Origin of the sequence: Noviherbaspirillum malthae (assembly GCF_015352985.1) — a bacterium.
Classification (GTDB): domain Bacteria; phylum Pseudomonadota; class Gammaproteobacteria; order Burkholderiales; family Burkholderiaceae_D; genus Noviherbaspirillum; species Noviherbaspirillum malthae.
Genome location: NZ_JACYXF010000024.1, coordinates 1 through 57,671, shown reverse-complemented (window position 1 = coordinate 57,671; position 57,671 = coordinate 1). Strand labels below are relative to the sequence as shown.

General features: G+C 60.9%; 43 protein-coding genes and 1 pseudogene (1 of these 44 running past the window's edge). 20 read left to right on the top strand and 24 right to left on the bottom strand.

Annotated elements, in window-relative coordinates; translation table 11 throughout:
* Both IGW03_RS21820 and IGW03_RS21815 read left to right on the top strand, forming a co-directional pair.
* Positions 1 to 1,489, top strand: the 3' portion of a protein-coding gene (locus IGW03_RS21820; protein WP_194724641.1) for a carboxylesterase/lipase family protein. It extends 251 nt beyond the left edge of the window; only the last 1,489 of its 1,740 coding nucleotides appear in the window; its start codon lies beyond the left edge, outside the window; its stop codon occupies positions 1,487 to 1,489.
* 594 nt (positions 1,490 to 2,083) lie between these two features.
* Positions 2,084 to 4,441, top strand: a complete 2,358-nt coding sequence (locus IGW03_RS21815; RefSeq protein ID WP_194724640.1) for a cytochrome P450/oxidoreductase — start codon at positions 2,084 to 2,086, stop codon at positions 4,439 to 4,441.
* A gap of 287 nt (positions 4,442 to 4,728) precedes the next feature.
* On the opposite strand, the gene IGW03_RS21810 is transcribed toward IGW03_RS21815, so the two are convergent.
* Genes IGW03_RS21810 through IGW03_RS21800 form a run of 3 tightly spaced genes read right to left on the bottom strand, consistent with a single transcriptional unit; the run spans position 4,729 to position 7,055 of the window.
* Positions 4,729 to 5,112 (bottom strand): hypothetical protein, encoded by a 384-nt coding sequence (locus tag IGW03_RS21810; RefSeq protein WP_194724639.1) that lies wholly within the window; start codon positions 5,110 to 5,112, stop codon positions 4,729 to 4,731.
* Positions 5,113 to 5,163: 51 nt separating this feature from the next.
* Complete coding sequence (locus IGW03_RS21805; protein ID WP_194724638.1) at positions 5,164 to 5,913, bottom strand: hypothetical protein; 750 nt, start codon at positions 5,911 to 5,913, stop codon at positions 5,164 to 5,166.
* Positions 5,841 to 7,055, bottom strand: a complete 1,215-nt coding sequence (locus IGW03_RS21800; RefSeq protein ID WP_194724637.1) for a hypothetical protein — start codon at positions 7,053 to 7,055, stop codon at positions 5,841 to 5,843. Before IGW03_RS21800 ends, IGW03_RS21805 begins: the two co-directional genes overlap by 73 nt.
* A gap of 324 nt (positions 7,056 to 7,379) precedes the next feature.
* On the opposite strand from IGW03_RS21800, the gene IGW03_RS21795 reads away from it, so the two are divergent.
* Positions 7,380 to 10,865, top strand: coding sequence for a hypothetical protein (locus IGW03_RS21795; RefSeq protein ID WP_194724636.1), 3,486 nt, complete (start codon positions 7,380 to 7,382; stop codon positions 10,863 to 10,865).
* A gap of 41 nt (positions 10,866 to 10,906) precedes the next feature.
* On the opposite strand, the gene IGW03_RS21790 is transcribed toward IGW03_RS21795, so the two are convergent.
* Entirely contained in the window at positions 10,907 to 14,401 is a 3,495-nt protein-coding gene (locus IGW03_RS21790; protein WP_194724635.1) for a CheR family methyltransferase, read from the bottom strand.
* A 68-nt stretch (positions 14,402 to 14,469) separates the two neighbouring features.
* Positions 14,470 to 14,724 (bottom strand): hypothetical protein, encoded by a 255-nt coding sequence (locus IGW03_RS21785; protein WP_194724634.1) that lies wholly within the window; start codon positions 14,722 to 14,724, stop codon positions 14,470 to 14,472.
* 206 nt (positions 14,725 to 14,930) lie between these two features.
* Here IGW03_RS21785 and IGW03_RS21780 point away from each other — a divergent pair, with 206 nt between their 5' ends.
* On the top strand, positions 14,931 to 15,158 hold the full coding sequence (locus IGW03_RS21780; RefSeq protein WP_194724633.1) for a hypothetical protein: 228 nt from the start codon (positions 14,931 to 14,933) through the stop codon (positions 15,156 to 15,158).
* 36 nt (positions 15,159 to 15,194) lie between these two features.
* On the opposite strand, the gene IGW03_RS21775 is transcribed toward IGW03_RS21780, so the two are convergent.
* From IGW03_RS21775 to IGW03_RS21755, 5 genes are all read right to left on the bottom strand, one after another.
* Positions 15,195 to 15,917: a Crp/Fnr family transcriptional regulator gene (locus IGW03_RS21775; RefSeq protein WP_194724632.1), complete on the bottom strand. Its 723-nt coding sequence runs from the start codon at positions 15,915 to 15,917 to the stop codon at positions 15,195 to 15,197.
* A 5-nt stretch (positions 15,918 to 15,922) separates the two neighbouring features.
* On the bottom strand, positions 15,923 to 16,711 hold the full coding sequence (locus IGW03_RS21770) for a Crp/Fnr family transcriptional regulator (protein WP_194724631.1): 789 nt from the start codon (positions 16,709 to 16,711) through the stop codon (positions 15,923 to 15,925).
* A 52-nt stretch (positions 16,712 to 16,763) separates the two neighbouring features.
* Positions 16,764 to 17,750: a chemotaxis protein CheB gene (locus IGW03_RS21765; protein WP_194724630.1), complete on the bottom strand. Its 987-nt coding sequence runs from the start codon at positions 17,748 to 17,750 to the stop codon at positions 16,764 to 16,766.
* 161 nt (positions 17,751 to 17,911) lie between these two features.
* On the bottom strand, positions 17,912 to 22,045 hold the full coding sequence (locus IGW03_RS21760; protein ID WP_228535908.1) for a chemotaxis protein CheB: 4,134 nt from the start codon (positions 22,043 to 22,045) through the stop codon (positions 17,912 to 17,914).
* 539 nt (positions 22,046 to 22,584) lie between these two features.
* Positions 22,585 to 26,466: a CheR family methyltransferase gene (locus IGW03_RS21755; protein ID WP_194724629.1), complete on the bottom strand. Its 3,882-nt coding sequence runs from the start codon at positions 26,464 to 26,466 to the stop codon at positions 22,585 to 22,587.
* 218 nt (positions 26,467 to 26,684) lie between these two features.
* Between IGW03_RS21755 and IGW03_RS21750 the strand changes: the two genes are divergently transcribed.
* Positions 26,685 to 28,022, top strand: coding sequence for an NTP/NDP exchange transporter (locus IGW03_RS21750; RefSeq protein WP_194724628.1), 1,338 nt, complete (start codon positions 26,685 to 26,687; stop codon positions 28,020 to 28,022).
* A gap of 126 nt (positions 28,023 to 28,148) precedes the next feature.
* Here the strand turns inward: IGW03_RS21750 and IGW03_RS21745 are convergent, their stop codons facing one another.
* Positions 28,149 to 28,322 carry a CsbD family protein gene (locus IGW03_RS21745; RefSeq protein ID WP_194724627.1) on the bottom strand — a complete coding sequence of 58 codons (174 nt, stop codon included), beginning with the start codon at positions 28,320 to 28,322 and terminating at the stop codon, positions 28,149 to 28,151.
* A gap of 178 nt (positions 28,323 to 28,500) precedes the next feature.
* Between IGW03_RS21745 and IGW03_RS21740 the strand changes: the two genes are divergently transcribed.
* On the top strand, positions 28,501 to 29,817 hold the full coding sequence (locus IGW03_RS21740; RefSeq protein WP_194724626.1) for an MFS transporter: 1,317 nt from the start codon (positions 28,501 to 28,503) through the stop codon (positions 29,815 to 29,817).
* Between the two features lie 37 nt (positions 29,818 to 29,854).
* Here IGW03_RS21740 and IGW03_RS21735 read toward each other — a convergent pair whose 3' ends face one another.
* From IGW03_RS21735 to IGW03_RS21715, 5 genes are all read right to left on the bottom strand, one after another.
* Positions 29,855 to 30,832: a Bug family tripartite tricarboxylate transporter substrate binding protein gene (locus IGW03_RS21735; protein ID WP_194724625.1), complete on the bottom strand. Its 978-nt coding sequence runs from the start codon at positions 30,830 to 30,832 to the stop codon at positions 29,855 to 29,857.
* A 58-nt stretch (positions 30,833 to 30,890) separates the two neighbouring features.
* Positions 30,891 to 31,415, bottom strand: coding sequence for a gamma carbonic anhydrase family protein (locus IGW03_RS21730; RefSeq protein WP_194724624.1), 525 nt, complete (start codon positions 31,413 to 31,415; stop codon positions 30,891 to 30,893).
* A 15-nt stretch (positions 31,416 to 31,430) separates the two neighbouring features.
* Complete coding sequence (locus tag IGW03_RS21725; RefSeq protein ID WP_194724623.1) at positions 31,431 to 32,642, bottom strand: CaiB/BaiF CoA transferase family protein; 1,212 nt, start codon at positions 32,640 to 32,642, stop codon at positions 31,431 to 31,433.
* Positions 32,639 to 33,595, bottom strand: a complete 957-nt coding sequence (locus IGW03_RS21720) for a hydroxymethylglutaryl-CoA lyase (RefSeq protein WP_194724622.1) — start codon at positions 33,593 to 33,595, stop codon at positions 32,639 to 32,641. The genes IGW03_RS21725 and IGW03_RS21720 overlap by 4 nt, the downstream gene beginning before the upstream one ends.
* A gap of 352 nt (positions 33,596 to 33,947) precedes the next feature.
* Positions 33,948 to 34,865 carry a LysR family transcriptional regulator gene (locus IGW03_RS21715; protein ID WP_228535904.1) on the bottom strand — a complete coding sequence of 306 codons (918 nt, stop codon included), beginning with the start codon at positions 34,863 to 34,865 and terminating at the stop codon, positions 33,948 to 33,950.
* A 403-nt stretch (positions 34,866 to 35,268) separates the two neighbouring features.
* Between IGW03_RS21715 and IGW03_RS21710 the strand changes: the two genes are divergently transcribed.
* Complete coding sequence (locus tag IGW03_RS21710; protein WP_194724621.1) at positions 35,269 to 35,763, top strand: hypothetical protein; 495 nt, start codon at positions 35,269 to 35,271, stop codon at positions 35,761 to 35,763.
* A gap of 148 nt (positions 35,764 to 35,911) precedes the next feature.
* Here IGW03_RS21710 and IGW03_RS21705 read toward each other — a convergent pair whose 3' ends face one another.
* Together IGW03_RS21705 and IGW03_RS21700 are read right to left on the bottom strand one after the other, a co-directional pair.
* Positions 35,912 to 37,330 (bottom strand): ATP-binding protein, encoded by a 1,419-nt coding sequence (locus IGW03_RS21705; protein WP_323745009.1) that lies wholly within the window; start codon positions 37,328 to 37,330, stop codon positions 35,912 to 35,914.
* Positions 37,327 to 37,995, bottom strand: coding sequence for a response regulator transcription factor (locus IGW03_RS21700; RefSeq protein ID WP_194724620.1), 669 nt, complete (start codon positions 37,993 to 37,995; stop codon positions 37,327 to 37,329). The genes IGW03_RS21705 and IGW03_RS21700 overlap by 4 nt, the downstream gene beginning before the upstream one ends.
* Before the next feature lie 94 nt (positions 37,996 to 38,089).
* On the opposite strand from IGW03_RS21700, the gene IGW03_RS21695 reads away from it, so the two are divergent.
* Positions 38,090 to 38,704: a tripartite tricarboxylate transporter TctB family protein gene (locus IGW03_RS21695; protein ID WP_323745008.1), complete on the top strand. Its 615-nt coding sequence runs from the start codon at positions 38,090 to 38,092 to the stop codon at positions 38,702 to 38,704.
* 12 nt (positions 38,705 to 38,716) lie between these two features.
* The gene (locus IGW03_RS21690; protein ID WP_194724619.1) at positions 38,717 to 40,216 is read left to right on the top strand and encodes a tripartite tricarboxylate transporter permease; all 1,500 of its coding nucleotides are present in this window, start codon (positions 38,717 to 38,719) and stop codon (positions 40,214 to 40,216) included.
* A gap of 164 nt (positions 40,217 to 40,380) precedes the next feature.
* Here IGW03_RS21690 and IGW03_RS21685 read toward each other — a convergent pair whose 3' ends face one another.
* A complete protein-coding gene (locus IGW03_RS21685) occupies positions 40,381 to 41,235 on the bottom strand; it encodes an SHOCT domain-containing protein (RefSeq protein WP_194724618.1) in 855 nt (284 codons plus the stop codon).
* 416 nt (positions 41,236 to 41,651) lie between these two features.
* On the opposite strand from IGW03_RS21685, the gene IGW03_RS21680 reads away from it, so the two are divergent.
* Together IGW03_RS21680 and IGW03_RS21675 are read left to right on the top strand one after the other, a co-directional pair.
* Positions 41,652 to 42,650, top strand: a complete 999-nt coding sequence (locus IGW03_RS21680) for a carbohydrate porin (protein ID WP_194724617.1) — start codon at positions 41,652 to 41,654, stop codon at positions 42,648 to 42,650.
* Between the two features lie 281 nt (positions 42,651 to 42,931).
* Positions 42,932 to 43,180 carry a hypothetical protein gene (locus IGW03_RS21675; RefSeq protein WP_194724616.1) on the top strand — a complete coding sequence of 83 codons (249 nt, stop codon included), beginning with the start codon at positions 42,932 to 42,934 and terminating at the stop codon, positions 43,178 to 43,180.
* Between the two features lie 49 nt (positions 43,181 to 43,229).
* Here IGW03_RS21675 and IGW03_RS21670 read toward each other — a convergent pair whose 3' ends face one another.
* On the bottom strand, positions 43,230 to 45,146 hold the full coding sequence (locus IGW03_RS21670) for a glucokinase (protein ID WP_194724615.1): 1,917 nt from the start codon (positions 45,144 to 45,146) through the stop codon (positions 43,230 to 43,232).
* A 285-nt stretch (positions 45,147 to 45,431) separates the two neighbouring features.
* Here IGW03_RS21670 and IGW03_RS21665 point away from each other — a divergent pair, with 285 nt between their 5' ends.
* The 5 genes from IGW03_RS21665 to IGW03_RS21645 are packed head-to-tail and all read left to right on the top strand — an operon-like array spanning position 45,432 to position 49,254.
* Positions 45,432 to 46,205, top strand: coding sequence for an IclR family transcriptional regulator (locus IGW03_RS21665; RefSeq protein WP_194724614.1), 774 nt, complete (start codon positions 45,432 to 45,434; stop codon positions 46,203 to 46,205).
* 41 nt (positions 46,206 to 46,246) lie between these two features.
* Positions 46,247 to 47,449: a CaiB/BaiF CoA transferase family protein gene (locus IGW03_RS21660; protein WP_194724613.1), complete on the top strand. Its 1,203-nt coding sequence runs from the start codon at positions 46,247 to 46,249 to the stop codon at positions 47,447 to 47,449.
* Positions 47,446 to 48,261, top strand: coding sequence for a citryl-CoA lyase (locus IGW03_RS21655; protein ID WP_194724612.1), 816 nt, complete (start codon positions 47,446 to 47,448; stop codon positions 48,259 to 48,261). Before IGW03_RS21660 ends, IGW03_RS21655 begins: the two co-directional genes overlap by 4 nt.
* 46 nt (positions 48,262 to 48,307) lie before the next feature.
* Positions 48,308 to 48,814, top strand: a complete 507-nt coding sequence (locus IGW03_RS21650) for a GNAT family N-acetyltransferase (RefSeq protein ID WP_194724611.1) — start codon at positions 48,308 to 48,310, stop codon at positions 48,812 to 48,814.
* A 50-nt stretch (positions 48,815 to 48,864) separates the two neighbouring features.
* Positions 48,865 to 49,254 carry a DUF488 domain-containing protein gene (locus tag IGW03_RS21645; RefSeq protein WP_194724610.1) on the top strand — a complete coding sequence of 130 codons (390 nt, stop codon included), beginning with the start codon at positions 48,865 to 48,867 and terminating at the stop codon, positions 49,252 to 49,254.
* Between the two features lie 42 nt (positions 49,255 to 49,296).
* Here the strand turns inward: IGW03_RS21645 and IGW03_RS21640 are convergent, their stop codons facing one another.
* A complete protein-coding gene (locus IGW03_RS21640; protein ID WP_194724609.1) occupies positions 49,297 to 50,229 on the bottom strand; it encodes an AraC family transcriptional regulator in 933 nt (310 codons plus the stop codon).
* A 114-nt stretch (positions 50,230 to 50,343) separates the two neighbouring features.
* Between IGW03_RS21640 and IGW03_RS21635 the strand changes: the two genes are divergently transcribed.
* The gene (locus tag IGW03_RS21635; protein ID WP_194724608.1) at positions 50,344 to 51,936 is read left to right on the top strand and encodes a methyl-accepting chemotaxis protein; all 1,593 of its coding nucleotides are present in this window, start codon (positions 50,344 to 50,346) and stop codon (positions 51,934 to 51,936) included.
* Between the two features lie 190 nt (positions 51,937 to 52,126).
* Here the strand turns inward: IGW03_RS21635 and IGW03_RS21630 are convergent, their stop codons facing one another.
* The gene (locus tag IGW03_RS21630) at positions 52,127 to 52,573 is read right to left on the bottom strand and encodes a hypothetical protein (RefSeq protein WP_194724607.1); all 447 of its coding nucleotides are present in this window, start codon (positions 52,571 to 52,573) and stop codon (positions 52,127 to 52,129) included.
* A 161-nt stretch (positions 52,574 to 52,734) separates the two neighbouring features.
* Here IGW03_RS21630 and IGW03_RS21625 point away from each other — a divergent pair, with 161 nt between their 5' ends.
* Positions 52,735 to 53,568: a hypothetical protein gene (locus IGW03_RS21625; protein WP_194724606.1), complete on the top strand. Its 834-nt coding sequence runs from the start codon at positions 52,735 to 52,737 to the stop codon at positions 53,566 to 53,568.
* On the opposite strand, the pseudogene tnpC reads toward IGW03_RS21625, so the two are convergent.
* Positions 53,552 to 54,112, bottom strand: a pseudogene (gene tnpC / locus IGW03_RS21620) (IS66 family transposase); the annotation flags it as partial. The gene IGW03_RS21625 and the pseudogene tnpC sit on opposite strands and share 17 nt — an antisense overlap.
* Positions 54,113 to 54,140: 28 nt before the next feature.
* On the opposite strand from tnpC, the gene IGW03_RS21615 reads away from it, so the two are divergent.
* Complete coding sequence (locus IGW03_RS21615) at positions 54,141 to 55,637, top strand: TonB-dependent receptor plug domain-containing protein (RefSeq protein ID WP_194724605.1); 1,497 nt, start codon at positions 54,141 to 54,143, stop codon at positions 55,635 to 55,637.
* A gap of 296 nt (positions 55,638 to 55,933) precedes the next feature.
* Here IGW03_RS21615 and IGW03_RS21610 read toward each other — a convergent pair whose 3' ends face one another.
* Positions 55,934 to 57,190, bottom strand: coding sequence for a phage integrase N-terminal domain-containing protein (locus IGW03_RS21610; protein ID WP_194724604.1), 1,257 nt, complete (start codon positions 57,188 to 57,190; stop codon positions 55,934 to 55,936).
* A gap of 77 nt (positions 57,191 to 57,267) precedes the next feature.
* Between IGW03_RS21610 and IGW03_RS21605 the strand changes: the two genes are divergently transcribed.
* On the top strand, positions 57,268 to 57,671 hold a 404-nt coding region (locus tag IGW03_RS21605), incomplete at its 3' end, for an IS5 family transposase (protein WP_194724603.1).

Sequence of the window (57,671 nt, the reverse complement as noted above, 5' to 3'; positions counted from 1 at the left end):
GGATAAATTCGCCAATGCCTGCGCACAGACCGGCCGGTTGTTCAGCCCGGGGCTGAACAACCGGCTGGACGATACGGTCAGCTCCACGCTGGGACAGACCGTCGGCTCGGAGGACTGCCTGTACCTCAACGTGTGGCAGCCTTCCGCCCCGTCAGCGTCGCGGCGGCCCGTGATCGTCTTTGTGCACGGCGGAAGCAATGTCAGCGGCTACACGGCAGACCCGCAATACGACGGCGCCGCACTCGCCAAGGCTGCCGATGCGGTGGTCGTCACGGTGAATTATCGAGTAGGCATTTTCGGCTTCCTGAATGCAGCACCTTTGAAGACCAGCGATCCCGCCGAGAGCTCGGGCAACTTCGCATTGCTGGACATTATCAAGGCGCTCAAGTTCGTCAACACCAACATTGCCTCCTTCGGCGGCGATCCTCAGAATGTAACCCTGATGGGCCACTCGGCTGGCGCAGTCAATGTCCTCGCGCTGCTCACATCGCCATTGGTCAGGAATACAAGCCCTGCGCTGTTCCACCGTGCCGTTCCCCTGAGCGGCGGCATCGCTCTGGCCAGCACCCTGCCGGCCGGCACCTCGGGCGTGCTGTCGCCCAATGCCACCGCCCAGGCTCAGGGTTCCGCGCTTCTGGCGAATCTCGTCATTGCGGACGGTCTAGCAACGGACGCCGCAACTGCCGACACCTACATTGCAGGCCGCACCACCGCGCAGCTCGCCGACTACCTTCGCAGCAAATCCACCGATGCCGTGCTGGCGGTAGTGAGAACCCGCCTTGCCGCAGCAGGACTTTCTTCCTCCAACCCCATTCCGGAAGGCACCGTTCTCCCGCAGGATCCGATTGCCGCCATCAGGGCCGGCCAGTACGTCAAGGTTCCGGTATTGGCGGGGAACACCCGCGACGAGGGCACCTTGTTCGCCGCGTTCCTGGCCACGCCCTCCCTGGGCGGCTTGAGCGGACGCCTGATCGACGACAAGACCTTCTTCTCGATCGTCACGAAGAACAATCCGGAGGCTGCGCCAAGCACGACAGTCGAACAATGGATTCCCGCCGCTTACCTGCCGGTGAACACGCCGGTGACAGGCTTCAAGGCCCGCATCGACCTGTTGACGCAGAATTTATTCTTCACCCAGCGCGACAGCGTTCTGAACGCACTGAAGGCACAGCAGCCTGCGGTCTGGGCCTACCAGTTCGACTGGGATGAGATGCCCAAGCCGTTCGATGCCATCTTCGGCGCTTCCCACGCTTTCGACCTGCCCTTCGTGTTCGGCAACTTCGACAATACGCTGTTTGCCAACGTAATCAACACGACAGCCAACCGGCCTGGGCGACTGGCTCTTTCGGATGCGATGATGAAGAGCATCAGTGCCTTCGCGCGCAAAGGCGATCCGAACAACGACGCGTTGAAAACGTCCTGGCCCGCGTGGCCGGCAAAGATCGTGTTCGACGGCACGCCGACAGCTGCGGTGATTACAGTCAATTAAACCGTCCCGGCACGGACATCATCGCACCTGACGCATCGATGGCAACCGGGTGCTTGCCTGGAGCGCATTGCATCCAATCCCACCATCTATAAACGGCGCTATCCGGGACGTGCAAGACGCATGTCCGGCCCGAACAGGCGCAATCTTTACCGGCGCCAGAAGCGGACAGGACCGTCGTACCAATGGTCATTCTTCCCTTACCTAACCGCATCCGGCTTCAGCGCATGACGCGCCGAGAATACAAGCAACGGCAACGGTGAGGCACACCGCCTGCTACCCGCTCAATCCCCTCCTCCTGGCAGTTGATTATTCCCTTCATCGGTATCGATAGCGCTGCCGCACAAGGTCCGGCAGTCACCTGTTGCCGTGATGTCGCGCATCTTTGCATCAGCTTTTATTGCCGCCCCCTGACGTTCATTCCGGATTCTTCATCCCGGGCATACTTGCAGGCAATACTCCTCAATTTCCTTTCATATTACGCATAACGTAGTATGATTACGCATATCGCGTCAGTGAGCCTCTTCGACATGGCCGCTGACGCAGCGCCGCGGTCCGCGCGGCAAGGAATGCCGTCATGCAATGGAAGGACTCTCCATGAACACTCCCGCTACTTCTGCCGTCCCTGCCGCCGCCTCGGCATGTCCCGTCGCCCACCATGCGCCTTCGGATGCGCGAACCCCGGCCGGATGCCCGGTCAGCCATCGCGCGGCGGCCTTCGACCCGTTTGAAGACGCCTATCAGCAGGACCCGCCCGAATACGTGCGCTGGTCGCGGGAGGAGGAACCCGTCTTCTTCAGTCCGAAGCTGGGCTACTGGGTGATCACCCGCTACGAGGACATCAAGGCCGTCTTCCGTGACAACCTGACCTTCAGCCCATCGATCGCACTGGAAAAGATCACGCCCACCAGCGAGGAAGCCAACGCCGTGCTGGCCTCCTACAACTATGCAATGAACCGCACCCTGGTCAACGAGGACGAACCCGCCCACATGGCGCGCCGCCGGGTGCTGATGGAGCCGTTCACCCCCGAAGCGCTCAAGCACCATGAGCCCATGGTGCGCGAACTCGCCCGCGCCTACGTGGACCGCTTCATCGACGACGGCAAGGCCGATCTGGTGGACCAGATGCTGTGGGAAGTCCCGCTGACGGTGGCGCTGCATTTCCTCGGCGTGCCCGAGGAAGACATGGACATGCTGCGCCAGTATTCGATTGCCCACACGGTCAACACCTGGGGCCGCCCGAAGCCGGAAGAGCAGCTCAAGGTAGCGCATGCGGTCGGCAACTTCTGGCAGCTGGCCGGCAAGATCCTGGACAAGATGCGCCAGGACCCGTCCGGCCCCGGCTGGATGAAATATGGCATCCGCAAGCAGGCGGAATACCCGGACGTCGTCACCGACTCCTACCTGCACTCGATGATGATGGCCGGCATCGTCGCCGCTCATGAAACCACTGCCAACGCCACCGCCAATGCGCTCAAGCTGCTGCTCCAGCATCCCACCGCCTGGCGAGAGATCTGCGAGGACCCGAGCCTGATACCGAATGCGGTGGAGGAATGCCTGCGCCACAACGGCTCGGTGCCGGCCTGGCGCCGGCTGGCAACGAAGGATGTGAAGATCGGCGGCATCGACATTCCCGCCGGCTCGAAGCTGCTGATCGTGATGGCATCGGCCAACCATGACCAGCGACACTTCGACGATGCGGACATGCTCGATATCCGACGCGCCAATTCCAGCGACCATCTCACGTTCGGCTACGGCGCCCATCAGTGCATGGGCAAGAACCTGGCGCGCATGGAGATGCAGATTTTCCTGGAAGAGCTCACCAGGCGGCTGCCGCACATGCGCCTGTCGGAACAGACCTTTACCTATGTGCCGAACACCTCGTTCCGGGGACCGGAACATCTGCTGGTGGAATGGGACCCGGCGCAGAATCCGGAACGCAGCAATCCGCGCCTGCTGGACTTGGTGTCGCCGGTGCGCATCGGCGAACCTTCGGGCCATGCGATCAGCCGCACCGTGGTAGTGGAGAGCATCACGCCGCTCACGCCTGAAGTCATGCGCCTGCGGCTGAAGGCACCGGACGGCAGGCCGATGCCGCGCTGGCTGCCCGGTTCGCACATCGATATCGAATGCGGCTCGCCGGAACTTTCGCGCCAGTACTCGCTCTGCGGCGATCCGGCCGATGCGGGAACGCTGGAGATCGCCGTGCTGCGCGAAGCGGAAAGCCGCGGCGGCTCGCGCTGGGTGCATGAAGCGATCAGGCCGGGCGACCGTCTCAAGATCCGCGGCCCGCGCAATCATTTCCGTTTCGACGAGACTGCGAAGAAAGCGATCTTCATCGCAGGCGGCATCGGCATCACGCCCATCATCGCGATGGCGCGGCGGGCGAAGGAGCTCGGCATCGACTACGCGCTGCATTACAGCGGCCGCTCGCGCGGCACCATGGCCTATCTCGACGAGCTGGCAAAGCTGCACGGCGACCGCCTGCATGTCCATGCGAAGGATGAGGGACGGCGCAACGATTTCACCGCCCTGCTCGCCGCTCCCGAAGCCGGCACGCACATCTATGCCTGCGGTCCGCTGCGCATGCTGGAGGCACTCGAACAATGCTGCGCCTCGTGGCCCGAGGATGCCCTGCGCATCGAGCATTTCGAATCCAGGCGCGGCACCCTCGATCCGTCCAGGGAACATGCGTTCGAAGTCGAGCTCAAGGACTCCGGCATCACCGTCACCGTGCCGGCCGACCAGACCTTGCTGGATGCGCTGCGCGGCGCGAACATCGATGTTCAGAGCGACTGCGGCGAGGGCCTGTGCGGGTCGTGCGAAGTGAGAGTGCTTGCCGGGGAAATCGATCACCGCGATGTGGTTCTGACGCGCTCGGAGCGCGAAGCGAACAACAAGATGATGGCATGCTGTTCGCGCGCCTGCGGAACGAAGCTGACGCTTGAGCTTTGATCGGACGTGAAGTCAGAAGTGCCCTCGGGACTGCGAGGGCGCTGGGTTCCGTTTACTTTTCCGGATACTTGGCTGCGTCGCATGCTGCACCTTATCATGCAGGCACTTCGCCATGCATGCAGGCACTTCGCCATGCATGCAGGCACTTCGCCATGCATGCAGGCACTTCGCCATGCCTTCAATTGGCAGCATAGCCATAAATCGGATGACGATACGCGAACAGCTTTATTTCATTGAGTACTCTACAAAAGCAAATGCAGCACCAAGGTCAAGAAGCATGGCTTCTACTATTCCGCCGCTCGCATTCGAAGCTGACCTTCTGTATAAATGGGCAGATCGAACAACTCAGCAATACGAACATCATTGATTATCTCGGACGAATGGTCATTTATCCATCGGGATATTGATTCGAAATCGGGAGCAGGATGGTCCACCGTATCGTGGTGCCGGTCTTCAATCAACCATACAAGTTCTCTACGAACCATATCTATAAGAGATTCGCGAATATCGGCGGGCCAGTGTTCCCAGTTAAACCAGCCTCTCATGATTGAAAATAGAAGTTGAGTATGGCCCTCCGGGTAAGAATTTCTCAAATCAAGAAATTTCCCCTGTAGCTGTTGGAGAACATTACGTCTGTGAGTATTTCGTTCTTCAGCCTGATTTTGCGGCACTCTCTGTCCTGACATAAAACGTCTCAGGAACAATCGCAAACTTTGATTAATTTAATCATTAAGCCCTAATCTTTCTGCATTATTGCTGAACAAACTAGGTTCTCGGTGCCAATTCAGCGAAGAAAGAATCATATCAAATAAAGTTTGCTGATCCGCCGGCCTCCACCTGTGCAAGTTGCTATGCGTTATTTTTATTATTGTTCCAAAACAATCTGAATATGCATGAGGTTTAGCTGCAAAGATCTCATTAAGGGTCCTCCCTAGCAACTCTATGAAATGGACACGTGTGGCGCTGAAATCTTCAGCTCCGTCATTCACCATGTATCTATTGACATGCTGTTCAAGCAGAATGTCAATTCTGTCGTCAAGTTCAGACCGGCGCCCCTGCGTACCTGACCTACGCTGTGCTTGCAACCCTGCCATTTCACGATCAAATAAACGCCGATACTTCATTCTTACTTGAGGTAGCCAGTCGGTAGCAGTAGGAAGATCATAGAGCGTATTCCATAGTTTCGTATATACAGAAGCATTTCGGCGCAATCGCTGCAGCTGATGTTCAGTCATATCAAACCAAGTGTCACAGAATTCTCCCAGTTTCCGGCTGCTCAAAAGTCCGGTTAGGATGGCGCCAAGTGAAGCATCCGAGATCAGCAGGTGCTGCTGGAAATCGGCTGGAGTTGGTGCCAATCGGTCGAGTTGTTCCACCACACGTAGTTGCCGATATGTTTTCAATCGGGAAAAATAATCATGTTTTGGTAAATTTTCATGATGCAGTATCCGTTGATACAGCCTGACAACCATTTGTCTGTGCTCATAGGTGAATGCTGACTCTGCTGGCAAGCATCTATGGCTCGCACCATCCTGGTTAATATATATTCCCTCAACAGACGACGTTCAGAAATCTCCGCCCCCCGGCCCTCCGTCCCCCGGCCCAGCATTTCTTTTAATTGCCGCAATTGCTTTGTCGGCGCCGTAAAACGCGTGCCGGAATTCCACTTCGTGCTGCCTTGAGCCATCTCTTCCAGAATCCGATCCACCTCCGGGAATCGCTGCGCTGGCGTCAAGGCGTCGGTCTCCGCTGCGACACGCGGAGAATTTTCTCTATCGACTGGAGGGAGCGGCAAATCGGGGTGAACTTGTGGAGCATCCGTCTCCTCTGTGCGGTTTCCAAGAGACTCTCTTGACAGGGCAGCATGGGCATTGGTCCATTGATTTTGCAGATTCCATTTCTGTAGTTCGCCCCTCGGCATGGTTTGTCTCACCGCAGCCCGGGCTTGCTCATAGAGATCTTCGAGAGGAGCATTGTCTGCGCTGCCGGACGGCCGTTGACGAACAGCCGATTCAAACTCGTCAATGCATACAGTCAGCGCTGCATGAAGCGCGAGAAAATTTTCAGCAGTATGCCCATCCCGCACCATGTAGTTGATGCACGCAGTATCTACCTCATGCAGGAACTTCCTGAGCCTGTCGATCATTGTGGCGCGTCCAGTAGTTATCCTTTCCCGTGCAGCATTGATTGCTTCGACTGTAATCCGTTGTAAAAGCGGCTTGTCAGAACCGGACCCGGTTCCATCGGACGGATCGGATAGGTATTTCAAAAGTTCATGTGTTGATTGCTGCAACTCTGCCAGTAACTGATAGCCTTTTTTTGATGCCGGACCGGGTGTGCCGATCACCCGGCTCATCGCAAATAATTGCGACTTTACAATCACGGAAGCTCTTAGTTTTGCGAGCGCATTCTGTTGGTACAGAGCATCGAATTTGGAGACTGGATCATTTTCCTGTCTGTTCGACGAAGCAGCCGGCCGTGAAGACGATCCGGCAACCGGATGGTGAAAAGAGCTGGAAGCAACCTGCATGATTTTTTGAATGAGAAGTGTTGTCGGGTGCAATATGCAGCAACGATGATTCATTGGGATTGAAATTGCCCACATAGGTGACATGAATCTTTTATTGGTTCCATTCAAGCCGATATCGGCATCAGATAAAAATTCAAAGAAGCTTGCGAAGATGCACGTCTCAAAAGGAGCTACTCATCCGGGTCTTCTCCTGATCCGAGCGCTACCGTAACTTCAGCGTCTTGCGCGTCTTGCGTCGTCAAGAATATTTTCCATCCAATGGATCTTTCTCTCGTCGGCCGCTACTCATCTGTACGCCAGTTCGAGAATACAAACAGGCAAAGCCTCTTCCTCTGTGCATCATGCATGCGGCCGGAAGGGAAGCTTGGCCGCTGCGCACCGGAGGAGATCACCGTGCCGATATGCTGGATGCCATCATTCTTCGCAAGTTCGACCCCCGAGCAGCGGACCGGCGACATCCTGCCGCCTGTATCTGCAGCGGCAGCGCCCGCTCCGTCAGTGCCCGCGGCGCAGAACCGATCCGTGCCCGGCGGCGGAATCCGCGCCGCGTCGGGCAGGTTCATGCATGCACTGAAGGCGCAAGCCAATGGCGAATCGGGAACCAGGACGCGTTCCTATACACCCTTCACCTCGCGCACCACATCTCCAAAACCGCAGCCTTCACCGCACCTGCACAACAGCGACATCCCTCGAAAGCCGCTTGAAGACGCGCGCATGGCTACGCAGCCTTTGCTCGAACAGCATGGGCGGGCGATCCACGCGCGCCTGAGCGAGACATTCAAGAACGACACGGTGTTGCAGCGGCTGGGCGACGCGAATGCCTATCTTGATATCGTGAACGCCAGGGTTCCCGCGAGCCCGGAGAAGCACAAGGCACGCGAAGTTCTGACGCAGATACTGGAACAGATCGGCCAGCTGCCGGGGATTTCGGGAACGAAGGCCGGGACCCTGCAAGGCATCGGCATGGCATGCGTCGCGGAGGCGGCGCTGCGGGCGTGCGCGGACGATCCGGCAGCAGCTGCGCGCGCCTTATGCTGCCTGCGCAACATCGATCCGCTGGAAAGCATCCGCAATGTCGAGGCCATGCCGGAGAGCGTGGCCAGACCGAAGGTTCCCTGCCTTGGGCTGGGCATGCAGGACGAAGACCATCTGTTCCGTTTCAATGAAGAGGACCTGTCCCTCGCCTGGAAAATTGCCCAGGAACTGGAAGCGACATCTGCCGGCTTCGCCGCGCTGAAGGCTCTGACGTTAGACTCTCGCGCTGCGCCCGATGTGCATTCGAGCATCGAACGCCATGACGATGCGATGCTGCATGCCTACCTGCAGGCAAGCCGGATGAAGTGCGGCAATGCGGAGCGCGAACATGGCGCAGGCAGGAAAGGCAGCAAAATCCCGCCCGCCTCCGCTGCACCGCACCGGATCGCCTCGTTCGGCGGCGATCCGTCGAACGTAATCGACAAGGCCATCGACCAGATCCGGAGGCATCTCGCCGCGTCGCAGGAACATGGCCAGCAACAGCCTGGATTGCCGTTTGCCTACAAGGCACAGCCGCATGAGCATGAATGGGCACTCGCTTTCATACGCAACGGCTTGTACACCGACGAGAGAACCGTCGACGGCAAGCCCTCCGCCTATGCGCAGATCGAAGCAAGGCTCAACAAGGTCTCCGTCTGGTGCGAGCGCGCCACCTCGGGCAAGGATACGGCATCGACGGCATGGCGTGCAGCGGCGCCCTACCTCATGCCCGGCCACCGGAAGTCTCCGCTGAATGCCTACAATGCGCTCGAGGCGGAACAGGGACTCAGGAAATGCGGCGTCGGTTTGGAAAACTCGGCGCAGGGCATCGTTCATGACGCCCGCGCATTCAAGGAACATATCCTCGGCAACCTCATCAAGGGACTCAAGGCCTGCGGCGGCATCAATGGCGGCCCCCTCGATACGCAGCCCGGCGGCATCCCTCCTGATCTCCCGCAGGAGACGATGCACAACCTCGCCAGGCTGGCTGTCCTGATGGAAACGGAGAAAAATACGCTGCCCCTCACCGGCCATCTGCACGGCAACGTTCCGGACACCTATACCATCGACCGGGCCCGCCAGCGCATCCATTCCTGGCTCGCCGACAGCGAAGACAGACCGCTCGAAACGATTCATGCCGATATTGACGCTGCCCTGGCAGCGGCGAAGCAGCCATTGACATTGAATCGCCTGGAGGAGTGGGCCGACGAGCTGCCGAACGGGCCAGCCAAGGCGGCCGATGCCGCAACTGCAGCCGCGCATTCAAGCACGGCCGAAACGGATCGTCCCGACTGGGCTGCCTTCGCGAACGCGATAGGCCGGGTGCGCAGCGGCACCGGCGATCCGGTTATAGCGCCGCATTTCCGAAAGTTCGGCAATACGCCGGACAGCCTCGGCAAGGTCGGCGAAGTCATCGAGCAGGCGGCGGCGCGCATGGAACTGGGCTCCAGGCTGACTTTCACGAGCGGCGGCTTTGTCGGTGCGGGAGCCAAGGAGGCCACCCGGCTCTTGAGCAGCGTCTTCAGCTTCAACATGTTCCGTCCGCACATAGATGCGGGACGGGTCCGCAATCATGCGGCGGTGCTGGACATGGGGACCTCGGCCGACGGCTCGCGTATCTGCGTCGGCACGCGGCGTTCGGTGAAGCTGCAAGGCGGCGCCGGTATCAGCATCGGGCCGAGCGCCAAGATCAGGAGTGTTGCCGGACTCAAGGCCGGCGCGTCGTTCGATGCCTTCATCAGCAAGGAGCAGCCGGTGACCCACGGCGTGCAGCTGCGGCTGTCGCGTTCGCAGTCCGGCGGCATGGCCGGCGACCGGGACAACAACCTCCTGCTCGGTCGCCTCTTCCGCAGGTATGTCATCGAGCGAAACTCCCCAATGTTGAAACAGGACCCCGGCCACGTCAGGGCGCCCGGAAGCGACGGAGATTCCACGCTCAAGAACCTGCTGCAAGCCTGCCCGCAGCTCAACGTCTCCCTGCTCAGGACCACTGAAAGCGTTGTGCGCACGGGAGTTGCGGCGGCAGGCGGCGCATCCGTCAATGTCGGCCCGCTGTCCTTCGGTCCGTCGGTGGGCATCAGCTACGAGGAAGAGCGGACGAAAACAGTGAAGTGGGCGGAAACGCAGGCAGAGTTGAATTCGGTGAAATTGAGCCGTGGAATAACGCGCACCGCGGCAACGACGGGCGAAGTCCATGCATTGCGGAAAATTCCAGAGACGGTGAGGACATTGAGCGGCCCCGGTCCCCTGCCGGAACGCACCAGGCAGGCTGCTGGCGGCCTGGTGAAGGCAATGTGCGTCACCTCCGAGGAGATTGGCAGCTGGGGCAAGGCCGGAAACTATACGCTGGTGATCGAGAACGGCATGATCGGCAACGGAAGCCGGGCAACGGTGACGCATCGCGACGCCGAGTCCTTCATCGCCAGCGTCGCGCCCAAGCTCAACCGGTGGGCGGTCTCCATGGCGCACCGCTTTCAGAAGGACAGGATGAACTCCGGCACCGACGCCGGCGATGTCTATCGCCAGGAGGCCTATAACAGGGCGTATGCAACGCTGAGCGCGCAGCTCGAAGACGCACGCACCAATGGAAACATGCAAACCCGGTACACCGAGGTCTTCGAACTCACCGGCGATGCGCTGGAGACCGCCAACGCACTGCGCTCCGCGATCACGCTGTTCGAACGGTCGGGCGACAGGCAGAAAGCAGCCGTGTACTCGAAAAAGCTGGATGCGCTGATCGCCAGCGACGAGGCCTGGATGCCTCACCTGCTGTGGACGCAGCGCACTACCCGCAGGGAGGCCACGGCCGGGCTGCGCTTCGGCGTCTACGCCGGAAAAACGGATGCGGTATCGAGCAGCAGCATCAAGATGCTCGGCTGATCTGCGGATCGGACGGGCCAGCTTTCGGCTAACGATGACCGCTATGTTCCGCTCCTGCCCTCCGCATCGATATTGACGCCGATCCACTTGCGCACGGAGCCGTCGGCATCGACCAGCGGCGTGGCGAGGACGTTCGTCATCCGCCAGCCATCGTCGGCCGTACGCAGGCGAACCCGCGCATTGAGCAGGCGGCCCGTACCGACCGCATCCTCCCATTGCCGCAGCGCCTCGCCGCGATCTTCAGGATGCACCGTATCCAGCCAGCCTTTCGCAAGTCCGTCCTCCAGACTCTGGCCGGTATAGGCGCGCCAGCCCGGCGAATCGCCGATCAGCCTGCCGGCGGCATCGGTTTCCCATACCGCCTGCGCGAATCCTTCCACCAGCATCCGGAAGCGGGCCTCGCTTTCGCGCAACGCGTCTTCGCTGGCTTGCCGCGCCGCCTCGGCCTGCGCCCTTTCCATTGCCGCGAAGGTGCGCTCGGCGACTTCCTGCACCAGCGCGATCTCCGCCTGCGACCACTTGTGCGGCGCCGGATAGGCAGCACCGAGCAGGGCGGAGAGTTTTCCTCCCTTCATCAGGGGTACGCCGATCCAGCCGCCGGTGCCTTCGGCGGCGAAGGCTGCGCGCTGCGCGTCGGTCAGCGATGGTTCGCGCGCAGCGTCCTCGAGGCAGACGATCTGGCCCATGCGATAGGCGGCGCCGACGCCGGGATCATGGTCGCTCAGCCGCAGGCGGCTGCTGAAGCCGGCCGTGCCGGGTGCATAGGAGCAGCCGGCAAGCGCGAGCTCATCTTCCGAGACCGCTTCCCAGAACACGACGAGCTTCGCTCCGAGATGCTCGCGCAAAACGCGGCTGGCCTCGCGCTGGATCAGGGGCGTGTCGCCGAGCGAGCGCAGCGTGTCCGACAGCCGCAGCATGAAGGCCTGCTGCGCCGCGTTGCGCCGCAGCTGCTCCTCCGCTTCGCGATGGCGGCTGATGTCGAAGAAGGTCATCACCGCACCGTCTATCCTGTCTTCGACCGTGCGGTAGGGCCGCACGCGCGCGATGAAGGTGTGCCCTGAAGTGCTGCGCACCTCGCGCTCCAGCGGGCGCAGCGTATCGAAGGTAGTCGCGGCATCGGCCGCCAGTTCGGGGTAGTTGAGCTTGTGCGTGATGTCGAGCAGCGAGCGGCCCACATCGGAGGGAATGATATTGAAGAGTTCGGCCACGCGCGGCGTGTAGCGCTTGATGTGCATGCTGCGGTCGACGAAGATGGTGGCGATGTCGGCCGACGCGATCAGGTTGCTCAGGTCGTCATTGGCCTTGCTGGTTTCCTCCACCTTGCTCTTGAGTTCGGCATTGACCGTGATCAGCTCTTCATTGATCGACTGCAGTTCCTCCTTGCTGGTCTCCAGTTCCTCGGTGGCGGAGCGCAACTCCTCGATGGTGGCCTGCAGCTCTTCGTTGGAAGCGCGCATGTCCTCGCTGGAGGCTTCGGCCTGTTCGATGGTCTGCTGCAGCTGCTCCTTGGTGCGCTGCAATTCCTCGTCGAGCTGGGCGAGCACCGCGTCCTGGCGGAATTCATGGATGGCTGCGCCGCCGACGCCTTCGCTGCTCTCCTCGATCAGGATCAGGGCCAGGTCGGCACCGGCCTCGTCGTTGCGGAACGGCCGCACCGTCATTGCCACGTGGCGCGTCTGCCCGTCCTGCTCCACCGGGATGCGGCGCGTCTCCACCGGCCGGCCGCTCTTGATGGCCTGGAACAGCGCCGAACGCAGTTCCAGCCGCAGCTCGGGCAGGATCAGGGAAATGATGCTGCGCGACGGTTCCCCGCCGACATGGCGCAGGTAGCGGCCGGCGCGGTCGGAGAGATGCACGATATCGGAATCGGTGTTGACGAGGATGCTGGCCTCGGCGTACTGGAGCAGCGCCTGCTGGTGGATTTCCGCGTAGGAAAACTGGCGCCGCGCGGGAACATAGGCAGCCTCCGGCTCCACCATCCGGCTCGGCATGTTGGCCATCGGCTTGGGCAGGTAGCGGCTGGTGCGGGCCAGCGGCTTGGCCTGGTAGATGCGGTTGGCCTTGTCGACCGGCGCGAACAGGTTGGGCATGACATCGGCCGATTCCGAGCTGCCGAGAAACAGGAAGCCGCCGGGATTGAGCGCGAAATGAAACATTTCCAGGACATGCATCTGCATTTCCCGGTTCAGGTAGATCATCAGGTTGCGGCAGGTGATCAGGTCGAGCCGGGAAAACGGCGGATCGCGCAGCACGTTGTGCGCAGCGAACAGCACCCGGTCGCGCACCGTCTTGCGGATGCGGTAACGGCCATCCTCCTTGGCGAAATAGGCTGCCAGGCGCTCCGGCGCCACGTCCGCGGCAATCGAGGCCGGATACAGGCCGGCGCGCGCTGCCGCGATGCCGCGCTCGTCGATGTCGGAAGCGAAGATCTGGAACTTCGGCGGACGCGGCAGCGCCGACGCATGTTCGTTCATCAGCATGGCCAGGCTATAGGCTTCCTCGCCGGTGGAACAGGCCGCGACCCAGGCGCGGACTTCGCCGTCGAGCGGCTTGTCCTGGAAGATCTGCGGCAGGATCTGCCGCTCGAGCGCCTCGAAGGCTTCCCGGTCGCGGAAGAAATTGGTGACGCCGATCAGCAAATCCTTGAGCAGCGCATTATGCTCGGGCGGATCGTTTTCCAGCACGCCCCGGTAACTCTGCATGTCGGGCACCTCGCGCACCTGCATGCGGCGCTCGATGCGGCGCAGGATGGTGGCGCGCTTGTAGCTCCTGAAATCGTGTCCGGTGTGGTTGCGCAGCATGCCGATGACGTCCTGCAGCGCCTGTTCGGATTCCGGGCGCAGGTCCTTTCCCGCGGTCAGCGGGGCATCCTCTTCCTTGGCCGGCGGCAGCTGGATTGCCTTGGCGTTGTCCCAGAGCGAGACCAGCTTCGCGGGGATGTCGGCTGCAGTGACGATGAAATCCACCGCGCCGGTGGCGATGGCAGCCAGCGGCATGCTGTCATGCTCGGCATCGGCGGGATGCTGCGCAATTGCCACGCCGCCCTGTTCCTTGATGCGGGTCGCGCCGAGCGAACCGTCGCTGCCCATGCCGGAGAGCACGACGGCCACCGCATGTTCCTTGTGCGCTTCGGCCAGCGTGCGGAAAAAGATATCGATGGCGATATGCTGGCCGTCGCGGCGCTCCATCTCGTCGAGCACCAGGTGGCTGTCGTGCATCCTGATGCTGCGGTTGGGCGGAATCACGTAAACATGGTCCGGCAGGATAGGCAGCGTGTGCTGGAGCTGCACCACCGGCATGGCTGTCGCTTTCTGCAGTATGCGGTCCAGCCCGCTGCGCTGGTCGGCCGGCAGGTGCATGACGACAACGAATGCCATGCCCGGCGACGCAGGCAACTGCTCAAGCAAGGTCAGCAGTGCCGGCAGCCCACCTGCGGAAGCGCCTATCCCGACGACGGGAAAGCGAAGATGGCTCTGAGGACTGCCCTCGGTGCCGGAAGGGGTGGAGGAAGCAGCGGCCTGGTTGGAGTCGTTCATGGACAAGCTGTGCGCATGCGCACGATCTGGATAATTCTTCCAGTGTAATGCAATCGGCGGCAGCCCAGTCAGTGCAGCAGCCCGGGCGGATACTCGTCTTCCTCGGGCAGCTTCGCCCCGGGCACCTGCAGGCTGCACATCGCTTGCCGGTTCATGCATCTGTACATCGCGGTGCCGATCAGTATCAGCCTGCGCAGCTCCGAAGGCGCAACGGAAGACGCCAGTACGGCAAGGATGTGCGAATAGATCTGGATGCACGTATCCATGTCAAGATCGGCCGCCTCGCCCTCCCTGATGGCGGCCTCGATTCGATCGGGAGTCATGCTTGCCTCGCTTGGTGAATCAGGTCATGATTCACGACAGACTGCAACTTCAATGTCAGGTTCCGTACATAGCGAGCGGACGGCATCTGCAGGTGCACTTCTCGCTAAAGCATGCATATAAGCGTTCAAGCAATGCTTGAGGCCGGCCATGTCGGCCGTGGCTGTACTAGAATGAAAACTTTCCGACTCAACACGATCACTACCCGATGACACGTTCGCCCCTGGAACGGCAGCACCTGATGCAGGCGAATCTGCGCGTCGTCGAAGCCGAAAAACGCATCGCCGCGCAGCGTGCCCTGATCGCGCGTTTGGAAAATGAAGGACGCGATTCCGAAGGCTCGCGCAAACTGCTCGCCAGCATGCTCGACGGCCTGGAATCCATGAAGGCACACCGAAGGCAGATTCTCGAACAGCTGGCCAACGGCGCGCCTTGATCCGGTTCGCAATCGCTCGCTCGGGGCAGAACCTCTCTAACCGACCTGCACGCCAAGTATCTTTTCGTACTCGCTCCTGATATGCAGGTAGCATTCGCATGCATGTTGCTCGAGAACATGGCGATCGAGGACGCGCATTTTTCCCCTTGAGTACTCTATTGCCCCGGAAGTGAGGAACTGCTGGGCAACAAGGCTCACGCCCGGCCTGCGCACGCCGAGCAGCAAGGCCACGAAATCCTGGGTCAGCGGCAGCGGCCGCGGGCCTGCGCGGTCCATCGTCGCCAGCATGCCGCTGGCATACCGCTGTTCGAGCGTATGCAGGCGGCTGCATGCCACGCGCTGATGCAGCTGGCTTTGGTAAGCCTGCGCATAGAGTTGCAGGATGTAGCGGAAGCGCGGATTGTGCCCGACTTCATGCCGGAAATCGTGCAGCCCCATCCGCAGGCAGGTTCCATCCACCTTGCAGATAATGGTTTCCGATGGAGTTTCTGCGCCGAACAATGCATGAATTGGGGCAACGCCCTCACTGCCGACTACTGCAATCTCGGGCATCTGGCCTTCCTGCAGTTCCAGGACGCTTGCGAATACCGCATCATATGGAAAATACACATATCCGATGGGGTGGTTGCGCGCGGCGATCACTTCCCTCTGTCTGACTTCGCAAACCGACATCAATGCCGATACCTCCATGAGATCCTTGCGCGGAAGCATGTCCAGCAGCTTGCTGTAGCAGTCCTGGCTTAAGGCGAGACGTTCCATTTGCTTTACCTAAAGTTGATGTTGCACGGGCCGTGCATTCCGCCTTGCTGCGCATCAGCCTGTTCCCCGTTCGATGCATGCGGCACAAGCAGCTGCATGCGTTGCATCTGCGCTTTGAGCATGCCGTAGCATTCGCAGCTGCGTTTTTCCAATCCGGGCCGGTCCAGGATGCTTATGTGGCCGCGGTGATATCTGATGATTCCTTCTTCCTGCAAAGCTTCGGCGACCAGACTCACGCTGGGGCGATGCACACCGAGCATATCAGCGAGGAATTCCTGTGTCAGAAAGAATTTGCTGCCGACCCGGTCGCATGTCAGCAGCATCCAGCGGGCGAAGCGCTGCTCCACCGAATGCAGGCGATTGCAGGCAATCGACTGCGCCAGTTGGGCGAGATAAGCCACAAGGAAATGGTTAAGTACTCGCCGGAAAGGCGGGCGCTGCGCCAGCGCCTTGAAATCCTCGGCGGGCATTTTCAGGCAAGCACCCGGGATCTGGCAGATGGTGGTCTGCATTGCCAGGGGCGCGCCTGTCAGCAGTTCCACGCCGGAAAAGCCTTCATTGCCGATCGTGCCGATTTCCGTACTGACTCCGTTCGACATGTAGCTCAGCACCGACAGCACGCTGGTCATCGGGAAAAACACATGCTGGACGGGTGTTCCCTGCGTCGCCATGACGTCTCTGGCCTGGAGGTCGACTTCATCGGCGCAGGATGCCATGGCCGCAAACTCTTCATCGTTCAGCAGCCGCAATACCGCGTTCTGGTGGCGCGAGAGTGAGGGTGAAAGAATACTCATGGCGTTCGGCAAGCTGGTGAAGCTTCGGCGAGAAATTACTCACCATTCAAGCTTATGACTCTCCATCGCGCTTGGCAATCATCCTGCGCAAGGTTTCCGAATGACGCTCCAGCATGGCGGCCGTGGCCATATGCTCCTCGGCGGCAGACTTGGGCGCCGCCCGGTTCGCATTCCTTGCCAGGCGCCGCAGCAGCATCTGCTTTTCATGAAGCGCCCGGATTGCCGCCCAGACTGCTTCCTCGATCGTTACTCCCTGCATATCCAGCAGGCCCTGCGTCGTGTACGAATGCCCGGTATGACAACGGTAGTGAACCGGATGCGTATCCTTGATTTCCCAGAGTGACCCCTGGCATTCCGGACAGGAAAACCCCGAAGGCACGGCAATCTTCTCGAGTTCGGCAATATCGGTCTTCTGGCGCAGGTCGAACCGGGCTTGCGTCTCGACGGCCTTGCTGAACGGTGAAGGCATCGTTTGCTCCGGCGGCGATGCTGCGACCAGTGCGCACAGGCGGTCGGCCAGTGCCTCCAGGGGCAGGCAGGCATCGATATCGACATGCTGCAGCGCGCTTCGGGGCATGGAAGGCTCGTCGGCGTCCTCCGGATCCTGGACCAGTGCAAGACCGCCGTAGGTCTTGATCGCCTGCAGGCCGATGGTGCCGTCGTCAAGCAGGCCGGTCAGCACGACGCCGATCGCATTCTGCTGGTAGTACAGCGCGGCGGAACGAAACAGGGGATCAACCGCAGGGCGGGAAAAGTTTTCCTTCGCACCCTTCGACAACCGGGTCATCCCATCCTCGAGCAGCAGATGATGATCGGGCGGCGCCACCAGGACGACTCCCGGCCGCACCGGCTCGCCGTCGACCGCATGCCTCACCGGCATGCGGGAATGCCGTTCCAGTATCTTCGGCAGGATGCTGTAATGGCTGCCGATATGCATGACGACCAGCACGGCGGCGGGAAAATCCGCAGGAAGCCGCTTGAACAGGCGCTGCAGCGCATCGGCGCCGCCTGCGGAGGTGCCGATGACGACGATACGCATGGATTCTCGACCCAAGGCGATTTCCCTCCCGAATGAATGACTGATCGAATATGGTCGCTCCGACCGGTTCGACTCGCCTTCAACGGATTAATTGCAATTTTATTCAGGCGCAGGCTGCCTGCCCTGCTTTTGTTTCCGCACCGACGCCTGCCATGCTGGCGTCATGAATCGTTCTCGCGCTGCTGCATCAGTCCGGCGAGCATCGGGAGCAGAACATCCAGCGCCACCGGCTTGGCCAGATGCGCCGCGAAACCTTCCTGCAGCGCCTGCTGCACATCCTGGGCTCGTCCAAGGCCGCCGAGGGAAATGGCAAGCATGCGGCTGCCCTGCGGCAGCTGCCTCATTTGCCTGAGGAAAGCTTCCCCGGTGACTTCCAGCCGCGCAGGATCGACGATGACGAGATCTGCGGGATTCTGCCGCAAGCGGGAGAGCGCGTCGTCCGCATGGTGTGCAACGCTTACCGTTGCGCCTTCATACTCAAGCAGGTAGCGCAGGCTGTGCGAAGCTTCCTCGTCGCCGTCCAGCAGGAGCACGGAAATGCCCTTGAGATGCTCGCCCGGCGGCACCGTCTGCTTACCTCGCCATGCGTCCATAGCCGCGCCGGACGGCAGCCGGATCCGGAAGCAGGCACCCTTGCCCTGGCCGCCGGATTCCGCTTCGATCTTTCCGTGATGCAGATCCACGAGCTGCTTCACCAGGGACAGGCCTATGCCCAGTCCCGCGTTGGCGCGGCCCTTGCCGTGCTGGGCCTGGCGGTACATGTCGAAGACATGGGGCAGGAATTCCGGCGCGATGCCCTTGCCGTCGTCGATCACCTCGAGTCTGGCTTCGCCGTCGGCCTCGTCGAGCCTGAGGTGGATGCTTCCGCCCGCCTGGCTGAACTTGACGGCATTGTCGAGCAGATTTTGCACCACCTGCTCGAGCCGGACCGGATCGGCATGCACCCACATCGGAGCATCTGTGCCGGACACATCGATCCGTCGTTGGCTGCACGCAGGGTCCAGCCTGCAAGCCTCGACCAAGCGCCTGACCAGCGCGCCGAAATCGACGTTTTCCGGCGCCAGCATAAGCTTGCCGGTCTGCAGCCTCGACAGGTCGAGCAGATCGGAAATGACGCGCGACTGGCTTGCCACCGCCGTACGGATGGTATTGACCGCCCTTGCGCCGAGCGGCGATTGCTGCACCTCCTGCAGGCGCGACAGCAATTCGGCGTTCATGTTGATGAGGTTGAGCGGATTGCGCAGTTCATGCGACATGATCGCCATGAACTGGTCCCGCATCGTGCTGGCAAGTTCGGCGCTGGTGCGGCCTTCATGCTCCCGGGTCAGCTGAGCTTCGCGGCGGCTTTCCAGCCTGACGCGCTCGGTGTCGTCGCGGACGATTCTTGCGTAGCCTTCACGTCTGCCTTCGCTGAACAGCGACATCATTCCGCTGGCAAAGAAGCGCGAGCCGTCCTTTCTCTGCTGCCAGCATTCGCTCCTGGTGCTTCCTTTTTCGCGGGCGATGAGCATCTCCGCTTTGAGCAGGTCGGCTTCGCGATCCTCGGGCAGGAAAACCGCCGAGCCCGGCTGCCCCGTCATTTCCTGTTCACCATAGCCGTACAGGCGTTCCGCGCCCTTGCTCCAACTCGTGACGCGGCCGTCGCCGTCCAGCGTCATGATGGCGTAATCCATCATGCTGTCGGCGACCAGGCGCATGCGCGCCTCGCCTGCGCGCGCCTGCTCTTCGGCTTCCCGGCGCCGGGTGATGTCGAAGAAGGTCATGACTGCGCCTTCTATCGCATCTTCATTGGTGCGGTAGGGAAAGTGGCGGACGATGTAATAGCGGCCGTCTGTGCTGCGCACCTCCCGCTCCACCGGTCGCAGCGTGTCGAAGGTCGCGGCGACGTCACTCGTGAGATCGTCATAGTCGAGGCGATGGGTGATATCCAGCAGCGAGCGTCCAATGTCGGACGGAATGAGGTTGAACAGATCGGCCACGCGGGGCGTGTAGCGCTTGATGCGCATGCCGCGGTCGACGAAGATGGTCGCGATGTCGGCCGAGGCAATCAGGTTGTTGAGGTCGTCATTGACCTTGCCGGTTTCCTCGACCTTCGACTTGAGCTCATAGTTGACGGTACTCAGTTCCTCGTTGACCGACTGCAGTTCTTCCCTGCTGGTTTCCAGTTCCTCGGTAGCCGAGCGCAGTTCCTCGTTGATGGCCTGGAGCTCTTCGTTGGACGCGCGCAATTCCTCGTTCGAGATTTCCGACTGCTCGATGGTTTCCTGCAGCTGTTCCTTGGTGCGCTGCAGTTCCTCCTCCAGCTGGGTGAGCACCGTATCGGCCTTTATGCCATGCGCGCCGGCTTCGTCGCCCATGGTCTGCTCGACTTCGTCGAACAGCACCAGCACCAGATCGGCACCGGCGTCGTCGTCACGGAAGGGACGCACCGTCATGTGGATGAAATAGGTCCTTCCGTCGCGGACCAGCCTCACCCGGCGCGCCTCGACGCTCATGCCGCTGTGGACCGCCTGGAAAAGGGCGGTGCGCAGCTCGACCCGCAGATCGGGCAGGACCAGCGAGACGAGATTGCGCGACGGCTCGCCGGCCACATGGCGCAGGAAACGGCCGATACGGTCGGACATGTAGACGATGTCCGCGTCCCGGTTGACGATGACGCTGGGCGGCGCATGCTGCGCAAGCACCCGCTGATGCACTTCGGCGAAAGAGAACTGGCGCTTGGCGGGCAGCTGCGGCGCTTCCATGCCGGGATGGCGCAGTGCGGGATAGCCCTGCGACGACGGATACCTCCCCCTCGAAAGCGCCCTGGCCTGGTAGATGTGGTGCTTCTTATCGAGGGGAATGAACAGATGCGATGCCAGATCGGCGGATTCCGAGCTGCCGAGAAACAGGATGCCGCCTGGATTCAGCGAGAAGTGGAACATCTCCAGAAGATGGGTCTGCATCTCGCGGTTGAGGTAGATCAGCAGGTTGCGGCAGGAAACGATGTCGAGCCGGGAGAACGGCGGATCGCGCAGGATGTTGTGCGGCGCGAACAGTACGCGGTCGCGTACGCTCTTGCGTACCCGGTACCTGTCGTCTTCCTTGTTGAAATGTTGCTGCAGCCGCTCGGGTGCGACGTCGGCGACAATCGATGACGGATACGTGGCCGCGCGTGCGGTTGCGATCGCCCGTTCGTCGATATCCGAGGCAAAGATCTGGATCGGCATGGATTTGCCGAGCGATGCGGTCTGCTCGCACAGAATCATTGCAAGCGAATAGGCTTCTTCGCCGGTGGAGCAGGCCGCCACCCAGGCCCGCACCGGGTCGTTCTGCCGCCGGTTCGCCAGGATGTCGGGCAATATCTTTTTCTCAAGCACATCAAAGGCCTGGCGATCGCGGAAGAAGTTGGTCACGCCGATCAGCATGTCGCGCAGCAAGGTATCGGCTTCCCGGGGATCGCTTTCCAGCAGTGCTGCATAGGCTGCCAAGCTCGACATGCCGCGTACCTGCAGGCGGCGGTCGATCCGGCGCAGCATGGTCGGCCGCTTGTAATGCCGGAAATCATGGCCGGTATGCATACGCAGCTGCGCGATGATCTTCTGCACATCCGCCTCGACGTCGTTCGATGCCGGCATCTCCAGGAGAGAGCCTGGCAGGGTCTCGAGAAGCGCCGTGAGTTCGGTGGGGTGCTGGCTGTTCTGCAGCTGCCTGAGGAGGGAAGGTATTTCCGCGACCGGAAGAACGAAATCGATGCTGCCGCTTTCGATCGCCGCGTTCGGCATGCCGTCGTGCTCCGCATCTTCGGGCGCCTGTGCGAAAGTGAATCCGCCCTGCTCCTTGACGCGCCGGATGCCCAGCGCGCCGTCCGTCCCGGTGCCCGAGAGTACGATGGCGATGGCGCTTTCCTGCCGGGTCTCGGCCAATGTACGGAAGAATACATCCGCCGCGATCCGCACGCCCGGCGGGGATGCGAATTCGCTCGGCACGAGATGATCGTCCTGGATGGTCAGGTGCTTGTTGGGCGCAATCACGTAGACATGATCGGATTCGAGCAGCATCGCCTGGCTGACCTGCACGACGGGCATCGGGGTCGCGCGCTGCAGCAGCTGCGCGGCATTGCTCTCATGTTCGGGTGAGAGATGCAGAATCACGACGAAGGCCATGCCGCATCGGGGCGGCAATGCTTCAAGCAGCCGGGTACAGGCTTGCAGGCCGCCGGCCGACGCTGCTATCCCGACGGTGAAGAACTGCGGCTTGCCCGGAATGATCGTCACTCCGCCGTTTTCCTGTGACGAAAGCAAATTGTTCATCATGATCGATTGAGGTGCTTGAAGTGCCTGGAATGCTTCTGCGTTGCGATTCCGGTTCCGGCTTCCATTGCGGTGCTTCCGCGGACAGCGCAGGGGTAGGTGAAAGAAGATTTCCAGAAGTGTAGAGCATGTCAGGCATGCGCGGTGAATGCAGAGCTTGAAACGGTGCGGGCCGGTCGAGCGATCCGGTCAATGGTCCGGCGGCTTGACGGGGCTCGATAAGCTCAATGTGAATTATTCTGGAAAAGACGGATCGATATTTGTCAACGGCGGCGGTGATGCGCCGGCACGGCACGGATCAGATGGGCTCTCCACACATTTTCCAGAGCGAACCGGACGACCCGGGCAACCCAGGCGGCTACACGAACGAGCCGCCAACATGGCGATGTTCCATGACGGAACCATCGTCATCGATCCTGCATGCAGGATCGTCTTCTGGAATAGCGGCGCGACCCAGCTGTTCCGCCATGCCTGCGAGGAAGTTTACGGCCTGGCCATGGATGGGATTTATGATTCCTGCACGCAGCAGGCCCGCGCTTGCGTCATGCCGGCGGCTGCGGCGCGTCGGTGCGGCTGTCCCCGGCCGGCCTGCGCTCGCCGATGTCGACCACGACGGCCACCACGCCCTGGAACTCGCCGTTCGGCCCATGCAGTCCGCTTACGCTGCTCTCGGCCCACATCGGCGAGCCGTCCTTGCGCAGGTACTGCTTTTCGAGCACCACGTCCGCCCTGCCCGCAGCCAGCTGGCGCATCGCGTCTACGGTGGCTTGCACCGATGCGGGCGCGGTGACGTCGGCGATACCGCGGCCAATCAGTTCCTCTTCGGTATAGCCTAGCATGTCGCAGAACTTCTGGTTCACCAGCGTCATGTTTCCCTTGTCATCGGCCTGCACCACCCCGGCGATCGCTTGCCTGACGATCCTGTGCATGCGCTCGGTGCTCTGGTGCAGGGCGAACTCGATGTCCTTGCGCGCGGAAATGTCGATGTTCAGGCCGACCCATTTGCGCAGGGAGCCATCGTCATTGAACACCGGCGCCGCCCGCACATTGGTCCACCGCCATCCGTGCGGCGACTTGAGCCGGAACTCCGCATTGACCAGGCGCCTGCCGGCAACGGCTTCCTGCCACTGGCGCAGCGCGCCGTCACGGTCCTCGGGATGGACCGCGTTCACCCAGCCCTTGCCCATCCATTCCTCCACGCTCTGGCCGGTATAGGCGCGCCAGCTCGGTGAATCCGTCACAACCATGCCTTGCGCATCGGTTTCCCACACCGCCTGCTCAGACCCTTCGACCAGCGCGCGAAAGCGTCCCTCGCTTTCCCTGAGCTTGGCCTGCACGATTTCGTCCCGCAGATGCAGCACTTCCTCCTGAGACTGTTTCCAATCCGTGATTTCCTTGGTGGTCGTCGCCACGCCGTCGCCGAGCTTCACCACCGATTGCAGATACCAGCCGTCGAACTGTTCGTGGGTGTAGTGGCGCTCGGCCTGCTGCGGCTCGCCGGTCTCGGTGACATGCTTGAATGCGTCGAAGATCCCTTCCCTGACCACACCGGGATTGCGTTCGAGCAGGCTTTGCCCGCGCACTTCCCCGTACCGGCTTTCCGAGGTATGGTTGTTCAGCACCCATCGAAAGTCGACGATCTCGCCACGCTCGTCACGCACCGCCTCGAATACCTGGATCATGTCCATCGAGGTATCCATGGTGGCCTGCAGCAAGTCGCGGCTGGCCTTGAGTTCGGCGGTGCGCTCCTTCACCTGCTGCTCCAGTTCGGCCCGGTGCCGCTCCTCGCTCCTGCGCAGGGCCTGTTCGGCATCGCGCCGGATCGTGATATCGAAGAAGGTCATCACGGCCCCGTCGATACGGTCCTCGATGGTGCGGTAGGGACTGACGCGGATGATGTAGAAGCGGCCGTCGCTGCTGCGCGCCTCGCGCTCCGTCGGCTGCAGCGTATCGAAGACCCTGGCAGCCTCCTCGACCAGCTGCGGGAAGTCGAGCCGGCTTGCCAGATGCGACAGCGGACGGCCGACGTCGGCCGCGATGATGTTGAAGATATCCTTGACGCGCGGTGTATAGCGCTTGATGCGCATCTCGCGGTCCAGGAAGATGGTGGCGATGCCGGTGGAAGCAATCAGGTTGCTGAGATCGTCATGCGACTTGGCGGTCTCGTCGACCTTGATCTTGAGCTGGGCATTCAATGTCATCAGCTCTTCATTGACCGACTGCAGTTCCTCGCGGCTGGTGTCCTGTTCCTCGACGGCCGAGCGCAACTCCTCGACCGTGCTCTGCAGTTCCTCGTTGGACGCCCGCAGCTCGGCATTCGACATGTCGGCCTGATCCATCGTCTCATGCAGCTTGTCCTGCGTGTGCCGCAGCTCTTCCTCCAGCTGCCGCAGCAAGGACGCATTGCGCTGGTCGGGCGCAGCAGGCGGCGGCTGCGCATCGCCGGCTTCGTTGAACTGCACCAGCAGCAGCAGCCCGTCCGCGTGTTCGTCCTCGAAAGGCACGACCGTCATGCTGACCATGCCGGCCTTGCCATCCCTGCCATCCCTGCCACCCCCGCCATCCTTCTCATGCTGAATCGCCGGGGTTGCGGCCGGCTTGCCGGTCTTCTGCGCCTGGAACAGCGCCATGCGCAGCTCCAGCCGCAATTCGGGGGTCACCAGGGAAACGATGTCACGGGTCGGTTCGCCGCTCGCATGCCGCAGGTAGCGGATCGCATGCTCGGCGATGTGCACGATTTCTCCACTCGCATTGACGAGGATGCTCGGCGGCCCCAGCTCCATGACCTTGTGCCGGTGGATTTCGGCGAAGGAAAACATGCGCCTGCGCACCTTGACCGCTTCCGCCGGCGGCGGGTCGATCGCCGTCGCACGGCGCGCGGGCTCGGGCTTGGCCAGGGCGGGCGTGCGGCGCAGCGAACCCGGCAGCGGCTTGGCCTGGTAGATGCGGTGCCTGGCGTCGACGGGCGCGAACAGGTGCGATGCGGCGTCGGCCGATTCGGTGCTGCCGAGAAACAGGTAGCCGCCGGGGTTGAGCGCGAAGTGGAAGGTTTCCAGCACCTGACGGTGCATCTCCCGGTTCAGGTAGATCAGGAAGTTGCGGCAGCTGATGATGTCCAGGCGGGAGAAGGCCGGATCGTGCAGCAGGTTGTGCGACGTGAACAGCACGGTGTCGCGCAGCGCCTTGCGTACCCGGTAGCGCCCGCCCTCCAGCGTGAAATAGCGCTGCAGTTGAGCCGGCATCACGTCGGCGGCAATCGATGCGGGAAACATGCCCAGGCGCGCGGCATGGATGGCGCGCTCGTCGATGTCCGAGGCGAACACCTGCATCTTGGGCGGGCCGGAGTGGGCCGCCGCATGTTCGCGCAGCAGGATGGCCAGCGAGTAGGCTTCCTCGCCGGTGGAGCAGGCTGCGACCCAGGCCCGCAGCTCGTCATCCGGTCCCTTGGACTGCAGCAGCTGCGGCAATACCAGCTGGTCGAGCGCCTCGAAGGCGTCGCGGTCGCGGAAGAAGCTGGTCACGCCGATGAGCAGATCCTTGAGCAAGGCATGCGCTTCGCTGTGGTCCTTTTCCAGCAGGCGGCAGTAGCCGGGCAGATCGGGCACGGCCCTCACCTGCAGCCGCCGCTCCAGGCGCCGCAGCAGGGTCGGCTGCTTGTACTGGCGGAAATCATGGCCGGTGCGCACGCGCAGCAGCGTGAAGATGTCGTGCAGCGTGTCCTGCGGCTGCGGTCCCATGTCGAAGACCGCGGCGCCTGCGGGCGCATTGCCCTGCAGGCCGTGGCGGCGGATGGACTGTGCGGTGTCATGAAGTTGCATCAGCTTGGCCGGAATCTGGGAGGCGCTCAGCACGAAGTCGGCCATCCCGGACTCAATGGCCGACTGCGGCATGCTGCTTTCCTCGGCATCGGCGGGCAGCTGGGCAATCGTCAAGCCGCCATGCGCCTTGATGCAGGCCAGCCCGGCCACGCCGTCGCTGCCCATGCCGGACAGCACGACGCCGATGGCATTTTCCTTGTGCGCTTCGGCCAGCGTGCAGAAGAACACGTCGATGGTGATGAGGTCGCCCTGCGGACGCAGCAGCTCATCGACGTAGAGATGACTGTCTTCCATCTTCAGGCTGCACCCGGGCGGGATGACGTACACCTGGTTGGGAAGAATGGGCGTGCGGTGGTTGACCGCCACCACCGGCATGTCGGTGGCGCCCTGCAGCAGCTTGTCGGCATTGCTGGGATAGTCGGGAGAAAGATGCAGCACCACGACCAGCGCCATGCCTGGCGAGGAAGGCATGTTCTCCAGCAGCGTGAGCAGCGCGGCAAAGCCGCCGGCGGAAGCGCCCAGCCCGACGACCGGAACCGGGGGCTCGCCGATGGCATTCGCTTCGGGCGACGGAACGACGGACGGAGCCTGATCTTGCGGATTCATGAAAAAGCGGGGCCGCCTGCGGCATGTAGGGTGAAACAGGAAGTGTAGCCCAGCCGTGCATGCATCGAAGCGCGTTTTTTTCGCATGCAAGGAAAAATACCTTGGTGAAATTTCAGATTCGCAAGGCCCGCGGCATGCGTCTCTCTTCCCTTGTGGAGAACGTGCTTCGCTGATCGGCGTCTGAACTAGCAAGCCCGCCCCGCCTATTGCAAAAAACAATGGAAAGATCCGAAAGACCGCGCTCGCTCCGCTCCATCCTTCTCGGTATCCGCAGCAATGAACCGCCGGCCGTGTGCGCCGGATTCCTGATGCTGTTTTCCCTGTTTGCAAGTTATTTCATGCTGCGCCCCGTGCGGGAGACGATGGGCATCGCCGGCGGCGTGGACAAGCTTCAATGGCTGTTCACCGGCACCTTCATCGCCACGCTGGCGGCGGCGCCGGTCATCGGCTGGGCGGTCTCGAAGATCAGGCGCCGTTACATCTGCCACTGGGTCCTGGGGTTCTTTGCGCTGAACACCGTAGCCTTCGGCCTGGCCTTTGCCGCGTACGGTGACGCGCCTTGGCTGGCACGCAGCTTCTTCATCTGGCTTTCCGTGTTTAATCTGGCAGCCATCTCGATTGCATGGAGCGTCCTTGCGGATATTTTCCAGGCCGAGCAGGCACGGCGGCTGTTCGCGCTGATGTCGGCCGGCGCCAGCCTCGGAGGCCTTGCCGGCCCGCTCGCCGGCGCCATGCTGGTCAACCGCATCGGCAACGAAGGCTTGCTCATGCTCGCCGCCGCGATCCTGCTCGTCACGATTTCCTGTTCGGAAGTTCTGCAGCGCTGGCGCGACCGCTTCCCGCCCGAGCACAGCGAGGAAGCAGCAAGCCAAACGCTTGATTCCCGCAATGCCCGTTTGGGAGGCAGCGCGCTTGCGGGCGCGGCCGATGTATTGCGCTCGCCTTTCCTGCTCGGCGTTGCATTGTTCGTCGTGCTGCTGGCCAGCGTGAGTACCTTTCTTTATCTCGAACAGGCGAGGCTGGTGGCCGAGCGGTTTCAAAGCCGCACCGAGCAGACGCAATTCTTCTCGATGGTCGACGCCGTGGTGCAGCTGCTGTCGCTGCTGATTCAATTCTTGCTGACCGCGCGCATCGCAACCGCATTCGGCCTGCGTGCATTGCTGCTGGGCCTGCCGCTGGCCATGGTCGCAGGCTTCCTGCTGCTGAGCGTGTCGCCGCTCTTTGCGCTGTTCATCGTGATTCTCGTGATCCGCCGGGTCGGCGAATATGCGCTGGTGAAACCGGGGAGGGAAATGCTGTTCACCGTGCTGCCGCCGCAGCTCAAGTACAAGGCCAAGAACTTCATCGACACGGTGGTCTACCGCGGCGCAGATGCGATCAGCGCCTGGCTCAAGTCGCTGGCCGACCTGATGCTTTCGCCGCAGGCGGTGCCGCTGCTGGGTGCGTGCATTGCCGCCGCATGGGCAGTTTCTGCGGTGTTGATTGCCCGGGCCTACTGCCGCCTCGATGCGGCGGCGGGCAGTGGCACGGCCAGGGAACGAACCTGTGCCGAATGAGCCTATGGCGGCTGAAACACGATTGATAAAATGCCGACGGCCCCGCAGGGCCGTCGTTCATGCCTGCCCGGAATGCTTGCCGGGCTATGTCCTGAATCTGCTTGAAGCCAGTTCAAGCCGTTTCAATCAGGGTCGCTTGAAGGTGTCCTTGACGTTGCCGACCACACGCTGCACGGTGCCTTCGCCCTGTTTCTCGACACCCTTGGCTTGCTGGTCGCGGTCATTGAGTACCTCGCCTGCCTTTTCCTGCAGCTTGCCCGCGGCTTCCTTGATGTGGCCCTTCACTTGGTCCTGGTTCATTGCATCCTCCTGCAAGAGTTGTATGTAATGTTACTGACATAGACGAATGCGTTTGGTTCATCCAGGGAAAGCCTTGCAAGAACAATGACTGCAGCAGATCAAACGGCCATTGCATGCAAGATAGAGCCCTCACGCGCAAACTTGCCCGTAGGCCACAGCGCACGCGATTTCCTGAAAAATGTTAAGGTCTTTGGTCATCAGCGACTACAACAATCACGGCATGATGGCCGATCACGAGACAGACGGCGCACAACAGGCGGCGCAGCATTCCATGCAATCAAAAGAAAAACAGGATGCCGGACGAGACGCCGGCATGGCAGCCAAGCCCAACTCTTTTGTACTACCTGTCCTGACGGGCATGATGGTCACGCTGGTGACAGTGGCGTTCGCCCGGCTGGCTTTCGGCCTGATCCTGCCGTCGATGCGCGCCGACCTCGGCCTGAGCTATCAGCAGGCGGGCACGTTGGTGACGGCCGCCGCACTCGGCTATCTTTTTCTGGTGATGGTGGCCGGCGTCTTTGCATCCCGCCGCGGCGGCCGCGCCGCCGTCGTGCTCGGCCTGTCGCTCGCGACCGCCGGCTTCATTCTTCTTGCTGCCGGCTCGCAATTCGGCATGCTCCTGCTGGCCATGCTGATGCTGGGCTGCGGCACCGCATTCGCCTATACGCCGGTGATTTCGCTGCTGGCAGGGCATTATCCGCATCGCCGCGGATCGGTGATCGGGCTGACCAACAGCGGCATCGGCATCGGCATGCTGTCGGCAAGCCTGCTGGTGCCTTATCTCGGGGAACTGACCGGTCAGTCGGCGTGGCGCTGGGCCTGGGGCGTGTTCGCCGTGGCCAGCATGATCGCGCTGGCGTCCAGCCTGAGCTTCCTGCCGAATCCGCGCATCGCGGCGCCCGGCGCCGCAGCGGGCAGTTCCGCATCGGTCTATCGCGACAGACGCCTGATCCTGACCGGCCTGCTCTACGGCGTGGTCGGCACGACCTATATCGCCCAGACCACGTTCATGTTCAGCTATGCGCTGGCGTCGGGCATTGCGGCGCCGACCGCCGGCCACCTGTCGGCGCTGCTCGGGGTGCTCTCGATTTTCGCCGGCCCCTGCTGGGGATTGTTCTCCGACCGCTTCGGCCGGCCTGCGGCGCTGCTCATCTCGGTCGCCCTCAATGTCGTCGCAACCCTGCTGCCGGTGCTTCTTCCCACGCTCACCGGCTTCACGCTGCACTACCTGATCCTGGGCTGCACAGTGTCAGGCATGTTCACGTCCATTCTGACCATTGCGGCCGAATCGGTCGAGCCGCGGCTGGCGCCGCGCGCCACCAGTTACGTCACCCTGTTCTATGCGGTAGGCCAGCTTGCCGGCCCTGCGCTGGCCGGACTGGTGATCGAATACGGCGGCGGATTCAAGCCCGCCTTCACCGCTAGTTCGGCGGTGCTCGCGCTGGGATTCTTGCTGAGCTGCAAGCTGGTGCGGCTGTCGCGGCGCACACGCTGAATGCAACCGGCGGTACTGCCGGCTGCGGCCATCTTCCTCAGTCGATCGTCATGCCGGATTGCTTGACCAGCGTCGCGTAGCGCGTCATCTCGTTCTGGAAGAGCGCCGCGGTTGCGTCGGGCGGCGTGCCCATCGGCGTGAATCCCTGGGCGGTAAGCGCGTCCTGCACCTCCTTCGTGCCCAGCAGCGCCTTGACGTCGGAATACAGCTTGTTGGTGACCGGTGCCGGCAGGCCGCCGGGTCCGATCAGCGCGATCCAGCCTTGCAGGTTGTAGTTGGGCGCGCCCTGCTGCGCGAGCGGCGCCACGTTCGGCAGGAGCGACGAGGGCGTGGTGGTCGAGACGCCGATCGCGCGCAGCTTGCCGGCCTTGATATGCTGCGCCGCGCCGGTCACGCCGAGGAAGGCGAGCTGGATCTGCCCGCCGAGCAGGTCGGTGGTCAACTGGCCGGTGCCCTTGTACGGCACGTGGCGCAGCTTGATGCCGGTTTCGCTCTGCAGCGCTTCCGCAGCCAAGTGCAGGATGGTGCCGTTGCCGGAAGAGCCTATCGTCAGCTCGTCGCCGTGCGCCTTGGCCAGGGCCACCAGTTCTTTCAGGTCCTTCGCCTGCACGGAGGGATGCGCCACCAGCACGAAGGGCGAGCCCGCGACCACGGTGATCGGCGTGACGTCCTTGAGGGCATCGTAGGGAATCTTCTTGTACAGGCTGGGATTGACCACATGATTGTTGGACACCATGCCCAGCGTCAGCCCGTCCTTGGGCGCGCGCGTCAGCTGCGCGGTGCCGGGCACGCCGCCTGCTCCGGGCAGGTTCTCGATCACGATGGAGCCGCCCGCCGCCTTGGCCAGCTTGTCTCCTATCGTGCGGGACAGCGAGTCGACGCTCGAACCCGGCGCATTCGGAACGATCATGCGGATGACCTTGTCGCCCTGCGCGAATGCCGGCGCGTAGGGCAATGCCATCGACAGGGTCAGTGCGGCGGCGAGTGCGCGGCGCTTGCGTGAAATGCTTTTCATGGTGGTGTCTCCATCCGTTGAAGCGGGGCCAATGTCTTCCGGCCCCGAAAATTAAAAATCAGTCCAGGCGAACCAGCTGGTCCTTGAAGAGTCCGCGGCGTTCCACGTATTCCGCAGTGTTGCCGTGCATGGCGCGGATGGCCTCTTCGCTCAGCTCGCGAATCACCTTGGCCGGTGCGCCGACGATCAGCGAATTGTCGGGAAACTGCTTGCCCTCGGTGACGATCGCGCCTGCCCCTACCAGGCAGTTGCGGCCGATGACCGCACCGTTGAGGATGACCGCCTGGATTCCGATCAGCGATCCTTCGCCGATGGTGCAGCCGTGCAGCATGGCCTGGTGGCCGACGGTGACATTGGTGCCGACCGTCAGGGGAAACCCCGGATCGGCATGCAGCACCGCGCACTCCTGGACATTGCTGTTCTCGCCGATGGTGATCGGCTCGTTGTCGCCCCGCACAGCGGCGCCCGGCCAGACGCTGGTGTTCTTCTGCAGGCGCACGTCGCCGATGATGCTTGCGGTCTCGGCCACGAAGGCAGTGTCGTCGATCTGCGGCGTGCGTTCGCCGATACGGTAGATTGCCATGTCGGGAGTTTCCTTTCAGGCCGCTTCTCTGGCTTTCACCGGCACGCTGTGCAGCGCCGCGATCTGCTCTTCCGAGAAGCCGAGCTCCCGCAGCACTTCATCGGTGTCCTCGCCGATTTTCGGGATCGCCCTGCGCGGCTTGAGGCGCTGTCCGTCGAGCGTGATCGGCAGCAGCGGCATGTCGGTTTCGCTGCCGTCTTCCAGCTTCAGCTTCGTCAGGCCGCCGCTCTGCACCAGGTGCGGATCGTCGAACAGTTGCTCGGGACGCACGATGGATGCGAACGGCACGTTGTTCGCCTCCAGCTGCGAGGCCAGCGTGTTGGCGTCGAAGCCGAGGAAGGTTTCGCGCAGCGTCGCCAGCAGCCAGGGGCGGACCACGACGCGCTGGTTGTTGGTGGCCAGCTTGGGGTCGGCGAGCAGGTCGTCGCGGCCGATCAGCCTGCACAGCGCCTGCCACTGCGCATCGCCTGTTGCCGCGATGAACAGCTGCTCGTTGTTGGCCATTTCGAATACGTCATAGACGGCCCAGGCGCTGATGCGCTCCGGCATCGGCGCGGCGGCTTCGCCGGTGACCACATATTGCTGCATGTGCTGGGCCGACAGCAGCACGCAGTTCTCGAACAGCGCGCTCTGCACTTCCTTGCCGGCGCCGCTCGTCCAGCGCTCGTTCAGCGCGGCCAGCACGCCGATCGCGCCGAACATGCCGCCCATGATGTCATTGACCGAACTGCCGGCGCGCAGCGGACGTCCGACCGGTCCGGTCATGTAGGCAAGCCCGGCCATCATCTGCACGACTTCATCCAGCGCCAGGCGGTTCTCGTAGGGGCCGCTCAGGAAGCCTTTGTGCGACACGTAGATGAGACGCGGGTTGCGCTTGCGCAGCGTCTCGTAATCGAGCCCGAGGTCCTTCATCCGGCCCGGCTTGAAATTCTCGATGAAGACATCGGCGGTATCGACCAGCTTGCGCACGGCCTCGCGGCCTTCTTCGGTGTTGGTGTCGAGCGCCACGCTCTTCTTGTTGCGGTTGAAGGTGCGGAAAAAGCCGGCGCCGGCGCCGAGCAGGCGGCGCGTATTGTCGCCCTTGGGCGGCTCCACCTTGATGACTTCGGCGCCGAGGTCGCCGAGGATCATGCCGCAGGTGGGCCCCATGACCATGTGGGTGATTTCGACGACGCGAATGCCGGAGAGCGGCAGGCGGCCTTGGGTTTGATTGGCTTGCATGTTCATGCTGCTACCTTTGTTTCGTAGTGCGGTTTCGAATATCCCTTGGGCAGGCCGGCACGCGCCAGCGAGCCGTACAGCGCCGCCTCGGGCAGGGCTTGCCGGATGATGGCGCGCGCCGCCAGCAGTTGCTCGACGTCGATGCCGGTGTGATAGCCAAGGCTTTCCAGCATGAACACCAGGTCTTCGGTGGCGACGTTACCGGTGGCGCCGGGCGCATGCGGGCAGCCGCCGAGGCCGGCCAGCGAGGCATCGAATTCGAAGATGCCGTGCTGCAGCGCGATCATGGTGTTGGGCAAGGCCATGCCGCGGGTGTCATGGAAATGCGCCACCGTCAGCTTGTCTTCCGCAAGCGGCCTCAGCACACTGAAAAATCGGTCGACCTGGCCGGGCGTCGCATGGCCTGTGGTATCGGCAAGCGCGATGATGTCGCAGTCGATGTCGAGCACGCGCTGCACGATGTCGCGCACGTCGGCAAGCGGAACATCGCCCTGCAGCGTGCAGCCGAAGACCGTGGACAGGCCTGCGATGAGCTTGGTCTTGCCGCGCTTGCCCATGGCTTCGCGCAGGTCTGCGATGCGGCCGAACTCGGCCACCATGTCGAGCGGCGTCTTGCGCACGTTGGCCATGCTGTGCGCGGCGCTGACCGAGAGCGGCGCGACGATGCGGTGCACGCCGGCTTCCAAAGCCTTTTCGGCGCCCTTCAGATTCGGCACCAAGGCTGTGACGGTCAGGTCGGGATAGCGCAAGGCATGGGCAATGACTTCGGCGGCGTCCGCCATCTGCGGCAGCAGCCTGGCAGGCACGAAGGAGGCTACCTCCATGTGCCGCACACCCGCCGCGTATTCCGCGTCGATCCAGCGCTTCTTGTCGTCGGTCGGCATGATGCCGGCAATGCTTTGCAGGCCATCGCGCAGGCCGACTTCCTGTACGGTGACATGAGGTTTCGGGGTTGCCATCGGAGAGTTTCCTGAAGGGTGGATGCTGGAAGAATTTTGCTTGGGACCGTCTGCAGGATATCGATTCGCCAATCCGGAAAAAAGCGGTATTTCGGAACGCTATCCATCGCGGATGACGATGGCACCGTGATGGCAGTGCCAGGCTGGCTTGGGAATTGCCGAACGGCAGCGGGCTCGCCAATGCCGTTTTGCCGCGCCCAATGCCTTTCTGCTGCTCCGTGCCGCCAAGCGGCGGGAGCGTATCAAGACGTTACCGTTGAAAGAACGATATCTGCAGAATGGATGCCATCGCCGATGACGATGGCTGGTGTGCAGTGCCCGCGAACTTCATCGGCGCTGACGCGCCGGGGCTTCATGGATGGCGGTCGGTACGCAGAAAATCGACGAACAGGCGCGAAGGCAGAGGCAGGGCTTCATAGTCGCGCATGCAGATCACGAAGCGGCGGAACGCCCAGGGATCGACGAGCGGGATTACCCTCAATCCGAGCTGGGCATGGTAGGGCTGCAGCGCTTCGGCGGGGATGATGCTCATGCCGAGGTTGGCCCGCACGATCCTGCATGCCGCCTCGAAGGTGGCGACATGAATGCGGTTGACGACCGACTTGCCCGACTTCGCCGCGAGGCGCCGCAGGAACAGATTCATCATGCTGTCGGGATGCTGGCCGACCTGGTCGAACCCCAGGGTTTCCTCGAACGACACCGATTCGCGCGAGGCCAGCGGATGGTCGGGATGAACAACGGCCGTCAGGTGGTCGCTCTTGTAGGGCAGCACCTGCAGGTCGCGCGTGTCGGCGAAGTCCCAGCACACGCCGATGGCGGTGGCATTTTCCTCGATGGTCCTGACGATTTCGCTGCTGACCCGTTCCTCCATGTCGACCTTGATGCCGTCATGCCTGGCGAGAAAGGCGCTGATATCGTCGGGCAAAAACTCGACGACCGCAGACACGCTTGCGTAAATGTGGATATGGCCGCGCACGCCGATCGCATACTCGCTGAGCTCCGCCTGCATTCGTTCGACGTCGCGCAGTACGATGCGGGCATGCTGCAGCAAGGATTCGCCGGCGGGAGTCGGCGACACGCCCGCGCGATGGCGCAGCAGCAGCGGGGTGCCTATCGAGTATTCGAGATCGGCAATGCGCTTGCTGATGGCGGAGGCCGCTATCGATTCTCGTTCGGCCGCATGCGCAATGTTGGCTTCCTCGCAGACGGCGACGAACAGGCGCAGGGAAACGAAATCCACCTGCCACATTCTTTTCTTGATGCTTTTCATCGACGCGCCTCCTTCACCTTCCCCATCCGCAAGCTGTCCCAAGCGACTCCTTCCGCAGAGTATTGCCGTCTGCCATCCCGCTGGCTGGCTCGCAGCTGGGATTGCCTGCAGTATATACGTCGGCATCGAAGATCAGCGCTTCTTCAACCTGGCAAGCAGCATTGGCACGCGGGGTTTGCAGTTTGGGGTGATCGAGAAGAGGTGACTCCGAAGGCCAGCCTGTCACTGGCAGGGAAGATTCAGCCAGGCAAGTGACGCGTATACCGGACGAACGGCGTGGCCGAGGTGATCACCTGTGGGCGAAGGCATGGCGACGCGGCGTGGCGGGCCCGGCGCTCCCCACAATGCTGTGCCGCTGGTAAAGCAGCCGGAATAGTCGGTACGGTCAAGTCGAAAGCGCTCAATGTACGGGCGCAATAAAAAGCCGGACGCAATGGCGCCCGGCTCTCCTTCAAGCCTTCAAGCCAGTCAGGCTTACCTGCTGCCGGCGCTGCCCATCGATCCGGATTGGGTGCCGCCGGTCGTATTGGCGCTGGTGCCGGCTGCGCTGCTGCCGCCGGAACTGCCGGGAGTATCGCTTTTGCTGGTGCCCGCTGCGCTGCTGCCGCCGGAACTGCCGGAGCCGCTGGTATTGGTGCCCGATGTGGATTTCTTCGCCTTGGTCTTGTCGCCGGACTTCGCGCTGGAAGAACCGGAAGTGCCCGAGGTACCCGAAGTGCCGGATGAATCCGTTGCGCCGGTCATGCTGCTGCCGCTGCCTCCGCTTGAGGACCCTGTGGTGCCGGTCGAACCCGAGCCCGTACCCGTCGACGAACTTTGTGCAATCGCCATGCCGCTGCCTAATGCCGATACCAGTAGTGCAATCAAGAGCTTCTTCATATATTGCCTCCATCGTTGAGCTAGATGCTGGATGAACGTTCCTTACAACCTGCACTGTCGATCAATTAATCAATTCTGTGCAGATGCTAGAAACGTTAGAAGAGCTGAGGAGGAGAAGTTCAGGCATGCTTTTGTATCAATTCGTGACGTTCCCGAAAACATTTTTTTCAGGCACGCTGATGCACGGGTGCAGCCTTGTCCTTCATGTCGGAAACAGCAGGCTTTGCAGACGGAAATACCACCGTGATCCGCGTTCCCTTTCCATCTGCGCCCGACTCCAGGGAAACGGCGGCCTGATGGTCTTTCGCAATATCCCGGACGATGGCCAGTCCCAGTCCGCTGCCGTGCTCCTTGTCGCTCAGGCGGAAAAAGCGGTCGAAAACCTTTTCCCGGTCGGCCGGCGGGATGCCGGGGCCGGTATCCTCGACAATTAGGCGTACCACGTCGTCGCCAACGTCGCAGCGGCATGCCACCGTGATTTCCGCCGCGGGCCCGCTGTATCGAATCGCGTTGTCGACCAGGTTGTCGATCATGTCGCGCAGCAGGAAGCGGTCGCCCATGACGCTCGCCGGCTGCAGTTCGAACCCGATGTCGATCGCCTTCTTGTCCGCTTCCTGCACGAAGTGCTGGATCGATTCCGTCATCAGCTTGTCGAGTTCCACCAGTTCCATGCGCCGCTGCTCGAACTGGCTCGGCTCGGCGCGGGCCAGCGAAAGCAGCTGGTTGGTCTGGCGAATCATGCGGTCGGCCGAGGCCATCATGAGAGCGGTGGATCGCTCAACGTCGGGGTCACGGTCATGCCTGTGGCTCAGCACTTCGAGCTGGGTCTTGAAGCCGGCCAGCGGCGTGCGCAGCTGATGCGCGATGTCGGCCAGAAAAGCCTGGCGCTCCCGGCCGAACTTATGCACGCGGCCGAGAAGCCCGTTGATGGCGCCCAGGAGCGGCCGCAATTCCGACGGCATGTCCTTTTCCTCGACCGCCGACAGGTCCCCGGCGTTGCGCTCGTCCAGCAGATTGCGCACGCGCTGCAGCGGAAACAGTCCCTCCGACACGGCGAACCAGATAATGGCCAGCGACGCAACCAGGAGCAGGGTCTCGAGGCCGACCAGTGCAAACAGGATGCGCGACTGTATCTGGCGTCTCTTGGTCAGGGTTTCCGCGACACCGATCCAGATCTGATGCTCGCCGACTTCCGTGCGCAGGGCCACGGCCCGAACGTGGAATTGCCTGACATTCGACATGAAAGGCACCGCCATCTGAGTCGCGGTGTAAGGAGCAAACACGGGAAAATCGATATCCCCGGCGATGGTATTTCCGGCGGCATCCCTGACCACGTAGAAGACTTCGTCGGTCCGGTTGATGCGCAGAATGCGCTCGGCCTGATCGCTCAGATCGAGTTCAACCCGGTCGCCGTTGAGCCTGAGATGCGCCTGCAGGTCGTAGGCAGCTTCGGCGAGATTGTTGTCGAGCGCATCCTGCGCCGGCCCCCAGGCCAGCATGTAGATCATCAGCGCGCCGATGAAGTTGATGACCACCAGCGGCGCGATCAACCACTTCAGCAGGTCGGAGCGGATGCTTGCCGTCACTCTTTGCTCGCTTCAAGCATGTAGCCGAAGCCGCGTATCGTCCGGATGACAATGCCGGCGCCGGCGATCTTGGTGCGTATGCGGGAAACATAGACTTCCACCGCATTCAAGGTCAGCCCTTCGCCCCATGGTAGGATCGCATCGAGTATCTGCTCCTTCGAGACGACACGCGACGCCTGCTGCATCAGGTATTCGAGAACGGCCCATTCCCGTGCCGACAACTCCACGACTTCGCCATTGACCCTGGCGCGCTTGGCATGGGTGTCGAGCGACAGGCCCATCATCGTCAGTTCCGCCGGACGGGCTCCGCTGCGGCGCACCAGCGCCCGAATGCGGGCCGCCAGTTCCGGTGCCGCGAACGGCTTGACGAGATAGTCGTCGGCACCGGTCTCCAAGCCGCGCACCCGGTCCTCGACCGCGTCGCGCGCCGTCAGCAGGAGCACCGGCAGGTTGCTGCCGCGTGCCCGCAGGCGCCGCACCACTTCGAAACCGTCGATGCCAGGCAGGCCGATATCGAGGACCAGCACGGCGACTTCCCTGCGCTTGAGCAGTTCATCGGCCTCCGTGCCGCTCGACGTCACATCGACGACCATGCCGTAGCCCTTGAGAACGCGGGAGATGCCGTCGGCCAGGACCACATCGTCTTCCACCAGTAGAACGTGCATTTTATGTATAGGGATTGATTGAACCGGTATACGGCATGTTGCATCCGCCATGCCCTTCCGGCCTCAATAGTATTGGAAAAGTTTGGCAGTGGGTATGGGCACCGCCCGGGCCTCGGCCCGCGAAGCTCGGCTGTCAGCTTTTTGTCAGGCTCGATTCAGCTTCCTGACAGACACGATAATTAAAGTGCAAGCTCTGTTGAAGCCGCCTTCGGCCGCATCCGCCGGGGCATTAGAAAAGGAGACGAACTTGCCATCATTCATACGCAACCCTCAGGACTTCTGGTCGGGGGTCATATTTCTCATATTCGGCTTGGCCGCCGTCATTATCGGCAATGACTATGCCATGGGCAGTGCCGGCAGAATGGGGCCAGCCTATTTTCCGACCGCCCTTGGCAGCCTGCTCGCCGTTATCGGAGCCGTTTCGCTTGTGCGTTCGTTTATTCGCCATGGCGAGCCGATCGGCAGATTCGCCATCAAGAACCTTCTCCTGGTCACCGCTGCGGTCCTGCTGTTCGGCCTGCTCATGCGCGGCGCCGGCCTCCTGATCGCCACCGTGGTGCTGGTGATGCTCAGCGGCTACGCCAGCATCAAGTTCAAGGTGCTGCCTTTCCTTGCCGTCGCAGTCGGCATGGCAGTGTTCTGCATCCTGGTTTTCGTGGTCGGACTCGGCTTGCCGATGCCGATCTTCGGATCCTGGTTCGGATTCTAAGGAGATCCTGAGATGGAAATTCTGCACTTCCTCGCCTTGGGCTTCGATACCGCGCTCTCGATCAACAACCTGTTTTATTGCCTGATCGGCGTATTCCTCGGCACGGCCATCGGCGTGCTGCCCGGCCTCGGCCCGGTAGCCACCATCGCCATGCTGCTGCCGGCGACCTTCTCGCTGCCCCCGATCTCTTCGCTGATCATGCTGGCCGGCATCTACTACGGCGCCCAGTACGGCGGCTCCACTACCGCCATCCTGGTCAACCTGCCGGGTGAATCCTCTTCGGTGGTGACCGCCATCGACGGTTACCAGATGGCGCGTAACGGACAAGCCGGCAAGGCGCTCGCCACTGCCGCGCTCGGCTCCTTCTTCGCCGGCACGGTGGCGACCGTGCTGCTGGCACTGTTTGCGCCGCCGCTGGCCGATCTGGCGCTGAAGTTCGGTCCTGCCGAATACTTCTCGCTGATGGTGCTGGGTCTGGTCGCGTCCGTCGTTCTGGCGCACGGCTCGCTGCTGCGTGCGATCGGCATGATCATCGTGGGCCTGCTGCTGGGCATCGTCGGCACCGACGTGAACTCCGGCACGCCGCGTTACACCTTCGACATGCCGCAGCTGGCCGACGGCATCAACTTCGTGGTGGTGGCCATGGGCATGTTCGGCCTGGGCGAAATCATCGCCAACCTGGAGAATGAAGAAACCAGGTCGCTGCTGTCGATGAAAGTCGGCAGGCTGATGCCGGACAAGGAAGACTTCAAGCGCATGATCGCCCCTGTCTTGCGCGGTACTGCGCTGGGTTCGATCCTGGGTATTCTGCCCGGCGGCGGCGCGATGCTGGCTTCCTTCGCTGCGTATTCGGTAGAGAAGAAGGTCTCGAAGAATGCGGCCAATTTCGGCAAGGGCGCCATCGAAGGCGTGGCGGCTCCCGAGTCGGCCAACAATGCCGGCGCGCAGACGTCGTTCATCCCGATGCTCACTCTCGGCATTCCGTCGAACCCGGTGATGGCGCTGATGATCGGTGCGATGATCATCCAGGGCATCCAGCCCGGTCCGGCGGTGATGACCGAGCAGCCGGCGCTGTTCTGGGGCCTGATCGCCTCGATGTGGATCGGCAACTTGATGCTGGTGATCTTGAACCTGCCGATGATCGGTCTGTGGGTGCGCATGATCATGGTGCCGTATCACTTCCTGTTCCCGGGCATCCTGGTGTTCTGCGCCATCGGCGTGTTCAGCTTGAACAACACTGAATTCGATGTGTACATGATGGCTGGATTCGGCATCTTCGGTTATATCTGCTCGAAGATTGGAGCAGAACCCGCGCCGATGCTGCTGGGCTTCATCATCGGTCCGATGATGGAAGAGTACCTGCGCCGTGCGTTGCTGCTGTCGCGCAGCGATCCGATGGTCTTCCTGCAGCGTCCGATCAGTGCTGCGATGCTGATCGCTTCCGCAGTGGCGATGGCCGTGGTGCTGATGCCCGCATTGAGAAAGAAACGGGAAGAGGCATTCGTCGAGTAAGCGCATTTGCATGCGCAAACTGAAGGAGCCAAGCGAACTAGGCGAACTAAGCGAACGGTGCTGCTGACAGCAGCCGTATAAAAAGTTTGAAGTTCGGTAATGGCCGGTGAAACAGCGCAAGCTGAATCACCGGCCAATTTTTATGCGGTCCCGCTTTATCCTGCTTACCATTCTTCCAGGATGGATTTCCTTTTTCGCTCGTACTCATCGCGTGTAATCAGATCCTGCTCCATGAGGCTCCTGAGCCGGCGCAGTCGCACTTCCTGAGCCGCATAGTACTGCTCATCCGTTACCGCGGCCTTCCTCGCCTCGGCACCATGCGAGGGTTGAGAAGTCGCATGACGCGGCTTGTTCATCATGGCCAGCGGAATCGCTACCCAGTCGCGACGCTGCAGGCTTGGTCCTGATGCATAAAGACTGACTGCCGATATGCTCTCCCGGCTGCCGAAGTCAAAAGTCGGCTGCCGCTTCGTTCCAAGATACTGGCCGATGAAATCCAGCTCAGCCCCGCCGAAGATCAGGTTGAGACCGCGATCATCGATGAAGGCCCGGCCGCTGTAGCCGCGCCTTTCTGCGAACCATCCTGTGCCGCCCCGCGAGGTGGTTACAAAGAACAGCACGTCCTGCCGGCTGTTGGCCTTGGCCAGTGCGGCTGCAAGGCCATCGGCAAATTTTCTCGCTTGCTGCGGGCTGAACACCGGCTCTGCCTTCTCGTCGCCTGAGCGTTTCAGTTTAAGCAAGGCATGGGTCAGTCCCTCCGGACTCAGCTCCTTGGGATGTTGACTGGCCAGATCCTTTACCGGTGCGGCCAAGTAAATCTGGTCGTAGTCTCCATCGCTCCATACCAGCGCAACACCCGCACATCGCGAGCAAGCTGAAAACTCCGTACTGGCCGCCCCGGCATCAATGGAAGCTGTTGACATAGCGATGCACGTCATCACTGTCGCCACAGAACGGGCAAACGACGGAACTCCTGCTCTTAAAAGCCTTTTCATTTCATTTACCTGCCTTGTTGTCATGAATTCATTTTTATCATTTTGTAAGTAGTATTGCTACTATATTTTTATAAATTCTCCTCCTGAAAACCACCTAATCCGGCGAAGCGTCGCGGGTTTCCGTGCACCGATTTACTGTAAATGCTTCTTGAGCTCGATTATTGTTGAATTTTAAACACAATATTCCTCAAAATTTTGTTGTGCAATATAGTAGAACTACATACATGATGTTAGTATCGCCTTGCAGTATCGAGTCTGAATAGCACCAAATTTTTTGGAAGTACTGCCAGTTCCGGTCGTCACGTCCGGCATAGAGGCCCGGTGGTTTAAGGGAAAACAGCCACATGGCGCAGCAATGTGCAAAAGGCTCGGAATAAAACCCGCTCATGCCGGTGAACGCTTGATGTCGTCACGACATTTAATCTAACGAGGAGAAATGGATGAGAAATCCGGTATTTAAACTGCTGCCGATTGCAGCTGCGGCATTACTGTGCCTGAACAATGCTCAGGCGGGAGATGCGGAGGGTATTTATCACGGCTACTTGCGATCCGGAGCCGGAACGAATTCCGAAAAAGGCGCGCAGGCCTGCTTTAATCTCGGCGGTCCGACGGCCGAAAATTCAAGCGGACGCCTCGGTAACGAGTGCGACACATACGGCGAATTCGGATATACCAAGGAGTTTGCCAAGGCGCCGGACGGCACCTCTTTTGTCGGCACCATCATGGCCAACATCTACAATCCCGGCTCCAATGTGGGCAACGCCAAGCTAAGTCTCAATCAGTACTGGGTCGCGGCGAAGAATGTGCCCTTCCTCAACGGAGCAACTGCCTGGATCGGCAACCGCTTCAATAACCGCCCGGACGTCCACATGATGGACTGGCAGTACGTGAACATGAGCGGCACCGGTGTCGGCATCGAAGGCATCGCAGCGGGACCCGGCAACTGCATCGGCGTATGCGTCAAGCAGCATGTTTGGGACAACCCGATGGAGGCGGCATGGACCGCTATCCGCAACAGCGCGCCGAGCCGCCTTCGGGTGGATGCATGGGATGCGCTGTGGGGAGCGCTTCAGGCAAGCATCTGGGACTGCATTGCCGTTCCCATCGGCGAATCCGTCAAAGCGTGCGCCAATGACAGTGCGCAAAGCAGCGTCTACGGCCAGCACGATGCTTATTGGCTTGCCTACTACGATTATTTTCAGGAAGAAGGCTTGCGCGTCGAGACCGAGAAAGTGCAGGGCCTGATCCGGATTGCCAGCCATGCGGGCTGGTTTGCGCCGCACGCAAAAATATGCTGGATATGCGAACGCCCGCGAGCCATAGTATTGAACAGCAAGGGGGAGCTTCATTCGGACAACGGACCCGCGCTGGATTACCCCGACGGCTGGTGTCTATATGCCGCCAACGGCAAAGTGCACTTCAGGCCTGTGACAAGCTAACTCTGTATCTGGAATCCATCATACATATCAAAGGAAGCCACTTTCCCCCCCTACCCCGCCGAACCATTGGCCCCTGCGAAGGAGAAGGAAAATCAAGCAGCGCATCCCGTTACCGATGTGGCGAAACCCGATGGGACTCATCCGTCTGCGGCAAAGACCACGGCGCCTCCGGCAAGTCCTTAAGTTATCGCTTGCAGACTGAGTTTGCAAACAATGGGCAAAAGCAATCCAAGCGCTCTGCGAAGGGCAGACGCGGGATACCTGCTGATGGCAGCGACACGATGGCCGAAACAAGATCAACCGAATCTGCCGATCTTGTCTCACCGCACAACCCAATCACTTCTGCGTTCTCTCCGGCTACTGCCATGACGAGATATTTCTTCGGCGGCCAGGAAGAAAGTGCTGCAGCACACGAGTATCTCTCGAAGCACCTCAGTGCGGTTATTGGCTTTAACAAGCAGACGGTGGCAGCCGAGCTGGCCCAATGGGGCAATGTGCGGCTAAAGCAGCTTGGACGCTGCGGATTCTAGGCAGGAAATCCGTAATTTTTCGATACCCTCGCCAAGCGTCCCGGACGGCTTACGTGCCGGCGGGTTCAGCCTCATCCTCATCGCCAGGCATCGCCACGCCGGTGCTGGCCAGCGTATGCGTCAAAACACCCAGCTTGGCCTGTCGCTGCAGTTCGGCGTAAGGACTGGAACGCTTCATCGACACGCCGACGACCAGCATATCGATCAGCAGCAGCAGCAGGATGCGCGATACCATCGGTATGTGATTGCTGCTGCCCTCGTCATGCTCGACCGCCAGCGTCAGGTGAGCACGCTTGGCCAATTGGGAATTGCCCGGCGCCAGGGCGATGACGCGCGCTCCGGCGCTGATGGCAGCTTCCACGGCCGGAGCCAAGTGCCGCAGACGTCCCGAGTTAGAGATCGCGACGACGACGTCGCCCGCTCTCAACATCGCTGCCGATACTTCCTGCACCTGCGGATCGCTGCATGCGAACGCAGCCATGCCCATCCGTGAGAATTTTTGCTGGGCATCGGCAGCCACCAGGCCGCAGCTTCCGAATCCGTAGAATTCGACGCGCGGCGCCTGCGCCAGGATATCGATTGCCCGCGACAGCGATTCGGCGTTGAGCGTATCGCGCACACCGACCATTGCAGAGATGGTGTTGTCGGCCACCTTGACGCCGACCTCGACCGGCGGGTCCCCCGCATGCACCTGGCTGCGCGCAACCGGCACATTGCCGGAGACGCCGGATGCCAGCTTCAGCTTGAAGTCGGCAAGGCCCTGGCAGCCGAGTGTGCGGCAGAACCGGATCACCGTGGGCTGGCTGACATCGGCCTTGCGCGCGATGTCGGCGATGGGGTCGTTCATCACGCTGCGCGGATGCGACAGGATCAGGCCGGCCACCTTCTGCTCGGCCGGCGACAGCTGCGGCTTGAGCTTGCGGATACGCTCGAGGATGGGAATGGCGTTGCCGCCGTCGCCCAGGTGTTCAGTCAGGATGGCGGATACGCCGGTGAATGCAGGATAAGGCGCGGTGATGACGAAAGTCGGTATCTGCGACACGTAATCGGTGAAGCGGCCCTTGCTCTCAAACCGGGCGCGGAACGGCGAGCGGGCGAAATAGTCGCCGAGCCGGGGTACGATGCCGCCGCCGATGTAAATCCCGCCCAGGGTGCCCAAGGTCACGGCGAGGTTGGCGGCTACCGTGCCGAGCATCGCGCAGAAGCACTCGAGCACTTCCATGGACAGTTCATCGGTCCCGGCAAGTGCCCGGGTAACGATCTCGGGTGCTACCAGCGGTTCCGCATCCTGCACGCCGTTGCGGTCGGCCAATGCCTGATAGATGAGTTCGATGCCGGGGCCGGACACCAGCCGCTCGGCGGAGACGTGCGCATAGGTTTTCCAGCAATACTGAAGAATGGCGGCTTCGCGCTCGTCGGCCGGCGAGAAGGAGACATGCCCGCCTTCGCTGTTGAGCGCGATCCAGCGGCCGTCGCTTGCGATCAGCCCGCCGACGCCGAGACCGGTTCCGGCACCCACCAGGCCGATCACGCTGGCCGGGCGCGCCTTGCCGCCGCCGACTTGACGCAGTTGGGACGGGTCGAGCCGGGGCAGCGCCATGGCAAGCGCCGTGAAGTCATTGACGATCAGCAGGGTATCGAGCTTCAGCCTGCGGCGCGTAGCCTCGATCGAAAACGCCCAGGAATGGTTGGTCATCTTGACGTCGTCGCCCTGCACCGGATTGGCGATGTCAATGGCCGCATGCCGGACGGCCGGATGGCCGCATTCGGCAAGATAGGCTTCGATCGCGTCGGCGAATTCCGGGAAGTCCGCGCAGCGGTACACCCGGATCATGTCTATCTTCCCCGGCGCCAGCTGGAGCGCGAAGCGGGCATTGGTGCCCCCGACGTCGCCCAGGAGACGCGGGCCATCAAGGAAAGGAACAAGCTGCGCATCCTGCGAAGACATCATGGTTGTGGAAGACATAAGGTTTGATTCTGTTTATACGGCAACATGGGCTTTCATCAACCGCGCGGACGCATTGCCATGTCGTTCGGCATTGTCAGGCGACATCTTAGCGTGATTTATTGGGGAAAGCGTGGTCTGCCGTCTGGCATTGTCCTGTTGGGTCCTCGATGTCGGCTCTTGAGTTGGCATCAGGTCGGTTGCCAGCTGTCCGGTTTGACCTGCCCACCATGCCGTTCTAAAATTTGGTATCGGGTTCCACCCAACAGAACGCATTTCAACATTTTTCACCCACAAGGCAGGTTCATGCCAGCGACCGACACATCAGCCACTCCGGCTCCGATCTCAAGCAATGCCGCCGAGACGACTTCGTCGGACGAAATCGGCGTCGCGGCAGTCAACCGTGCGCTTGCGATTCTCGATACCTTCACCGAAGATGCGCCTGTCCTGACGCTGGCCCAGCTCAGCCAGAAAACCGGGCTGTACAAGAGCACGATACTGCGCCTGCTGCAGTCGCTCGACGCCTACGGCTATGTCAACCGGCTCGACGGCGGCGCCTATGTGCTCGGTCCCAAGCCTGTGCGGCTTGCCGCTCTCGCGACCAGGTCGCTGCATCCCGCCGAAGTCGTCATGCCGGTGCTTCGCGAACTGGTGCAGGCGGCCGGCGAGAGCGCATCCTTTTATGTGCGTTCGGGTGCGCAGCGCCTGTGCGCCTACCGTGTCGATTCACCGCGTTCGGTGCGCGACAACGTCCAGATCGGCCAGCTTCTGCCGCTGGACAAGGGAGCCGCCGGCCGCGTGCTGGTCGATTTCGAGCCTGGCGCGGGCCATCGTTTGAGCGCCGGCATGCCGATCCGGATTTCGCGCGGCGAGCGCGATCCGGAAACGGCCGCCATTGCCTGTCCGGTATTCGGCGCCGGCAACCGGCTCGAGGGCGCCGTCACCCTGTCCGGTCCGCTCACGCGCTTCGGCGAAAGCGAAACCCTGGCCATGGTGGCGCCGCTGATCGCCGCCGCCCGCAAACTGACCGTTGGCTTCATGGGCGATTCGGGACTGCTGGCCAATACGGATACCGGCTGACGGCGGCAAGCGATACGAAGCTCATTACTCAAGGGATCTCCATGTCTGCATTACTCGAAGGAATCAGGGTGCTGGATCTGACCAATGTCCTGGCAGGGCCATTCACCGGATACCAGATGGCACTGCTGGGCGCCGACGTGATCAAGGTGGAAACGCCCGGATCGGGCGACCTGGCGCGTCAGCTCGGCGCCGATGCCGGGCTCAACCGGCAGAAAATGGGCGCTTCCTTCCTGGCGCAGAACGGCGGCAAGCGCTCGCTTACGCTCAACCTCAAGTCCGAACAAGGCAAGGAAGTGTTCCGCCGCCTGGTGGCAGGAGCGGATGTGGTGCTGGAAAACTACCGTCCCGGCGTGATGGACCGGCTCGGCCTCGGTTACGAAGCACTGAAGGAAGTCAATCCCGGCATCGTCTACTGCGCGATTTCAGGCTTCGGCCAGACCGGGCCGATGGCAGCCGCACCGGCGTATGACCAGATCATCCAGGGCCGCTCGGGCGTCATGAGCATCACCGGCGATGCGCAGTCGGCGCCGCTGCGGGTCGGCTATCCGGTCTGCGACACCATCGGCGGCATGACGGCGGCATTCGCCGTCTCTTCCGCCCTGGTCAGGCGCGGCCGAAACGGTGAAGGCGCGTTCATCGATGTCTCCATGCTGGATTCCGCCCTTGTCACCATGGGATGGATCGTCTCGAACCAATTGATCGCCGATCGCGCGCCCGTGCCGATGGGGAACGACAACTTTACCGCCAGCCCCTCAGGCACCTTCCGCACCGGTGACGGTCTGCTCAACATCGCGGCCAACAAGCAGGAGCAGTTCGAGACATTGTGCCGATGCATCTCCCGTCCGGAACTGATTCCCGATCCGCGCTTCGCCGAGCGCGAATCGCGCAAGCAGCATCGCGCCGCGCTCACGGCCGCGCTTGAAGAGGCGCTGGCCGCGAACAGCGCCGCCTTCTGGGAAGCGCAATTGAATGCCGCCGGCGTGCCGGCCGGCCAGGTGCTGACCGTGGCGCAGGCCCTGGACCAGGAGCAGGTACGACACCGGGAGCTGCTGATGCCGCTGCCCTTCCCCGATCCGGAACGGCCCGAGATCACGGTCACGCGGAGCGGCTTCACGGTCGACGGCAAGGCAACCGGAGTCGATCGCCCTCCTCCGCAGCTGGGCGAACATGCGGAAGACATCTTGAAAGAACTCGGTTACGACGACCAGCAGATTGCACAAATGCGTGAGAAAGGTACCTTATGACAATCGGTGAACAAGCAACAGAGCTGCTCGGCAAGGCCAAGGCATGGTGGACCACGAAGCTGATCGATATCCGGCCCGGCGTGATCCGCATCAAGGGCGAGCCGATCGAGAACCTGATCGGCAACGTCGGCTACGCCCACATGGTGTGGCTGATGCTGCGCGACGAGCCGCCCACGCCGGCCCAGGCACGCCTGCTGGAAGCGGCGCTGGTGTCTGCGGTCGACCATGGCCCGCAGGCGCCTTCGATCGCCATTTCGCGGATGGCGGTGACCTGCGGCGCACCGCTCAACGCCGCGATGGCGTCGGCGATCAATGTGCTCGACGACATCCACGGCGGCGCGGGGCAGCAATGCCTGGCCCTGTTTCAGACAATCGATTCCCATGCGCGCAGCCGTTCTCTGGATGCGGCGGTCAAGCTTGCGCTCGACGAGTTCGTCGCGGAATACGGCAAGGTCATCCCGGGTTACGGCCATCGCTTCCATCCGGTCGACCCGCGCGCCGTGAAGCTGCTGAGCCTGGTCGATGCGGCGCAAGCGGGCGGCGAGGTCGAAGGCCGTTTTGCCCGAATCGGACGCGAAGTGGAAAAGGCGCTGGCCGAGCGCACCGGCAAACAGATCCCGATGAACATCGACGGCGCCACCGCCGTGGTCTACGGAGAACTCGGCTTTGCGCCGGAACTGGCACGCGGCCTGTTCATCCTGTCGCGTTCGGTGGGCATTCTTGCCCATGCCTGGGAACAGAAGAACCAGGGCGGGCGCATCAAGGGTCCAATGCCGCCGGAACTGGGTTATACCTACGTGCAGGACAAATGATCCGCCATTGCGGGCGGCTGCATGCGCGTCTGCGGAGGATGTCGTCATGAGTATCAGCATACGAAGCGAGAGGCCGTCCGACGTGCCGGCGATAGAAGCGCTGGTTGCTGCAGCATTTCGCGATGCGCCGCATTCCAGCCATACCGAACAGTTCATCGTCAATGCGCTGCGCGGGGCGGGGCAGTTGTCGATATCGCTGGTAGCGGCGGACGCAGAAGACATCGTCGGCCATGTCGCCGTATCTCCGGTGTCCGTCTCGGACGGCAGCAAGGGCTGGTACGGACTGGGTCCGGTTGCGGTGGCGCCTGCCTGCCAGGGAAGGAAGACGGGCACGCGTCTCGTCGAGCAGGCCCTGCTCAAGCTGCGCGGGCTGCGTGCATGCGGATGCGTCGTGCTGGGCGAGCCGCAATACTATGGCCGCTTCGGTTTCAAGGATGTCCCCGGGCTGACGTTTCCAGGCGTTCCGCCGATGTATTTCCAGGCTATTGTCTTCGAGGGGCACATGCCTTCGGGCGTCGTGTCTTATCATGAAGCCTTCAACGCGCGGCAATGATCCTGTCGTCCCGCCGCCGGCATGCAAGCACAAGTTTTCGAGGACAGATCATGGCGATACGCATCGTAAGGCTGGGCAGCCCGCGCGGCAAGGATGAGGGATTGCGCATCGGGACGGTGCGCAGGCCGCCGCGCGGCATCAAGAAGGAAGATTACGCGCGCAAGGACATCTACGATGTCTGGTATCCGAATCTTGCGCCGAGCGAAGCCCTGCTCAAGGAAGCGCAAGCCGCGGAAGACGCGCGGTCCTGGTCCAGCTTCCAGCGCAAGTACATCGCGGAGATGAAGAAGCCGGAGGCAAGCCGGTCGCTGGACCTGCTGGCTGCGCTGTCGCACCGGACCGATATGGCGGTCGGCTGCTACTGCGAAGATGAAAGCCGCTGCCATCGATCGATATTGCGCACCTTGCTGCTGGAACGGGGTGCAGACGTGGCCCCGTAGCGCGAGTTGAAATGATGATGCGGCATCCACAATGCCGCCGCACTAATCGCTGTCTTCGCAGGACTGTTTCAGCCAATCCGTCGGCGAGACGCCGCAACGGGATTTGAATGCATTGGTGAACCCCGGCTGGTAGCTGTAGCCTACCGTTTTCGCTACCTGTTTGACGGACCTGCCTTCCTTGAGATGGACCTTGGCCAGCTCCATCCGCCAGCCGGTCAGGTAGTCCGCAGGCGGCACGCCGACAATGTTCCTGAAATGGTTGATGAACGCCGTGCGCGACATGTTCACCGCTGCAGCCATGTCAGCGACCGACCACGCGCGTCCCGGTTCTGCGTGCAGCATTGCCAGTACAGGCGCAATCTGCCTGTCCGACAGCCCGGCGACGGCGCCTTTGCGGATCAGCTTCGTTCTTTGCGCGTATCGCACCAGGTGTATCACCAGCATGTCGCACAAACGGTCCATCATCAGGCGCTTGCCTATGTCATCCGTTGCAGCCTCGGCAAACAGCAGCGACAGCGTCGGCGACAGGCCGGTCTCTTCGCTGAGTCGGATACACATCACGTCCGGCAGCGCCAGCGCGATCGGATTGTGCTCGGCATTATGAAAGCGCACGTTCGCGCATAACAGCGACGCCAGGCCTTCCGAAGGTATGACCAGCCTGTGATCATACGGCCGCGGATAGAACACCAGCGCGGGCTCCGTCACATGCAGCGGCGGCCCCTCCTTGTGCTCCATGATGAGTTGGCCCTTGTTTATCAGGTGAAGATGGCCAACCGATTGGCTGGCCAAGAATTGCGTTCGTCCGCAAAACTCACCTTGAAAAAAAACGGATGTACTGAAGCCGAAGCGAGGCAGGAGAGTGAGCAGTTCGTCCATGAAAACGATTAAAGAAGAACATTGGTACTGATTCGTATCATATTTGTACGAATGCGTATGAGAACGCACAAAACGATACGCGGTATTCGATCGTATCATTCCTTGCAGAAACTTTTTGCAGTGTTGTTCTGGTCGCGTGGTTTTTATTCAAAAGAACGCGCGACGTCGCCAATCGTGGCCATTTGCTGTCTCGTTCTCTTACCAATAAAAATCATGACTGCTCCTGCAAGTATGCGAATCGGTACCAAGCTGGCAATTGGCTTTGGCGTAGTAATTTTTCTCCTCATCGCCCTGTGTGCGATATCGGTCATGCAAACCCGGACGACCACGCAACTTCTGGAAGAGCAGCACCGTGTTCGTACGCAAAAACTCGAGCAGCTGTATGTGGTCCGGGAAGCGCTCGGACAGACCGGCCTGGCCGCGCGCAATGCCTATATCTTCACCAGCGACACTGAGGCGGACGCAGAACTTGCCCTTCTCGACGAGCAAAAGGCTATCTACCTTGAGGCACTGGCCCGGCTGACGCCCCAGTTCAAGGGGCAATCCGACTTCGAGACGATGCGCAATGATTTGCTGGCAATGGCTGAAGAGCTCAAGCGTCCGCGCAAGTACCGCCAGGCGAAGAACATGGAAGAGTTCGGCCGCTTCCTGGTCAACGAGTGCAGTCCGCTGCGTCGAAAGATCATCGCTGAAATCGATGTGATCACCAAGGCGGTGCAGCAGGATGTCGAGAACGATAGCCGGAACATTGAACAGGCAACCGCGCAATCAGGGATGCTGATCCTGGCGATCTCGGTCATCGCCGTATTGATCAGTGCCGCTGTCGCCGTCGTGATCACCCGCGGCCTGCTGCTGCAGTTGGGCGGCGAACCCGCCGAGGCGCGCCGGATCGCCAGCCGCATTGCGGAAGGCGACCTTACCGTCGCCATTTCGGTCCGCCGCGGTGACGATGCAAGTGTCATCGCGGCCATGCAGAACATGCGCAACAGCCTGATTCGCATCGTCGCCCAGATCCGTGCCGGCACCGATGCCATCAGCTCCGGCACCAGCCAGATTGCCAGCGGCAACCTGGAGCTGTCTGCCCGCACCGAGCAGCAGGCCAGTTCGCTGGAGGAGACGGCGTCTTCCATGGAAGAGCTGACGACCACCGTCAAGCAGAATGCCGAGCATGCGCACCAGGCCAACGAACTGGCGTCTGCGGCTTCATCCGTTGCCGTCAAGGGAAAAGAAGTGGTGTCGGAGGTGGTCGAAACAATGAACGCAATCAACGGCTCGGCGATGAAGATCTCCGAGATCATCAGCGTCATTGACGGCATCGCATTCCAGACCAACATCCTGGCGCTGAATGCGGCGGTGGAAGCAGCGCGCGCCGGCGAACAGGGCCGCGGCTTCGCGGTTGTCGCATCGGAAGTGCGCAGCCTCGCACAGCGCTCGGCATCCGCCGCCAAGGAGATCAAGAGCCTGATCGAGGATTCAGTCTCGAAGGTTGCCTTCGGCAGCAGCCTGGTCGATCAGGCGGGCCGCACGATGGAAGAAATCGTTCAGAGCATCCAGCGGGTGAACCACATGATGGAAGACATCGCGTCGGCCAGCCATGAACAGACGGCCGGAATCAGCCAGATCAACTCGGCAATCAACAGCATCGACGAAACCACCCAGCAAAATGCAAGCCTGGTGGAAGAATCGGCTACGGCGGCGCAAAGCATGCAGGAGCAGGCGCAGGCTCTGGCCGAGCTTGTCAGTACGTTTCAGCTGGCCAACTCCAATCCGCACCTGGAACACCAGGTCGTGAAACGCCTCTCGTAGCCGTTCAGGACGCGCGCCGCCCCAACGTGGCGTGTTGCAAGCTTGAATGAAGAACGGGTCGGGTGGAAGACGACCGAGCCGAGCCTGTCACCTGACCATTCCGGCCTTCGCGGGACAGCGTCACTTCCGCCTGGAAGAAGGCTGCGCTGCAGCGTCGTCCCGGTGATGCGTTACGGCAGGCTCAGACGAATCAGCGTATGCCGTTGAGCATGTCGTGCAGTTCCAGCCGGTTGTAGGTGGCCCGCATTGCATCCTTGGCGCTGATGGTTTTCTTCGCCACCATCTGCGTCAGCACCTCATTGAGGCTGCGCGACATGTTGTCGGCCTTGCGCTTGAGGAAGTCTGCCATCAGGTGCATCTTTTCCATGTCGACGATATACGGCGCCACCTGCTGGTTGTTATTGAAGATCATTTCGCTGGCGAGCGCGAATTCCTTGCCGCTCTCGGTCGGCAGCAGATTCTGGTAGATCACGCCGACGAGCGAATTGGCCAGCGTCACCGCGCGCTGGCTGCGCTGCTCCGACGGGAAAAAGCCGAGCAGCTTGCTGATGGCGCTCTGCGCACTGTTGGTATGCATGGTCGCCAGCACCACTGTACAGATGCATACCGCTATGGCCTCGAAGGTTGCGACGTACACGATCTTTCGTTTGAGCCCTTGCACTTCCTAATCCCATGAGTACTTATACGCTGCTATTGTAGATTGAACTTCACTCGGTCGTTGATGCCGCTGGATTTTTATGGTCTTCTCCAGCATAGTTGTCGTCAGCAACGGAACGACGTATCAGAAAGAAATGAACAATGAGCAAAGTCGGTAAACCCGAGAACCAGCTTGTACAAGTTTCGACAGACGTGCTTCTCGACCGTTCGAGGAAGGACCTTGAAAATGCGTCTAAGGTTGAAGCGAACGTGCCACTTAATCAGTACACGCAAATGGTGGGCAAGTCTGGTGACTGGACGATCGTAGAGCAAGGTACCTACAAGCTGCCACTCGACCTGACTTCGCTAATATCGTTACAGTTGCGTGATGAGGGTAATGCCCTTATTGAAGAAACTCGCCAGCTCAACAATGAGAACATAGGTTCAAGCTTCCGATACTTGGAGGTTACCTTCGGTTCTGATCTGTTCCTAATTGATCTTAGAGAACGGACGCTGGTTTGGGCAGAGAAGGTCTGTAAGGAAGTCTTATACAAACTACGTAATAGAGTCAGGGACGAGCCAGTAGAAACGTATCTCAAATTTTACCAAGCCTGTGTTACCTCACTGGATCAAGAAATGGCATACCGGCCTGGGGGCATGTATCAACTCGTGTGGAATGCGGTATTGGATATGATTCCATACCGGCTTCTGGACTCTATCTTCCTCAAGACTGGAAAACTTGTGGTGAGGCAGGGTGTTATAGACACTGAGGGGATATCTATCACAGGTCCGCGTACTGGCGAACGCCAGATCGATGCGGTGATGGAGCATCTTTCTCTCTACGGCGTGCAGATGACAAGCTGCGCTGAACAAGTCATCCTTGATCCGATGCTTGCGGAGCTCAAAGCAGTGAACCCATTGCCGCCTCTGGATTTGAGTAAGCGTCGGCTAAGAGCCGTGGTTGACGGTGACGTTGGGGTTATGCGTTTGCGTTGAAGGACTGGAGTTTACCGGCAACATTCCAAGGCAACAGGTCATCAATGCGGTTGATTCGATGGTCGGCAACGTGAGCCAGGACATGGCGCAGATAGGCTTCCGGGTCCACGCCATTCAATTTCGCCGTGCCAATGAGCGAGTACATCGCGGCAGCACGCTCACCTCCAGAGTCGGCTCCAGCGAACAAGTAGTTCTTGCGACCCAGGGCCACGCCGCGCAGCGATCGCTCGGCCGCCGAGTTATCAATTTCAATGACTCCATCGTCGCAATAGCGCGTCAGCGCTGCCCAGCGGTTGAGCGCGTATTGAATCGCCGCCGTTGTATCTGATTTCCTTGACAGCGTCGACACAGTCTCGCGCAGCCATACCTCCATGGCCTCAAGCAATGGCTTGGCCTCGGCCCGCCGTACTTGTAGCCGTTCTTCCGGAGGCTTGCCGCGAATCGTTTCCTCGATTGCGTATAGCGCGCCAATGCGCCGCAGCGCCTCGCCAGTAATCGGCGATGGCCTTACCTGCTCCAATTCATAGAACTTGCGCCTGGCGTGGGTTCAGCATGGAGGAAACGCTGGCGGTATGGACATCGCCGCATATCTGAATGTCGGAACGACTAACGGCCACAAGCGCGTGGTGGATGAAGACGCTCAGACTTTGCGGGATCGAATAGCGGGAACCCGAGCCAGTCTAGCACCAGGGCCCGTCAATGTAGGATATGACTCTGTCGATGCTAGCCTTGACTTGGGCTATGAGCACTGGCGGCTACGGTTTGGCTACAAGCTGCGCGACGACTTGGGTACCGGTGCCGGCATCTCGGCAGCACTCGATCCGGTTGGCAAAGAAAAGAGTGAGCGCATCAATACGGACCTGTCATGGGTCAATCATAAGCTGGCCCAGGATTGGGGAGCCGGTGCAGCCGTCAGCTTCATGCAATACAAGCAGCGCATACCAGTCGATCTGAGGTTGTATCCAGCCGGTTCTGTTTTCCCGACCGGAGCTTTCCCCGACGGTATGATCGGCCATCCCGATACGAGTGAACGGCAATTTCGAGTTTCAAGCTTTGCAACGTATTCAGGTCTCGAATCGCATACCCTGAGGGTCGGAGTCGGATACGACGATCTTGATCTATATGAAACGCGAACAATCAAGAATTACGTGTTTGATGCGACAGGCACACCCGTCCCAGCGGGGCCGGTTGCGGATTATTCCGTAATCCAGCCGTTCATGCTCCCGCATAGCCGGCAGGTCACCTACCTCTACGCTCAGGACCAATGGCGCCTCGCTCGAGATTGGGAACTGACCCTAGGAACGCGCTACGATCACTTTTCCGACTTCGGCGGAACAACGAACCCCAGGGTCGCACTGGTGTGGGACGCTGCTCTGGACGTTACGGCAAAGCTGATCTATGGACGAGCGTTCAGAGCTCCTTCCTTCTCTGAACTGTACAGTATCAACAATCCCGTACAACGTGGAAATCCCGTACTGAAGCCAGAACGGGTCGATACCGTTGAAGCAGCTGTGACGTGGCAGGCAAACGACGAACTGACCACAAAGCTAAGCGTGTTCAGGTATGAGATGAAGGACATCATTCGTCCGATCCCGAACGCGGCACCAGCGATGGGGACCACGTTCAACAACATGGGCCGCCAGCATGGCACCGGCTTGGAAATTGAAGCGGAATGGCAGGTTTCACGTCACCTGCAGCTGATTGGTAACTATTCTCACCAGAGATCGGTTGATGAAACAACCGGAAGGGACCCCGGATTCGCGCCAAGAAACCAAGCCTATCTCCGCGCGTCGTGGGCGATTGCGTATGGCTGGCAGCTGAACCCCCAACTTACTTGGGTGGCGAATCGCGCACGCTCTGCCGGCGATCCCCGCCCGCCGGTTGCGGATTATAAGACGTTCGACTTGACCTTACGGACAGCAAGGCCAGTCGGACGGTGGGAGTTTGCAGCATCAGTAAGGAATCTCTTCAATGCCGACGTACGGGAGCCGAGCGCACCTGGAACCATTCCGAATGATTTACCTATGGTCCCACGTGCGTTCTACCTCCAAGCATCGATGCAGATGTGATCTAGCATACCGAACCACATCTGCTTGTCTCGATAGCGTTCCGCTCCCACCAGAATTACTCCGACTAGCAGGCAAGAATGTAACGCCCTAACAGTTCGCCTCGCCGTAGTAATCTGTCGAAGGCGTCGCCCGTACATGTCCATCACGGCCAATGCCAATGGCACCGTAATATTGTGTGGTAACCGGGAGGCGTATATGGCTGTGGTCTTGGCGTTCCTCTATCGAAGTAGGGTTTTGGTTTTTGGGCAGTTGATAGATCGACATATTTTCTCCTTTCAAAGTGTGAGCGAATAGCGTTAACGTGGTGCCTGTTGCGCCGGCAGCCTTCTAGCGACGTGGATTGCAGCAGCCTCTAATGCTTGCCGGATTCCTGTTTCCAATGGCGCCCAATCCAAACCGAAGCGGGCGCTGTGGACCTTCCATAACTGATACGCCTTGGCCAACGAGATTTCGACGTCGTCTTCTGAGGCCAACAGATCCACCAAAACGTGCACGTCCTTCCTGCACTCTTCGGGTGGACGGTCATCAACTCCTTGCGCTTGTAATGCGAGAACCCCTTCAGCGATCACCGCTCTGAAGCGGGCCTGCTCATCACTGCTTTGTTTACGAATGAGATCTCCGTAATACGCAGCTGTGATGTAGTCGCGGTCATGACCAAGCATCAGCGAAACCTCGGTCTGACGGAATTTCAGCTCATCCTTCGGGAGATTTGAAGTGGTTCCGCCCAAAGTCGTGGGAACGAACGCTTTGAAAAGCGCCTGATTTTCCGCGAATTGCGCGCGCAATCCATGGAGCGTAACTCCCAGGTTTTCCTTCGTCGCACCAATTCGCCGGGCGAGGTCAGAATAGCGTTTCAAGTTCTTCTTGATGTTGGCCGGTTTACCGTTGCCATCGTAATCCCATCCAAGATGCTTGGTCTTGCCAATCTTGGACTGCACATATTTCAGGATCTGCCTTTGATGTTCGTACTCAATCGGTATATCACGCGGGCGTCCGTTTTTGCCTTCGCCGGGATAGACCCGTAAGTCGCTTCCGCGGTCCGCAATCCATGGCCTGCAATGAAGAACCTCTTCTCTGCGTAAGCCAAACGCGAGTTCCAATCGGAGCATTAAGCCAAACCTTTCGTTCGCTCTGTCAGCCGCCGCGATGCAGCTGGCAACGTCAACGCCGTTAGCAGTGAAACCCTTGCTCTTTTCCGCTGCGGTCTTGATCACCAACTGTTCCGCAGGCACCTCTGGAAGATAGTCTTGCCAAGAGCGGACTAGATTAGGCTTACCGATCTGTGCGAACACTACCTTTAGCCGGGAGACGTAGTTTTGGATGGTCTTCGGCCGCAAGCCGCGGTTTAGGAACCATTCGCGTACAACTGCGGTGATATGGCGGTCTCCTACGTTGCTCAGCTTTTGGACCTTATATCCCATCTCGTGCAACACCTTCATAAAGGCATTCACAGCTTCTGCTGTTGCATCCTTCGTTCGCTCCGACGCGACGTTACCGTTGTTCCTGCGAAACTCCGAAAGTAGCCCGCTAAATTCGCTACGCCAGTGTTCCATTTGATTCTCCCATTCAATTAGAACTCATTTCATAAATAGGTAGTCAACGCTCTTTTCGACATGACGGGGTTTTCATCATGGCGCGAAGAGAAGAACTTACCGATGAACAATGGGCAATTCTTGAGCCGCTTATTCCGGCCCCCGTACGACGAGCAGATGGACGTGGCCGGCCAGTGGTCCACAGCGATAGAGCTGTGCTTAACGGCATTCTATGGGTGCTGCGTACCGGCGCTGCCTGGGCTGATTTACCTAACCGCTTCCCATCTGGCTGTACATGTTTCAGACGTTTCACCCGATGGGTCAAGGCTGGCGTCATGCGGAAGATACTCGAAGCACTGGCGCGACATCTGGAACAAGCAGGAAAAATCGATCTATCCGAATGCTTTATCGACGGCACTTTCGTAGTGGCGAAAAAGGGGGATCCAAAGTGGGAAAGACCAAGCGGGGCAAGGGCACGAAGCTCATGGTTATTACAGACGCT

What these genes read in the sequence shown, in the direction of transcription:
- IGW03_RS21740 (WP_194724626.1), top strand. Translation starts at nt 28,501, where the DNA reads ATGTTAAGGTCTTTGGTCATCAGCGACTACAACAATCACGGCATGATG.
- IGW03_RS21815 (WP_194724640.1), top strand. Translation starts at nt 2,084, where the DNA reads ATGAACACTCCCGCTACTTCTGCCGTCCCTGCCGCCGCCTCGGCATGT.
- IGW03_RS21650 (WP_194724611.1), top strand. Translation starts at nt 48,308, where the DNA reads ATGAGTATCAGCATACGAAGCGAGAGGCCGTCCGACGTGCCGGCGATA.
- IGW03_RS21790 (WP_194724635.1), bottom strand. Translation starts at nt 14,401, where the DNA reads ATGAACGACTCCAACCAGGCCGCTGCTTCCTCCACCCCTTCCGGCACC.
- IGW03_RS21720 (WP_194724622.1), bottom strand. Translation starts at nt 33,595, where the DNA reads ATGGCAACCCCGAAACCTCATGTCACCGTACAGGAAGTCGGCCTGCGC.
- IGW03_RS21710 (WP_194724621.1), top strand. Translation starts at nt 35,269, where the DNA reads ATGTACGGGCGCAATAAAAAGCCGGACGCAATGGCGCCCGGCTCTCCT.
- IGW03_RS21695 (WP_323745008.1), top strand. Translation starts at nt 38,090, where the DNA reads ATGGGCACCGCCCGGGCCTCGGCCCGCGAAGCTCGGCTGTCAGCTTTT.
- IGW03_RS21750 (WP_194724628.1), top strand. Translation starts at nt 26,685, where the DNA reads ATGGAAAGATCCGAAAGACCGCGCTCGCTCCGCTCCATCCTTCTCGGT.
- IGW03_RS21675 (WP_194724616.1), top strand. Translation starts at nt 42,932, where the DNA reads ATGGCCGAAACAAGATCAACCGAATCTGCCGATCTTGTCTCACCGCAC.
- IGW03_RS21655 (WP_194724612.1), top strand. Translation starts at nt 47,446, where the DNA reads ATGACAATCGGTGAACAAGCAACAGAGCTGCTCGGCAAGGCCAAGGCA.
- IGW03_RS21760 (WP_228535908.1), bottom strand. Translation starts at nt 22,045, where the DNA reads ATGATGAACAATTTGCTTTCGTCACAGGAAAACGGCGGAGTGACGATC.
- IGW03_RS21795 (WP_194724636.1), top strand. Translation starts at nt 7,380, where the DNA reads ATGCCATCATTCTTCGCAAGTTCGACCCCCGAGCAGCGGACCGGCGAC.
- IGW03_RS21800 (WP_194724637.1), bottom strand. Translation starts at nt 7,055, where the DNA reads ATGTCACCTATGTGGGCAATTTCAATCCCAATGAATCATCGTTGCTGC.
- IGW03_RS21625 (WP_194724606.1), top strand. Translation starts at nt 52,735, where the DNA reads ATGAGCAAAGTCGGTAAACCCGAGAACCAGCTTGTACAAGTTTCGACA.
- IGW03_RS21805 (WP_194724638.1), bottom strand. Translation starts at nt 5,913, where the DNA reads ATGGTTGTCAGGCTGTATCAACGGATACTGCATCATGAAAATTTACCA.
- IGW03_RS21660 (WP_194724613.1), top strand. Translation starts at nt 46,247, where the DNA reads ATGTCTGCATTACTCGAAGGAATCAGGGTGCTGGATCTGACCAATGTC.
- IGW03_RS21755 (WP_194724629.1), bottom strand. Translation starts at nt 26,466, where the DNA reads ATGAATCCGCAAGATCAGGCTCCGTCCGTCGTTCCGTCGCCCGAAGCG.
- IGW03_RS21785 (WP_194724634.1), bottom strand. Translation starts at nt 14,724, where the DNA reads ATGACTCCCGATCGAATCGAGGCCGCCATCAGGGAGGGCGAGGCGGCC.
- IGW03_RS21715 (WP_228535904.1), bottom strand. Translation starts at nt 34,865, where the DNA reads ATGAAAAGCATCAAGAAAAGAATGTGGCAGGTGGATTTCGTTTCCCTG.
- IGW03_RS21680 (WP_194724617.1), top strand. Translation starts at nt 41,652, where the DNA reads ATGAGAAATCCGGTATTTAAACTGCTGCCGATTGCAGCTGCGGCATTA.
- IGW03_RS21640 (WP_194724609.1), bottom strand. Translation starts at nt 50,229, where the DNA reads ATGATACGATCGAATACCGCGTATCGTTTTGTGCGTTCTCATACGCAT.
- IGW03_RS21780 (WP_194724633.1), top strand. Translation starts at nt 14,931, where the DNA reads ATGACACGTTCGCCCCTGGAACGGCAGCACCTGATGCAGGCGAATCTG.
- IGW03_RS21730 (WP_194724624.1), bottom strand. Translation starts at nt 31,415, where the DNA reads ATGGCAATCTACCGTATCGGCGAACGCACGCCGCAGATCGACGACACT.
- IGW03_RS21685 (WP_194724618.1), bottom strand. Translation starts at nt 41,235, where the DNA reads ATGACAACAAGGCAGGTAAATGAAATGAAAAGGCTTTTAAGAGCAGGA.
- IGW03_RS21775 (WP_194724632.1), bottom strand. Translation starts at nt 15,917, where the DNA reads ATGGAACGTCTCGCCTTAAGCCAGGACTGCTACAGCAAGCTGCTGGAC.
- IGW03_RS21615 (WP_194724605.1), top strand. Translation starts at nt 54,141, where the DNA reads ATGGACATCGCCGCATATCTGAATGTCGGAACGACTAACGGCCACAAG.
- IGW03_RS21725 (WP_194724623.1), bottom strand. Translation starts at nt 32,642, where the DNA reads ATGAACATGCAAGCCAATCAAACCCAAGGCCGCCTGCCGCTCTCCGGC.
- IGW03_RS21700 (WP_194724620.1), bottom strand. Translation starts at nt 37,995, where the DNA reads ATGCACGTTCTACTGGTGGAAGACGATGTGGTCCTGGCCGACGGCATC.
- IGW03_RS21665 (WP_194724614.1), top strand. Translation starts at nt 45,432, where the DNA reads ATGCCAGCGACCGACACATCAGCCACTCCGGCTCCGATCTCAAGCAAT.
- IGW03_RS21690 (WP_194724619.1), top strand. Translation starts at nt 38,717, where the DNA reads ATGGAAATTCTGCACTTCCTCGCCTTGGGCTTCGATACCGCGCTCTCG.
- IGW03_RS21645 (WP_194724610.1), top strand. Translation starts at nt 48,865, where the DNA reads ATGGCGATACGCATCGTAAGGCTGGGCAGCCCGCGCGGCAAGGATGAG.
- IGW03_RS21745 (WP_194724627.1), bottom strand. Translation starts at nt 28,322, where the DNA reads ATGAACCAGGACCAAGTGAAGGGCCACATCAAGGAAGCCGCGGGCAAG.
- IGW03_RS21770 (WP_194724631.1), bottom strand. Translation starts at nt 16,711, where the DNA reads ATGAGTATTCTTTCACCCTCACTCTCGCGCCACCAGAACGCGGTATTG.
- IGW03_RS21670 (WP_194724615.1), bottom strand. Translation starts at nt 45,146, where the DNA reads ATGTCTTCCACAACCATGATGTCTTCGCAGGATGCGCAGCTTGTTCCT.
- IGW03_RS21610 (WP_194724604.1), bottom strand. Translation starts at nt 57,190, where the DNA reads ATGGAACACTGGCGTAGCGAATTTAGCGGGCTACTTTCGGAGTTTCGC.
- IGW03_RS21635 (WP_194724608.1), top strand. Translation starts at nt 50,344, where the DNA reads ATGACTGCTCCTGCAAGTATGCGAATCGGTACCAAGCTGGCAATTGGC.
- IGW03_RS21735 (WP_194724625.1), bottom strand. Translation starts at nt 30,832, where the DNA reads ATGAAAAGCATTTCACGCAAGCGCCGCGCACTCGCCGCCGCACTGACC.
- IGW03_RS21765 (WP_194724630.1), bottom strand. Translation starts at nt 17,750, where the DNA reads ATGCGTATCGTCGTCATCGGCACCTCCGCAGGCGGCGCCGATGCGCTG.